Here is a 54,318-nt window from a genome sequence, read left to right as displayed (position 1 = left end):
GACGAGGCGACGTTCCCGGCCGTGGTGACCTCGGTGGCCTTGGCGTTCTGCGTCACCCGCTGGAGCCAGATGCTCGAATCCGGTACCCACGCCTGGAAGTCCGGGTGGCCCTTGCCCGCGCGCAAGGTGTCGGCGACCTTGTACGCGTCGCGCGCGACGACGTTCACGTCGAGGCAGCCGCCGTCCGAGGTGATCTGCTCGCGGCGGGCCTGGGTGGCGGCGTCGCGCAGGGCGGGTGCGATGTCGGGCGAGGCGACGAGATCGATCTCGACGTCGTCCTCGCAGGAGCTGCCGAGGTCGAGCAGATCGCTGCGCACCGCCAGGGCCGTGCCCGCCGCGATGACGAGGACGAGGGCCGTCGCGATGGCCACGGCGCGTCCCCGGGACCGGGGACGGGGGTCGGCCGCGGCCGCTCCGTACTCGTCGGGCATGCTGCTGTGACGTCCCATGGCGGTGGTGCCCTCCCTGAGCCATAAAGGCAGTTGCGATATAAGCGGTGAAGCATGGGAGGGAGTGCGGTGCGCCGGACTGCGGCGCGCCGTCCCCCTCGGCCTGTCGCGCGCGATCTTCGTACCTGCATTCGAGACCCTAGCGGGGCGGCGTGAGGGATGAGACGGGATTACTGAACTGGAGTCAGGTGTGCAGGTGGAGGCGGGGTCGGTGGCCGGTTCTTATCCCCATGAGCGGCTCTCACGACGATTTCTGCGGGACGAGACGCTGCTCGTACTGGGGCTGTCGCTCGGTGCGAGCGGAGTGTCCGCGCTGATCAGCTTTGTCGGATCGGTCACCAAACCGGGGGGTCTGAAGGACCAGGCCGCGACCCTCAACGCGTCGGCGGCGCCCGGGCGTCCCTGGCTGGATCTCGCATGGCAACTGTTCGGGATCGCGAGCGCGCTCGTGCCCGTCGCGCTCGTCGCGCACTTCCTGCTGCGGGAGGGCGAGAGCCTGCGCACGATCGGCTTCGACCGGACGCGGCCCTGGTTCGACGGGGCGCGCGGCGCCGCGGTCGCGGCCGTCATCGGCAGTACCGGGATCGCGTTCTACCTGGCGGCCCGGGGCCTGGGCTTCAATCTGACCGTGGTGCCGGAAGCGCTCCCCGACGTGTGGTGGAAGTACCCGGTGCTCATCCTCTCGGCGGTGCAGAACGCCGTACTGGAAGAGGTCATCGTCGTCGCGTATCTGCTGCGCCGGCTGGGGCAGTTGGGGTGGACGCCGGGCTCCGCGCTCGTCGCGTCGTCCGTGCTGCGCGGCTCGTACCACCTGTACCAGGGCATCGGCGGGTTCTTCGGGAACCTCGCGATGGGCGTCGTCTTCGCCTACCTGTACCGGCGGTGGGGGCGGGTCGGGCCACTGGTGGTGGCCCATTCTCTCTTGGACATCGGGGCGTTCGTCGGATACGCGCTGCTCGCCGGGAAGGTGGACTGGCTGCCCACCGCGTAGGGGGAGGCGCCCTGAGCGTGCTGCGCGTTCTGATCTGGCGGGGGTTAGGCGTTCAGCTCGCCCTCGATGACCGTGACGGCGCTGCCGGTGAGCTGGGTGCGGTCGCCGCGCAGCGCCACGCGGACCAGGCCGGTGCGGGCCGATGCCTGTAGGCCCGTGAGGTCGGTGCGGCCCAGGCGGCCGGCCCAGAAGGGGGCGAGGGCGGTGTGCGCGCTGCCGGTCACCGGGTCCTCGTCGATGCCGATGCGCGGGAAGAAGCAGCGGGAGACGAAGTCGTAGCCCCGGCCGGGGTCCTCGGCGGGGGCCGTGGCGATGATGCCGCGTTCGAAGCGCGCGGCCAGGGCCTTGAGGTCCGGGGCCAGCGCCCGCACCGTCCGCTCGTCGGGCAGCTCGACCAGCAGGTCACCGACCGAGCGGCCGGTGTCGTGGACGGAGAGCGGCCGCGCGCCGAGCACGTCCGCGAGGCCGTCCGGCACCGGCTCCTCGGTCAGCGGGGCCGTGGGGAAGTCGAGGGTGAGCGAACCGTCCTCGTTCGGGGTGGACACGAGGACGCCGCTGCGGGTGGCGAACCGGACGGGGCCCTTCGTCGTCCCCGTGGAGTGGAGCACGTGCGCGGCGGCGAGCGTGCCGTGGCCGCACATGTCGACCTCGGTGGCGGGCGTGAACCAGCGCAGCGCCCAGTCGGCGTCGCCGCCTTCGGGCAGCGGGTGGGCGAAGGCCGTCTCGGCGTGATGGACCTCCATGGCGACGTCGAGCAGCCAGGCGTCGTCGGGGAAAGCGGGCGGGGCGTCGAAGAGCAGGACGCCCGCGGGGTTGCCGGCGAAGGGACGGTCACTGAAGGCGTCGACGATACGAATGCGCATGTCGGAGACGGTAGTTGAGAGCGCCGAGCGCGCGCCAAGGCCAATTCGGTGTCGCCGGCCCCCTGCTCGCGTCACCGGTGCCGGGCCCGGTCGCGCCCCGTGGATAGGGTCCCTGGATGACCGTACATGTGGAGATCGTCAGGGAAGTCCACCAGGAACTCGTCGACGCCCTCGGCAGGTTGCTGCCGCAGTTGTCCTCGTCGGCGAAGCCGCTCGATCACGAGGCCGTCGCGCGCCTGGTGTCGTACGAGGCCCATACGCTGCTCGTCGCCCGGACGCCGGACGGCATCGTCGGGACGCTGACTCTGGTGCTGCTGCCGCTGGCGTCGGGGACGCGGGCGCGTGTCGAGGACGTGGTCGTCGACGGCGCGGCGCGCGGCCAGGGCGTCGCGGGACTGCTCACCCAGGAGGCGTTGCGGATCGCGCGGGAGGCGGGTGCCCGCACGGTCGATCTCACCTCACGGCCGGAACGGGCCGCGGCGAACCGACTGTACGAGCGTCTCGGGTTCCGGAGCCGGGATTCGAAGGTGTACCGCTTTTCGTTCGAGCGGTAGCCGCGGCCGTCAGGTCGCGGCGAACGTGGCCGCTGCCGTCGCCGTGGCGTCCGACGCTGCCGTCTCGCGGCGCCGACTGCCCCGCGGGTGCGGCTGCGGGACCGAGAACCGTGGCGCCGATCCCGGTTCGAGGGGCACCGGTCTCGGCCCGCTAACGCGGCTGCGCGTTCCGATGCTCGTCGCCCGTCTGCTCCAAGGCCGCCTCGTAGGCGTGCAGGGCGTTGACGACTGTGGCGCGTTGCGCGGGACCGAGGCCGCGCATGACGCGTTCCCAGGCAGAGGCGCTGCCGGAAAGCCATTCGGCGATCGGTGCGGCGTAGGCGGGGGCGATGGCGATGATGCGGCGGCGGCGGTCGTCGGGATCGGCGGTGCGGTGCAGCACGCCCGGCCGTGACAGATCGCTGACCATGAGACTGACGGTCGTGGGGGCCACCTCCAGCCGAGCGGCCAGTTCGTTGACGCTGGTGGGGCCGTCGTACTCCAGGTGGGCCAGGAGCGAGAGGTGCCGCGGTGCCAGGTCCAGGCCCTGGAGCGCGGGAGGTAGGGGCAGGCGCTTGGCGCGGCCCACGAGCCGTGGCATCAGCAACAGCAGGGTGCGGACGGCCTCATCGACGGCTGGGCCGTCCGATTCCGTGGACATGGGGACCTCTTCCGGATACCTTTAATAACAAAGGCTTTGCATTCAAAGGGAGCGAGGTCCACTATGCCGCATCTGACCGTTCACCTTCCAGAAGGCAGGCTGGCCGGGAACGAACCCGCGCTCGTCGCCGCACTGACCGACGCCGTGGTCGAGGTCTACGGCGCATGGGCCCGCGACCTCGTCAACGTCCGCCTGTCCGGAGTCCCCGCAGGCCGCTTCGCGCAGGGCGGCAAGGTCGTGGACACGACCGTCTCGGTGGTCCTGGGCCTCCGCGCCGGCGTCTTCGACCGCCCCGACGCCGCCCGGATCACCGCGCGTCTCGGTGCCGGGCTCACCGACGCGATCACGCGCGTCGTCGGCGACGACCTCCGTGCCGGGGTCACGGTCGAACTCGTGGCGTCGCCGCCGGAGCGCACCTTCGTCGGCGGTGTCCTCGCCGTGTGATCGCGCGTGTCGGCCGGGCGGGCTCGGGCGACTCGAGTCGTCGAGGAGCGACGCGATGGTGTGGGGCGGGGCATCAGGGCAGGTCGGAAGGGGGTTGTCAGGCGAGCTGTCCCGATATATCGTTGAGGCATCGCGATCGGTCAATGATCGCGGTCAACGATGTTGGCGATCCGTTGTGGATCGCCGCGGACAGTCATGAAAGGACTGATTCCTATGCGTACCCATGGATACGACCACGGACATGGACATGGACACCACGGACCTGGGCCGGAGGGACGGCGCGCCGCGTTCGGACCGTTCGGACCGGGCGGCTTCGGGCCCGGCGGTGGCCCCTGGGGCGGGCGCGGCCGCGGCGGCGGTGGGCCTCGCGGTCGGGCGCGGCGCGGTGACGTGCGTGCCTCGATCCTGGCCCTGCTGAAGGACCGCTCGATGCACGGCTACGAAATGATCCAGGAGATCGCCGAGCGCAGCAGCGGCGCGTGGAAGCCGAGCCCCGGCTCGGTCTACCCGACGCTCCAGCTGCTCGAGGACGAGGGCCTGATCGTCAGTGCCAGCGAGGGCGGCAAGAAGCTCTTCTCGCTCACCGACGCCGGGCGCACCGCCGCCGAAGAGGGGCCCGAGGCTCCTTGGGAGGAGGCCGGGCGCGGCGTCGACTGGGACGCCATGAACGAGATCCGGCAGGCCGGCTTCGGTCTGATGGAGGCGTTCGGGCAGGTCTGGAAGACCGGGAGCAAGGAGCAGCGCGAGAAGGCGCTCTCCGTCATCACCGACGCGCGCAAGAAGCTGTACCTGATCCTCGCCGACGAGGACTGAGCCCGTGGGGGCTCGACCAGGTCACAGAGCGCGGAAGAGGCGCCCCGCACGACAGGTGCGGGGCGCCTCTTCGTGTGCGTACGGCGGTGGGTCGCTCCGCGCGGTGGGTCAGGTGACCAGGCCGTTCAGTTTGCGCAGTGACTCGTTGAGCGCCGCTGTCGCCGAGTCCTTGAGCTTGCCCGCCATCAGGGAGACCGCCGCGCCGGTGAACTCGCCGTCGATGCGGACCGTCGTGGCCTCGCCGTCCGGTGTGAGTGTGTAGCGGGTGCCGACGTTCACACCCATCGGGCCCTTGCCCCTGATCGCGAGGGTGCGGGCGGCTTCCAGGTCCTCGACGGTCCAGGTGACCTCGGCCGGAAAGCCCATCAGCTTCATGTTCTCCTCGAACCGGCCGCCGGCTTCGAGCGAGGTCGGGGCGCCCTGGGGGAAGTTCGTGTGGGTGGCGTTCCACTCCCCGTACCGGGAGAAGTCGGTGAGCGTCGCCCAGACCTTCTCGGTGGGCGCGTCGATGCGTGCTTCCGCGCTGACTTCGGCCATGCGGCCACCCCTTTGTGTCGAGAGCCGTGTCGAGACCCGTATCGAGACCCGTGTCGGGACCTGTATCGAAAGCCCGGTGTCACTTCGTCGCGGAACGTAGCCGTAGAACCTCGAACATTCAATACTGATGAACCGTCAGGAATGGCGGGTGCCCGGCCTCAGCCCACGCGCTCGATCTCCGCGGCGTCGAAGAGGTCGTACGCGCGCGGGTACGGCCCCTCGTCGTGGCAGTGCCAGGCCTCCCAGAACAGGTCGGCGGGCAACGCGTCGTCCGGGGCGTACACGCGGTACACGTAACACCGGCCGTCGATCGCGGGCAGGGCCACGAGCCAGCACCTGCTCTCCATGTCTGTGACGGACGATCGGTGCGGGGGTCGCGGTTGCGTGCGGGGCGCAGGACAAGTCGGCGCGCGCCCACCGGGGAAGATCGGCGTGATCTCATCCGTAAGGAGGAGGAACCGTCCACCCGTGCCCACCCTGTGTCGGACGCGAAGATGCTTCCCCGCGGGGATGTTCGGGTGGATCCGACCTGATGAGGTGGGGTACGTGCAAAGCCCTACCCCGTCGGACGCGTCCGCGCACGGCCGTACCCGCGAAGAAGAGCCACTCGGCGTGCCGCTGACCGACGAGCTGGCGCTGGTGGTCGCGGGGGCCCGGCGCCGAGCGGTGCGCGACGGGGACCGGCAGATCGACACCGCCCACCTGCTGCACTCCCTCCTGGAGACCGATCCCGAGGTGCGCGACGCCTTCGCCGACGGCGGGCAGGTCGCCAAGCTGCTCGGCTATCTCGTGCAGCGCAGCATCGGCTACGGGTTGCAGTGGCAGGGCGCTGTCGAGGACTCCGGCGCCGTTCCCGTCGTGCGGGGCGCCCCGGGCTGGTCGCCCGTCGCCGCCGCGGCGATGGAGGCGGGCGCCGAGCGGGCCGTGCTCCGCGGCGACGGGCCTGCCCGCGGCGTGGACGTGCTGGCGGCGCTCGCGGACGACGTGGAGTGCCGGGCCGTCGAGGTGCTCGGCCGGGCCGGGGTCGATGTGGGGCAATTGCGGCAGCGGCTCGACCCGTCCCACGACGGATGCGGTTCCATCTGGTGAGACAGGGGTCATCGGGGGTGACGCTCCTGACTCGCCCTGTCATGATGTGCCGGTGCAGGGGTCAAAGGGGTCTCAGGAGAATCAGGAAACCGGCGGTCGCGGCTTCGGACTGGGGCTCGCCCTGGTCTCCGCCCTCGCCTTCGGCGGTTCGGGGGTGGCCGCGAAACCGCTGATCGAAGCGGGGCTCGACTCCCTCTACGTGGTGTGGCTGCGGGTCGCGGGCGCCGCGCTCGTCATGCTGCCCGTCGCCTGGCGGCACCGCGCCCTGGTGCGCCGCAGGCCGCTGCTGCTCGCCGGGTTCGGACTGCTCGCCGTCGCCGGTGTGCAGGCCTGCTACTTCGCGGCGATCTCCCGCATCCCCGTCGGCGTCGCCCTGCTCATCGAGTACCTGGCGCCCGCGCTCGTCCTCGGCTGGGTCCGGTTCGTGCAGCGCAAGCCGGTGACGCGGGCCGCCGCGCTCGGGGTCGTCCTCGCCGTCGGCGGTCTCGCCTGCGTGGTCGAGGTGTGGTCCGGGCTCAGCTTCGACGTGCTCGGACTGCTGCTCGCGCTCGGCGCCGCCTGCTGCCAGGTCGGCTACTTCGTCCTGTCCGACCAGGGCAGCGACGCCGGGTCCCGTGGGGGCGAGGTGCCGGACCCGCTCGGCGTCATCGCGTACGGGCTGCTGATCGGCGCCGTCGTGCTCACCGTCATCGCACGGCCCTGGGGCATGGAGTGGTCGGTGCTCGCGGGCAGCGCCTCGATGAACGGCACGTCGGTGCCGGCCTGGCTGCTGCTGTGCTGGATCGTCCTGCTCGCCACGGTCGTCGCGTACATCACCGGAGTGGTGTCGGTGCGGAAGCTGTCGCCGCAGGTGGCCGGGGTCGTGGCCTGTCTGGAGGCGGTCATCGCGACCGTGCTCGCCTGGGTCCTGCTGGGGGAGCACCTGTCGGCGCCGCAGTTGTTCGGCGGAGCGGTCGTGCTGGTCGGGGCGTTCATCGCGCAGTCGTCGAAGACGTCGAAGTCCGCGCAGCCGCCCGGCGGGCCGGTCGATGCCTCGCCCGAAACCGCGTTGTCGCGTTCCGGCGGCGCGGTCTAGGGTGCCGATCATGCATGCGTGTCGGCTGATCCTTTCCCCGCCGGTCCGCTGAGCGGACCCGGACGGGTGCCGGTCGTCCTCTGACGACCGGCCCGCCGGGGCCCGCCGCGGGCCGTCGGTGCCCCGGTGGAGTGAGTGCGATCTCCCCGGGTGGGACGCGGCTGTCCGCCGACGACCGTCCGTGTCCCCGGCCCCCGCCGTCCGCGCGGGGCCCACTCCGTGGAGAACCACGTGTCGAATGCTGTCTCGGCCGGCTCCGCCGTGCCCGCTGTCACTCTTCCCGCCGCGCCCGAACTGCCCGTCGCGCGCGGCCTGTCGTACCTGATCGTCGCCGGTCTCGCCTGGGGCACCGCGGGCGCCGCCGCCTCGCTGGTGTTCCGCGTGAGCGACCTCGGGCCCGCCGCCCTGTCGTTCTGGCGGTGCGCGGGCGGGCTCGTGCTCCTTCTCGTGGCGCGGCTTCTGCGGCGTCCGTTCACCGCGGCACCCCAGGTCACCCCGGACCGCGGGACGGGGAACCGGGGGCGCGCGGCCGTTCGGCTGAGCGTGCTCGGGCTCGCGCTCGCCGTGTTCCAGACCGCTTACTTCGCCGCGGTCGGCGCGACCGGGCTCGCTGTCGCCACCGTGGTCACGCTGGGCGCGGGACCGGTCCTCATCGCGGTCGGCGCCCGGTTCCTGATGGGGAGCGGCTCGGTGCCGGCGGCCTGGTCGCCGTCGGCGGCGCGCTCGCCGGGCTCGCCGTGCTCGTCCTCGGCGGCGGAGGCGCGACCGTCGAGCCGGTGGGGATCGCGTGGGCCGCCGTGTCCGCGGCCGGATACGCCGTGATGACCCTGCTCACCCGCTGGTTCGGGCGTCACGGGCGGTCCGGCGACCGACTCGGCACGACCGTGGGCACGTTCGCGGTCGCCTCCCTCGCGCTGTTGCCGTTCGGAGCGGCGGAGGGGCTGGTGGCCCACACGGACCAGGTCCTGGAGACGCTGACGCTGCTCGTGTACGTCACGTCCGTGCCGACCGCCCTCGCCTACGCCCTGTACTTCGCGGGCGCGGCTGTCGTGCGCTCCGCCACCGTGTCCGTGATCATGCTGCTCGAACCGGTCGGCGCGGCCGCCATCGCCGTCACGCTGCTGGGCGAGCGGCTCACGGTGGCGACCGTGGTGGGCACGCTCCTGATGCTGGCCGCGGTGGCGGGCCTCGCCGTGGCGGAGGCCCGGTCCACCGGCTGACCCGCCGGCCGTCGTCACCCGCCCCGCCGTCCTCCGAAGGACGGCAGGGCGTCGTGGGGCAGCCGGGAGGGTGACGGCCGGTGCTATGCGGTCCGGCGCCGCCGCTGCATCGCCAGGGCGCCGGCGTCGCGCGGGTCACCGCGCTCGGCGAGACCCTGCGCGATGCGGTCCTGGACCTCGTCCGGCTTGTGGCCCGCGTACTTGAACTTGGCCCGTACGTCGGTCACCTGGAGGCGCAGGACGCGGATGCCCGGGAGCAGGCGGCCGTACGGGGCTTCGCCGGGGGCGGCCTGGGCCGAGACGCCCGGCTCCTGGAAGTGGCGGACCTGGCGGTTCAGGAGCTCGGCCTTCAGCTCCGGGTCGTCCACCACCTGGGCGGTGCACCGGAGTTGGACCGCGGCGTAGACGCTGGTCGGCGTCCCGTGCTCGGCAGGGATGCCGGGCGGCGCCTGCCAGGGGCCCGGCACGAACGCGTAGTCGTCGACGACGCTGAGCAGGACCTCGGGGTTCGCGGCGAGCGCGGGCCACAGCGGGTTGGGGCGGGCCAGGTGCGCGACGACCTCGCCGAGACCGGAGCCGGAGCCGGGATCGGACCCCGACCTGGGAGCGGACCCGGCATCCGCCCCGGGGCCGCCGCCCGCCGACGGGTCGTACGCGAAGTGCAGGGGCTGGACGAAGGGCGGCTCGCCCGGCAGGCCGTTCACCGCGAGCTGCCCGAAGTCGTGCGCGGCGAGCCACTGTTGCCACTCGGCGGCGTCGCGCGCGGCGTCCCAGGGGTGGATCAGCATCACAGGTTCCGCAGGTAGGCGGGGACCTCGATGCCGTCGGCCAGGTCGGCGTCCGGGATCAGCGGGCCGTGGCCGCGCTGGAGCGGGACCACACCGGCCCAGTGCGGCAGGTCGAGGTCCTCGGGCTCGTCGTTCACGCCGCCGGTGCGCAGCTTCGCCGAGACCTCCGCGAGGTCGAGGCTGAGCACGGCCGTCGCCGCGAGCTCCTTCGCGTTGGCGGGCCGGGAGTCGGCGGACCGGCCCGGCACCACGTGGTCGACCAGCGCGTCCAGGGCGAGCCGCTTCTCCTGCGGGTCGGTGACCTGGTGCGCCGTCCCGTGGATCACGACGGAGCGGTAGTTGATGGAGTGGTGGAACGCCGACCGGGCGAGGACCAGGCCGTCCACGTGCGTCACCGTGAGGCAGACCGCGAGGCCCGGGTCCCGCTGCCCGGCCATCCGCAGCGGCCGCGAGCCCGTCGAGCCGTGCACGTAGAGCCGCTCGCCCACCCGCCCGTACAGCGTCGGCAGCACGACCGGGGCGCCGTCGCGCACGAACCCGAGATGGCAGACGTACGCCTCGTCGAGTATCGCGTGCACCAGGTCCTTGTCGTACGCGGCGCGTTCCTTGGAGCGGGTCGGCACCGTGCGCTCGGTGGGCGCGTACGAGGTGCTGCCGCTCGTCGGCGCGGCTTCGGCGGCGGTGGTCGTCGGCTCCGGGGCGACACTCATGTTGCGAACTCCATTGTATTAGTGCAAACTCTGCTTTGTGCTAGGAGAGTATCCGATCAATGGGCGTCGCGCAGCAGAGATTTCCGCGAGCGTCGAGCGTGCGGTGGCCGACGGTGGCCTGGAGCCGGGACAACTGCTGCCGCCGATGCGGGAGTTGGCCGAGCGCCTGGGGGTGAATCCCAACACTGTCGCGGCCGCGTACCGGACCCTGCGGGAGCGCGGGGTCATCGAGACGGCCGGGCGGCGCGGCAGTCGCGTCCGTCCGAAACCGGCGACGACGGCGCGCGAGCACATCCGGGTGGATGTCCCGCCGGGCGTACGGGACGTGTCCGACGGGAACCCCGACATCGCGCTGCTGCCCTCGCTCGTGGAGGCGTTCACGGCCGCCGCGACCGTCGCCGACCGGGAGCCGGTGCTGTACGGGCACGACTCCCTGGAGCCGGAGCTGGTGCGCCGCGCGCGGGCCGGGTTCGACGCCGACGGGGTGCCCGCGGGGCCGGTCGCCGTGGCGTCCGGATCGCTCGACGCGATCGAGCGGGTGCTCGCGGTGCATCTCAAGGCGGGCGACGCGGTCGCCGTCGAGGACCCGGGGTGGGGCAGCATGCTCGACCTCGTGCCCGCGCTCGGCCTGCGGCTCGTGCCGGTCGGCGTGGACGACGACGGGCCGCTGCCGGACGACGTGGAGCGGGCGCTGCGCGAGGGGCGCGGGCGCTGGTGGTGACCGACCGGGCGCAGAACCCGACCGGCGCCGCGGTGAGCGCGGCACGGGCGAAGGCCCTGCGCACGGTCCTCGCCGCGCACCCGGACGTCCTGCTCGTCGAGGACGACCACGGGCACGGCATCGTCGATCTGCCGCTGTGTCCGCTGGGCGGGGTCACGCGGCACTGGGCGTTCGTGCGCTCCGTGGCCAAGGCGTACGGGCCCGATCTGCGGCTCGCCGTGCTCACCGGCGACGCCGACACCGTCGACCGGGTGCGCGGCCGGCAGCGGCTCGGGCCCGGCTGGATCAGCCGCATCGTGCAGCGGGCGGTCGCCGGGCTGTGGGCGAGCGGCGCCGTGCACGCCCCGGCGGTCGCGGCCTCGTACGGGAAGCGGCGCGACGCCCTTGTCGCGGCGCTGGCCGAGCGGGGCGTCGAGGCGCACGGGCGCAGCGGTATGAACGTGTGGATCCCGGTGCCGGACGAGACCGGCGCGGTGGCGCGGCTGCTGCACGCGGGGTGGGCGGTCGCGCCGGGGGCCCGGTTCCGGATGAACGCGGGGCCCGGTGTGCGCGTCACCGTGTCACGTCTGGGGATGGACGACATCGGGCCGGTGGCCGACGCCGTCGCGTCCGCCACCGGCCCGGCGCCGGTGCGGCACTACGCCTGAGGTGCCGTTCCCGAGGTCCTGCGGGCGCGCGGCCGGGACTGGGTGAGCGCCGCGCCCGCCAGGATGATCACCGCGCCGATCGGTGTCGACCAGCTCAGCGACTCACCGAGCACGGCGACGCCCGCGCCGGTCGCGATGACCGGGACGAAGTACGTGACCATCTGCGCCGTCGTCGGACCGACCTCGGCCACCAGTCCGTACTGGATGAGGAACGCCAGGCCGGTGCCGAGCGTGCCCAGGGCGGCGATCGCCAGCAGCGGGACGGCGGCGAAGTGGTGCGGCCAGGGCGTGAACAGCGGTGTGACGAAGGCCAGTTGGGCCGTCGCGAGCAGGAGCTGGGCGCCGATCATCGACAGGTGCGCGTTGCCGGTGCCCGCCAGCGTGCGCCGGACGTAGATCCAGCCGACCGGGTAGCAGAACGAGGCGAGCAGAGCCAGCGCCGTGCCCGTCACGTCCAGTCCGTGGAAGCCCTGCCAGACGCCCAGGACCGTCAGGACACCCAGGAAGCCGAGGCCCAGACCCGCGACCCTGCGCCGGGTCGGCCGGTCCTCCGAGAGGGCGACCAGGGAGAGCGCCATGCCCCACAGCGGGGAGGTCGCGTTGCAGATGCCGGCCAGCGTCGAGGGGATCGACTCCTCGGCGAAGGCGAACAGCGAGAACGGGAGGGCGTTGAGCAGCAGTGCCGCGACCGTCAGGTGCCCCCAGGTGCGGGCTCCGCGCGGGAGGCGCTCGCGCTTCACGGCCATCGCCGCCGCGACCACCATCGTGCCGAACAGCAGCCGCCCGAACGTCACCTGGAGCGGCGCGTAGCCGTCCGTGCCCACCTTGATGAGCAGAAAGCTGAAGCCCCAGATGAGGGCGAGCACGCCGAAGCGCAGCCGCCAGTCGAGCGTGCGGCGGGGGAGTGTGCCGGTCGTGGTGTCGGTGGGGGTCGGTGTGCTGCCGCGGGGCGCGATGACGGTGCTCATGGGGTCAGCGTGCGGCCCGCCCTCCTCGTAGCACAAGCGAGATTTCTTGTGCGGTATCGCTTAGTATCGCTTACATGTTGAATCTGGAGCGGCTGCGCGTCCTCGACGCGCTCGCCCGGTACGGATCGGTCAGCGGCGCCGCCGAGGCGCTGCACGTCACGACGTCCGCCGTCTCGCAGCAGATGTCCAAGCTGGAGCGCGAGGCGGGCCAGCAGCTGCTCGCCAAACACGGGCGCGGCGTACGGCTCACCGACGCGGGACGGCTGCTCGCCGAGCACTCCGCGCGGATCCTGTCGCAGGTCGAGCTGGCCCAGGCCGACCTGGAGGCCCAGCGCGGGCAGGTCGTGGGGGAGCTGCGGCTCTCCGCGTTCCCGACGGCCGCGCGCGGACTGTTCCCCGAAGCGCTGGCCGCGCTGCGCCGCGCGCATCCCCAGCTGCGCGTGCGCTCGCAGGAGTTGGAGCCGGAGGCCGGCGTCGCCGGGGTGATGCGCGGCGACCTCGACCTGGCGGTGGTCCTGGACTGGTACAACAAGCCGATGCCGCTGCCCGACGGCCTGGCCAAGGCGAGCATCATGGACGACCCCGCCGACGTCGCCATGTCCGTCGGCCACCCGCTCGCGGGTCGCGCCGAGGTCGGCCTGGAGGACTTCGCGGACGACGAGTGGATCACCTGGGGCGAGGGCGAGTTCTGCCACGAGTGGCTGCTGTTCACCCTGCGTGCCAAGGGCGTCGAACCGCAGGTCGGCCACCGTGCCGCCGAGACCCACACCCAACTCGGCCTGGTGGCGGCCGGACTGGGCGTGTGCGTGGCGCCGCTGCTCGGCCGCGACCCGGTGCCGGAAGGTGTGGTGACCGTCCCCGTCCGGCAGCAGGTGCGGCGGCATGTGTACGTCGTCTGGCGCGCGGACGCCGACCGGCGGCCGTCGATCAGGGCCGCGGTCGAGGCGTTGCAGAAGGTGGGGGCGGACCTGGGGCGGGTGGCGGGGCCCGCCTGAGACCTTCCTCGGGTCCGCTTTCGGGGCTCGACGCCGACCTACAGCCCCGCGAGCTTCCTGAAGTCCCACGACGCGATCTTGTCCGGCGTCAGCCGCGCCCACGCGTGCCGGCCGTCGTACACCATCTCGGACATCCCGAAGTTCTTCCGCGCGAACTGCTTCTCGGGGCCGTCGAGTTCGGGGCACGGCGCGCCCGTGCGCGGGGACTCCCCGACGAACTCCACGCGCCCGGTCAGCTCGACACCGCGCAGCTCCCCGTACTCCTCGCCCGCGTCGACCACCACCGCCACCCGCCCGTCGGCCCGCAGGTCGGCCAGGCGGCGGCTGCGGGTGAGGGAGTAGAGCCACAGTGACTCCCCGTCCCACAGGAACCACAGCGGCGTGACGTGCGGCGTGCCGTCCGGTGACACCGTGGCGACGCGGCAGGTGCGTTGCTCGGCCAGGAACGCGTCCAGCTCCTGCGGCGACATCATGATCTTCCGGCCCCGGCGCTGGCTGTCGGCCATGTGCGCTCCCTCGTACGTGATGTGACGATGCGTCAGAAAGGCAGCATGCGGCCTCTTCCGTCCGCGCGCAATGGTGGCTAGTGTCCAGCACCCCGAAGTCGCGGACACCCAGGGGGAGTCATGCCGTCGCACGAGGAACTGGCCGAGCTGCTCGACCCGGCGCGCACGGTGCTGCTGACCGTCGAGTGCCAGCAGGGCGTCGTCGGCACCGACAGCGCGCTCCCCGAACTCGCCAAGGAGGCGCGGTCGTCGGGTGCCCTCGCCCAGGTGGCCCGGCTCGTCACCGCCGCCCACGAGAGCGGGGTGCAGGTGATGCACGCCGTCGCCGAACGCCGCCCCGACGGACGCGGTGCCAATCGCAACGGCCGCCTCTTCCGTGCCGCCGAGCGCCTCCCCGTACAGCAGTTGTCCGGATCGAAGGCGGTCCGGATCGCGCCGCCGATCGAGGTCGCGGACGAGGACCTCGTCGTGCGGCGGTTGCACGGACTGTCCCCGATCGCGGGCACCGACGTCGACCCGCTGCTGCGCAACCTCGGGTGCCGCACGCTGCTCGTCACCGGCGTCTCCGCCAACGTGGCCATCCCGAACGCGGTGTTCGACGCCGTGAACCTGGGGTACACCGTCGCCGTCCCGCGGGACGCGATCGCCGGGGTGCCCTCCGACTACACCCCGGCGATGATCCGCAACACGCTCGCCCTGGTCGCCACGATCACGACGACGCAGGACGTCCTGGCCGCGTGGAAGCGGCCGCGTCGGACGGCGGCTAGGCGAGGCTGATCGAGTCGCCGCTCGTCGTGATCTTCTTCTCGCCCAGTCCCTGGGTGGCCGGCCCGTGCTTCACGCTGCCGTCCTCGATCGAGAACTTGCTGCCGTGACAGGGGCAGTTGATGGTGCCGTCCTCGACCTTGGTCACCGGGCACTGCTTGTGCGTGCAGATGTTGGTGAAGCCCTTGAACTGCCCCTTCGTCGGCTGCGTGACCACGACCCCCGCGTCGGCGAAGATCTTTCCGCCGCCCTCCGGGATGTCCGCGGTCTTGGCGAGCTCCTGTCCCTTCTCGCCGCCGCCCGACGAAGCGTCGCCCGCGGGCGTCGACGTGTCGTCGTCCGATCCGCTGCCGCACGCGGTGAGCGCCGCGGCGATCCCGACGGCGCCGACCGCCGCGACGACGCTGCGCCGGGACGGCGTGGGGCCGAGCGGTGCGGTCTCCTGTGAAGCAGTCATGCTGTGCGTTCCCTTCGATGGGCCGTGCCTGGATCCGTGGGGGGCTTCTTCTACGTACGTGCCGTGATCCGGTGACGTTCAACAACTCTGCGATCTCATAACCTGGGCCCATGCTCACCGAAGTCACGGCGACCCGTTATGTCACCCCAATGAGGGAGGGCGGATCGCTGCCCGGCCTGGTCGAGGCCGACGATCTCACCTCGTACGTCATGAAGTTCACCGGCGCCGGACAGGGCCGCAAGACGCTCGTCGCCGAGGTGATCTGCGGGCGGCTCGCCCGGCGCCTCGGGTTGCGCGTGCCGGACCTCGTCGCCCTCGACCTCGACCCGGTCATCGGCCTCGGCGAACCCGACCCGGAGGTCCAGGAACTGCTCAAGGCGAGCGGCGGCACCAACCTCGGGACGCGGTTCCTGCCGCGCGCCCTCGGCTTCGACCCGCTCGCGTACACCGTCGATCCGCTGGAGGCGGGCCGGATCGTCTGGTTCGACGCGCTGATCAACAACGTCGACCGGTCCTGGCGCAACCCCAACATGCTGGTCTGGCACGGCGAGCTGTGGCTCATCGACCACGGTGCCTCCATGATCTGGCACCACAACTGGCGCGGTGCCCCTGCCTGGGCGGGCAAGGCGTACGACGCCACCGACCACGCCCTCGCCCCGTACGGGCCCGACATCGCCGCGGCTGCCGCCGAGCTCGCCCCGCGCGTGACCCCGGAGCTGCTCGCCGAGGCGGCCGCCGACGTGCCCGACGTGTGGCTCGTCGACGAGCCCGGGTTCGACGACCCGGACGCGGTGCGCCGCGCGTACGCCGACACGCTGCTCGAACGCGCCGCCACCATTCATGAGCGCGTCACGCTGCCGGAGCGCGACGCGACCCCGAACCGGCGCGCGCCGGGCTGGATCCAGGGAGCGGGCCGATGAGCGAGCGCGACGTCTTCGAGTACGCGCTGCTGCGCGTGGTGCCGCGCGTGGAGCGCGGCGAGCAGATGAATGCCGGCGTGGTCGTCTACTGCCGCGCCAGGTCCTACGTCGCCGCGCTCACCCACCTCGACGAGGCGCGGCTGCGCGCGCTCGACCCCGAGGCCGACGTGGCCGGGGTGCGCGCGCTGCTCGGCGCCGTCGAGCGGCACTGTGCCGGGGGAGAAGCCGCAGGTCAGGCCGGTGCGGATGATGCCGGGCGGCGTTACAGGTGGCTCGTCGCGCCGCGCTCGACCGTGGTGCAGCCGGGGCCCGTGCACACCGGTCTGACCGCCGATCCGGCCGCCGAGGCGGAGCGTCTGCTCGACCTGCTGGTGCGCTGACCCCGCGTCGAGTGATCGGCCGAGTGATCTGAGGCACCCGGTGGGTACGTTGACACCGGGTGCCAGGGCTTCTAGCGTCACCCGCACAGGGTACTAAGCGGTCGCTCACCTCATCCGGGGTGCGGCCGCACCTCTAGGGCGAGGAGACCGAAGAGCATGTCCACCACTGAGCAGCGCGTAGCGATCGTCACGGGAGCGGCGCGCGGCATCGGCGCCGCGACCGCGATCCGTCTGGCCGAAGAGGGCCGCGCCGTCGCCGTGATCGACCTCGACGAGGCCGCTTGCAAGGACACCGTCGAGAAGATCACCGCCGCCGGTGGCAAGGCCCTTGCCGTCGGCTGCGACGTATCCGACGAGGCGCAGGTCGAGGCCGCCGTCGCGCGCATCGCCGAGGAGCTCGGCGCGCCGACCATCCTGGTCAACAACGCCGGTGTGCTCCGCGACAACCTGCTGTTCAAGATGAGCGCCCTGGACTGGGACACCGTCATGAACGTGCACCTGCGCGGCGCGTTCCTGATGTCGAAGGCCGTCCAGAAGCACATGGTGGACGCCAAGTTCGGCCGTATCGTGAACCTCTCGTCGTCCTCGGCGCTCGGCAACCGCGGCCAGGTCAACTACTCCGCCGCCAAGGCCGGTCTCCAGGGCTTCACCAAGACCCTCGCCAAGGAGCTCGGCAAGTTCGGCGTCACCGCCAACTCCGTCGCCCCCGGCTTCATCGTCACCGACATGACGGCCGCCACGGCCGAGCGCGTCGGCATGGGCTTCGAGGAGTTCCAGGCCGCCGCCGCCACGCAGATCCCGGTGCAGCGCGTGGGCCGCCCCGAGGACATCGCCAACGCCATCGCCTTCTTCACGGGCGAAGCGGCCGGCTTCGTCTCCGGCCAGGTCATGTACGTGGCCGGCGGACCGCTCAACTAGGGCCGGGGGAGACCGACATGAGCACCACCGAACTTCCGCCCCTCTCCGGCGACGTCGCCCTCGTCACCGGCGCGAGCCGCGGCATCGGCTACGGCATCGCCGAGGCCCTCGTCGCGCGCGGTGACCGCGTCTGCATCACCGGGCGCGGCGAGGACGCGCTGAAGGAGGCCGTCGAGGCCCTCGGCTCCGAGCGCGTCATCTATGTGGCGGGCAAGGCGCACGACGAGGCGCACCAGGCCACCGCCGTCGAGCGCACCATGGAGGCGTTCGGCCGCGTCGACTTCCTCGTCAACAACGCCGGTACGAACCCCGTGTTCGGCCCCATCGCCGACCTCGACCTGAACGTGGCGCGCAAGGTCTTCGAGACCAACGTGATCTCCGCGCTCGGCTTCGCCCAGCAGACGTGGAAGGCGTGGCAGCGGGACAACGGCGGCGCGATCGTGAACATCGCGTCCGTGGCCGGTGTCTCCGCCTCGCCGTTCATCGGCGCGTACGGCATGAGCAAGGCCGCCATGGTCAACCTCACGCTCCAGCTGGCGCACGAGTTCGCGCCGAAGGTACGGGTCAACGCGATCGCCCCGGCCGTCGTGAAGACCAAGTTCGCCCAGGCCCTGTACGAGGGCCGCGAGGCCGAGGCCGCGGCCGCCTACCCGCTGGGCCGGCTCGGCGTGCCCGAGGACATCGGCGGCGCCGCCGCGTTCCTCACCTCGTCGCAGTCCGACTGGATCACCGGGCAGACGCTCGTCGTGGACGGCGGCATCTTCCTCAACGCGGGCGTCGCCTGACCGAGGGAAATTCGGGCGTCGAACGACAAACGCCGCGCACCTCAAATGCCCCGTCGGATCAGGGAGTTGATCCGGCGGGGCACTGCGATATGGTCTGCCGATCCATGGCAAGGCCGATCGAGGAGCGTGCGCGTGTTCAATCGGTTGCGAGCCGCCCGTACGCGGACCCGTACGGTGGCGACGACTGCGTCCATAGCCCTGCTCGCCGGGTGCGGCCTGGTGGACTCGGGAGGTGCCGAGGACGGGAACCCGATCGTCGTGGGCACCACCAGCGCGCCGAGCACGCTCGACCCGGCGGCGTCCTGGGACGGCTCGTGGGAGCTGTTCCGCAACGTGTACCAGACCCTGGTCTCCTTCCCCTCCGGCGCCGCCGAACCGGAGGCCGACGCCGCCAAGTGCTCCTTCCGGGACAGCGCCAACCGCGTCTACCACTGTGAGCTGCGCGAGGACATGAAGTTTTCGGACGGGGACACGCTCGACGCCGCCGCCGTGAAGTACTCCATCGACCGGATCCGCACCATCGGCGTCAAGGGCGGCCCCGAAGGGCTCCTCGGCAGTCTCGACCGGGTGGAGACCGACGGCGATCGAGACGTGACGTTTCACCTGAGGAAGCCGGACGCGACCTTCCCCTTCGTCCTCGCCACCCCGGCGATGTCGATCGTCGACCCCGACGACTACCCCGCGAAGTCGCTCCGCAAGGACAACGAGGTGACCGGCTCGGGTCCGTACGCGCTGCGCTCCTACAAGGACGGCGAGAAGGCCGAACTCGTCGGCAACAGCAACTACAAGGGCTTCGCCGACCGCAAGAACAGCGCCGTGACGATCCGCTACTACAAGGACTCCGCCGAGATGGTCGGCGCCCTGAAGGCGAAGAAGATCGACGCGACCTTCCGCGGTCTCGCCGCCTCGGACGTCGTCGACCTCCAGACCGGGGACGGCGCCGCGGGCGTACAGCTCGTCGAGGGCGCAGGCATGGAGATCAGCTACCTGGTCTTCAACCCGGACGACCCCTGGGCGGGCAAGCGTGCCGTGCGCCGGGCGGTCGCCCAGGTCGTCGACCGCGGCGCCATCGCGCACAAGGTCTACCAGGACACCGTCGAACCGCTGTACTCCATGGTCCCGAGGGGCCTGGCGGGCCACACCACCAACTTCTTCGACGACTTCGGGGACCCGAGCCCGGCCAAGGCGGCGGAGATCCTCTCCAAGGCCGGGATCACCGCCCCGGTCCCGCTCACCCTCTGGTACACCACCGACCGCTACGGCTCGGCGACCGCACCCGAGTTCGCGGAGCTCAAGCGGCAGTTGGAGGCCTCCAAGCTGTTCACGGTGATGCTCAAGAGCCGGCCGTGGAACACGTACGAGCAGGGGTACAAGGACGGTGAGTACCCGGTGTTCGGGCGCGGCTGGTTCCCGGACTTCCCGGACGCCGACAACTTCATCGCACCCTTCGTGGGAGAGAAGAACGCGCTGAACACCCCGTACGTCTCACCGGAGATCACCGACGAGCTGCTGCCGCAGTCGCGCCGGGAGCGCGACCGGGGCGCCGTGGTGCGGCAGTTCGTGCGGGCGCAGCAGATCATGGCGGACGACGCCCGGCTGCTGCCGCTGTGGCAGGGCAAGCAGTACATCGCGGCCAGCGAGGAGATAGCCGGCGGCGAGCGGGCCCTGGACCCGTCGACGATCATGATGATGTGGGAGCTGGACCGCAAGACGAGCTGGTGAGCCGGCCATGCCGGTCCCGGCCCCGTCCGCGGGGTCCGGGACCCGCGTTGTCAGTGGGCGCCGGTAGGTTCTCAGGTGTCGAAAGTGCCTGTACCCCGGAGGTTGTTGACGTGACCGACACCGCGATGCTGCCCGAGTCCTGGCGCGGCGTCCTCGGCGAGGAGCTGCAGAAGCCCTACTTCAAGGAGCTCACCGAGTTCGTCGAGGAGGAGCGGGCCAAGGGCCCCGTCTATCCGCCCCGTGACGAGGTCTTCGCCGCGCTGGACGCGACGCCGTACGACCAGGTCAAGGTCCTCGTCCTCGGCCAGGACCCGTACCACGGCGAGGGGCAGGGGCACGGTCTGTGCTTCTCGGTGCGGCCCGGGGTGAAGACGCCGCCCTCGCTGCGGAACATCTACAAGGAGATGCAGGCCGAGCTCGGCACCCCGATCCCGGACAACGGCTATCTGATGCCGTGGGCCGAGCAGGGGGTGCTGCTGCTCAACGCGGTGCTGACGGTCCGCGCCTCCGAGGCCAACTCCCACAAGGGCAAGGGCTGGGAGAAGTTCACCGACGCCGTGATCCGCGCGGTCGCGGACCGCCCCGACCCCGCCGTCTTCGTGCTGTGGGGCAACTACGCGCAGAAGAAGCTCCCGCTGATCGACACCGATCGGCACACCGTCGTCAAGGGCGCGCACCCCTCGCCGCTGTCCGCGAAGAAGTTCTTCGGCTCCCGACCCTTCACGCAGATCAACGAGGCGGTCGCGGCGCAGGGCCACACCCCGATCGACTGGACCATCCCGAACCTGGGCTGAGGTCCCGGTGTGCCGCGCCTGAGCGCGATTGTGGGTGCCTGCGGTTAGCGTCTGAGGCTGCGCTCGGCGCGTGAGCGGTGTCCGTGCATCGGCAGCAGTCCTTGGAGGAGCCAGTGGCAGAGCAGGGTGAGCAGGCGGCGGACGACGCCATGATGAGCCGCATCGGACAGGTGGTCATGCTGGCGCACGCCGGTGACCGCGAGGAGGCGCGCGACCGCTTCCTCGGCCTGTGGGCGGAGATCGGCGAGGACGGCGACCCGTTGCACCGCTGCACACTCGCGCACTACATGGCCGACACACAGGACGACCCGTCGGACGAGCTGGCCTGGGACCTGCGCGCCCTGTCCGCCGCCGACGGGCTCACGGAGGAGCGCCTCGCCGTCCATGAGCAGTCCCTGGCGCTGCGCGCCCTCTACCCGTCGCTGCACCTCAACCTGGCGGCGGACTATGTGAAGCTCGACCGGCCGGCCGCGGCCCGCACCCACTTGCAGCGGGCGTGGGCCGTGGTGGACGCGCTGGGGGACTCCGGGAGCAGTGACTACGCGGCCGGGGTGCGGGCCGCCCTCACCCGGCTGGAGAAGCGGGTGACCGGGCTGCCCGGCGACGCGGGCGAGGCCGTCGAGGAGAGCGACGGGGGCCGCCCCGGCGGAGAACCGCTGGGGCCGCCCCGCAGCAGCTCCTAACTCCCGTACGTCTCCTGGCAGATGACGGACTGGGGCTGTCCGGGTCCCAGCCGCCGTACTGCCGGCCGAGCGCGCAGACGTCGGTCTGCCCGGAGGTCGCGGGGGCCGCGGGCGCGGCGCTCCGCTCGGGTTTCCGCTCGGGCCGGGGCGCGGCCGGTCGCGGCGCGGTCCGCGGTGGCGTTCGGCGCGGCGGCGGGGCTGCTTCGTGATCCGCGGCGGGCGGTGTCGTGGCGCGCGGCGCGGACGGCCGGTGCGGCCGCGGGCCCTGCCGTTCCATCGCCTCACGGGCGGGTTCCTGTACGAGCGGACGGTCGGCGTGGCCGTCGGGGCGAGGCTGCGGCGCGCTCACGGAGGGCGTGGGCGGGCCCGGCGCGGTCGGCGTGCGGACGCTCACGCATCCGGAAGCGGTGGCGGCGGTGACGGCGGCGGCTGCCGCGGTCAGCAGGATCGTGGCCGAGCTGGACTTTCTGAGCACCGGGCAACTCTCCTGTACGCGGCCGGGGGCGCGGGACCGTTGCGTGCGAGGTTGCCCCGCACGGGTGACGCCGGGCTCCGGCGCCGTCCGGGGAGGAGAAGGCGCACGCCGCCGGACGTCCCCACGGCCCCGCCGTATGCTGCCCGGACGTAACAGGGGCACCACGACAGAGGAGTACACGAACGTGAAAGTCGGCTGCATCGGACTCGGGGACATCGCACAGAAGGCGTACCTGCCCGTGCTCGGCACGCAGGCGGACGTCGAGCTGCACGTACAGACGCGTACGCCCGCGACCCTGACCCGCGTCGCCGACCAGCTGCACCTGCCCGACGCGCAGCGCCACACCGACCTGGACGCGCTGCTCGGGCAGGGCCTGGACGCGGCCTTCGTGCACGCGCCGACCTCGGTGCACCCCGAGATCGTGACGCGGCTCCTCGAAGCCGGCGTGCCCACGTACGTCGACAAGCCGCTCGCCTACGAACTCGCCGACTCCGAGCGGCTCGTGCGGCTCGCCGAGGAGCGCGGGGTGAGCCTGGCCGTCGGCTTCAACCGGCGGTTCGCGCCCGGGTACGCGCAGTGCGTCGAGCACCCGCGCGAGCTGATCCTGATGCAGAAGAACCGGGTGGGACTCCCCGAGGAGCCGCGCTCGATGATCCTCGACGACTTCATCCACGTCGTCGACACCCTGCGCTTCCTGGTGCCCGGCACCGTCGACGACATCAGCGTGCGCGCCCGCGTCGAGGACGGCCTGCTGCACCACGTGGTGCTCCAGCTCGCCGGGGACGGGTTCACCGCGCTCGGCGTCATGAACCGGCTCAGCGGTTCGACCGAGGAGATCCTGGAGGTGTCGGGGCAGGACTCCAAGCGGCAGGTCGTGAACCTCGCCGACATCGTCGACCACAAGGGCCAGCCGACGATCCGCCGTCGCGGCGACTGGGTCCCGGTCGCCCGGCAGCGCGGCATCGAGCAGGTCGTGCTCGCGTTCCTCGACGCCGTACGGGCGGGCAAGGTGCTCGGCGCCCGCGACGCGCTCGCCACGCACGAGCTGTGCGAGCAGGTCGTACGGGAAGTCCAGCGCGTCGCAGCCCTGAGGTAGGGGCTCTCGGCGGGCGGACCAGGCGTCGGCTCTCCGGCGTCCCGCCCGCTCAGCGGCCGTGCCACACCTGGGCGGCAGGCAGCTCGGAGGCCGCCGCCCCGCGGCGCAAGCGGCGGGCCGCCCCCGCCGCCGCCAGGACCACGAGGACCGTCACCGCCGCGTGCACCGGCCAGTCCCCGAAGCGCACGTAAAGCGTGCTGCCGTGCGCCGTCGGCACCTCGTACACGCGGGCCGCGCTCGCCGACGTGCCCAGCCACGAACCGGCGCGCGCCCCGCTGGGGCCGTACACCGCGGACACCCCGGTCAGCGTCGCGTGCACCATGGGACGGCCGGTCTCCGCGGCCCGCACCGCCGCGAGCGACGCGTGCTGCTCCGGCGCCCAACTGTGCTGGAACGTCGACGTCGACGACTGGGCGAGCAGCACCCGCGCCCCGTCCTTCGTCAGCTTCCGCGTCATGTCGGGGAACGCCGACTCGAAGCACACCAGCGGACCGACCCGCAGGTCCCGGCCGTCGTGCCGGGCGTCCATGACGATCTGCCGGGTGCCGCGCATCCGGTCCTCGCCCGCCGCCTTGCCGACCGACGTGGCCCAGCCGAGCAGGGAGCGCGCCGGGACGTACTCGCCGAACGGCACGAGCCGCATCTTGTCGTAGTGCTCGCCGGTCGGGCCGTCCGGGCCGATCAGGACCGAGCTCTTGTAGATGCCCTGCGCGCCGCCGTCCGACGCGGGGCGCCGCGCGTCCACGTTGACCAGCACGTCCGCGTCGACCTCGCGGGAGAGCGCCGCGATCCGGCGGGCCAGGTCGGGTCGCTCGTCCAGGTCGCGGCCGACGCTGCTCTCGCCCCAGACGACCAGGTCGACATCGCGGCCGGCCAGCGTACGGGTCAGGGCCTCCTCGCGGGCGAAACGGCGGTCCGCGCTCCCGGTCCCGTCGAAGATCCCCGGCTGGACCACCGCGATGTCCACCCGGCCGTCGACCTGCGGCCGCGGCGCCCAGGCCCACGCGACGCCGGTGGCCGCGAGCGTCGCGACGAGTCCGGCCACGGCGGCCGTACGGGCGCCGCGCGCGACCACGAGCACCGTGATCCCGGTGTTCACGGCCACCACGAGCAGGCTCACCAGCCAGACGCCGCCCACCGAAGCGAGCCGCAGCGCGGGCGTCACCTGCCACTGGCTGGAACCGAGCAGCCCCCACGGACCGCCCAACCCCTGCCAGGACCGGACCAGTTCGACCATCAGCCAGCCGGACGGCACCGCGACGAGCGCGGTCGCCGCCTGTCCCGCCGACGGCACACCGTGCAGCAGGCGGCGCAGCAGCCACCCCCAGGGCGCCCACAGCGCGCCGAGCAGCGCCGCGATGACCACCGTGAAGACGTGCAGGCTCGGCAGCAGCCAGTGGTGCACCGCGAGCATGAACCCGAGACCGCCCAGCCAGCCGTCGAGCGCCGCGCGCCGGGCGTGGCCGCCGAGCGCGCGAGCAGCATCCACGGCACGAGGGCCACGTACGCGAACCACCACAGCGACGGCGCGGGGAACGCGAGCGCGGGCAGGGCGCCCGCGCCGACCGCCGCCGCACCGCGCCACCAGGGCGACGCGCCCAGCCGCTGCCGCCGTCGCTCCATGTGCCGCGCCTCCCGGGTCGTTCGTCTCTCGTCACGTGCCTTCAGTGTGCGCGCCGTGAGTGATCAACGACAGTGGGCACCACGCGAGGTGAGGGAGCGGTTCACGCGTCCGCGGCGGCCCGCTCCGGCATCCGGCGCCACTTCTCGCGCACGGTCACGCCGCGCAGCCGCCAGCCGCCCTGCGTCCGGACGAGGAGGAACGCGTACCGGCCGCCGCACACGAAGTCCGGGGCGTCCGACGAGCCGTCGCCCGCGAACCGCATCGGGTTGACGTAGTCGGCCCGGACGTGCGCCGTGTCGCCGACGTCCCGGTCCACGCTGTCGAAGCGCACCTGCCGGTTGACGATCAGATGCTGTCGCATCGGGAACAGCTCCATCGTCGACGACAGCCATCGGGCGACTTCCTCGGCGCTGCCCTCCACCCCGCCCGCCGAGCGGTAGTCGGCGCGGCCGTCCGGGGCGAACAGGGCGCGGTAGGCCGCCCAGTCGCCGTCGTCCACGGCCGCGGCGTAGTCGGTCACCAGATCATCGACGGCGAACCGGTCGAGGACGGTCGCGAGTTCCACACGCTGCGTCATCGGATCAGTGTCGGGGCCCGGCCGGTCGCAGCCAAGGGGCGTGCGCGACCCGGCTGCGCGCCGGTAGCATCCGGCTGTTCGAGAGCGGTCCCCGACCCGTCCGAGAACGGGTCGACCTGTCCTGATGGGGAGGCGGTCGATGAAGAACGAGGAACGTAGGGCGAAGTACCTGAAGCAGACCGGACGCAAGAAACTGACAGGGCGCCAGAAGCGCCGGATCGCCCGCAAGGCCCGCCAGGGCAAGGGCTGACCGGCGGGCCGGAAAACCCCGGGGCGGCCGTCAAGATCGCTGCTACGGTCGCCCCATGTCAGCAGAATCGAACACTCCCGCGGTCGCGGACCCGGGCCCCGTCACCGCCGAAGACGTCGCGCACGCCGTCGAACTCGCCGTGAGCGCCCTGCGCCCCGCGCTCGACGCCGACTGGGACGTCCCCGCCGGATCGCTGGAATGGACCTGCTGGGAGACCGGCGAGCACCTCGCCGACGACCTGTTCTCGTACGCGGGCCGGATCGGCTCGCTGCGCCCCTCGACGCAGGCCCAGGAGCCGTACGGCTGGGCGAAGCGCCGCCCCGAAGGGCCCGCGAACACCATCACCGCCGACCGGGAGTTCGGCCCCGCGGCCCTGCTCGACGTGCTCGAGGCGTGCGGCGGACTGCTCGTCGCCGTGGTCAGGGCGACCCCGTCGACGGCCCGCGGCTACCACGTCTTCGGCATCAGCGACCCCGAGGGGTTCGCCGCGATGGGCGTCGTCGAGACCCTCCTGCACGCCCACGATCTGGCGCGGGGACTCGGCGTGGACTTCGAGGCGCCTGCCGACCTGTGCGCCCGCGCGCTGCACCGCCTCTTCCCGGACGCCCCCGCCGGCTTCGCGCCGTGGCCGACCCTGCTGTGGCTGACCGGGCGGGGTGAACTGCCGGGTCACGAGCGGGTCGGCACGTGGCGCTGGTACGGTGCGCCCCGCGCAACATGATCTCCGTACGGGAGGACTCCTTGACCCGCCCCATCACCCTCGTCACCGGCGGCAGCCGGGGCATCGGCGCCGCGACCGCGCTGCGACTCGCACGCGACGGGCACGACATCGCCCTGTCCTACGTCCACGACCAGGACGCGGCCGCGCGGACGGCACGCGCCGTGTCCGCCGCGGGCGCGCGCTGCGCCGTCGTCCGGGCCGACACGTCCCAGGAGGCGGACGTGGAGCGGCTGTTCGACGAGGCGGCCGCCCGGCTCGGGCCGCTCACCGGCCTGGTGAACAACGCCGGGATCACCGCGCCGCTCGGCCCGCTCGCCGAGGCCCGCACCGAGGACCTGCGCCGCGTCGTCGACGTCAACGTCCTCGGCGTCCTGCTGTGTTGCCGTCGCGCCGCCCGTGACATGGGCGCCGCGGGCACCGGCGCCATCGTGAACGTCTCCTCCGCGGCGGCCACGCTCGGCAGCCCCGGCGACTACGTCCACTACGCCGCGTCCAAGGCCGCCGTCGACACGCTCACGCTCGGCCTCGCCAAGGAGCTCGGCCCGGTGGGCGTCCGGGTCAACGCCGTCGCGCCGGGCATCATCGACACCGAGATCCACGCCGCGAGCGGCGCCCGGACCGGGCCGCGCAGTCGGCCCCGGCATCCCGCTGCGCCGCCCCGGCACCGCGGACGAGGTCGCCGGCGCGATCGCCTGGCTGCTGTCGCAGGACGCGGCGTACACGACGGGGACGGTCCTGCGGGTGGCCGGGGGACGCTGAGCGGAGTCAGGCGGCCCTGACGATCTCGGCGCGCACGGCCGCCGCCCACTCCGTCACCAGCCGGTCGTACTCGGCGCGCTGCTCGGTCGTCAGGCGCCCGCCCGCGCGCAGCCAGAGGCCGCGGATCTGCTCGTTCACTTCCTCGGCAGAACGCACGGAACCAGACGGGACGGGCGGCATGCGGCAAGGCTACGGTCGCCGTCGCCGCTTGGGAACCCTGAGCGAGCGGGCGGCTGCGTCAAGTGATCGTCCGCGTAAGGGAGTTGAGGTTCACGGGGCGGATGTGAGGGCGGGGACCGCCGAGCGGGCCAGCTGGTCGAGGCGGTCCGCGTCGCGGGTGCCGGGCTCGGCCGTGTAGACCATGACCCGCAGATCGGCCCCGGCGACGGCGAGGATGTCGCAGTCGAGGGTGAGCGTCCCCGCGTCCGGGTGGTCGATCGTCTTGCGCGCCGCCTGATGGTGACCCACGGCCCCGGAGTCCCACAACTCGGCGAACCGGGCGCTCTTCGTGCGCAGTTCGGCGACGAGTGAGGGCAGCCGCGGGTCGGCCGGGTAGCGGCTCGCGGTCGTCCGCAGGTCGAAGACGAGGGCCGTCTCCATCGCCCGCCGCTCGCGCGGGCTCTGCCGCACCCGCCCCTCGGGGCCGAGGAACGTCCACCACACGCCGTTACGGCCGTGGCCGGGCCACTCCGGGCGCTCGCCCATCAGGGCCGTGTACAGCGGGTTCGCGAGGAGCAGCGTCCAGGCCGCGTCGAACACGGCGACGGGCGTGCCGGCCAGCCGGTCCAGGAGGCGGTGCACGCTCGGCGTGACCGCGGCGGGCACCGTGCCCCGGCCGGGCGGCACCAGACCCGCGAGCCGGAAGAGGTGCTCGCGCTCGGCGGCGGACAGGCGCAGGGCGCGGGCGAGCGCCTCCACGACCTGGTCCGAGGGTGCGCGGCCCGGCCCTGCTCCAGGCGGGTCACGTAGTCCGCCGAGATGCCCGCGAGCAGCGCCAGCTCCTCACGGCGCAGTCCGGCCGCGCGGCGCTGCCCGCTCGCGGTCAGCCCCGCCGACTCCGGTGACACCCGGTCCCGCCATCGCCGTACCGCCGCACCGAAGGAACCGGACTCCACGCTCGCCATGAGGTCCACTGTGCACCGCCCGCCGCGGATCTTCCTGGTACCGGGAGTCCCAGGAAGACGGGACGCCTGGCTGCGCCGGGGGGCGCGGCGGAACCTGGACGCATGACCACCACACTCATCACCGGGGCCAACAAGGGCCTCGGCCGCGAAACCGCCCGCCGGCTCGTCGAGGCCGGACACACCGTCTACGTCGGCGCCCGCGACCCCGAGCGCGGCCGCGTCGCCGCCGAGGAACTGGGCGCCCGGCACGTCGTCATCGACGTCACCGACGAGGCGTCGGTCGCCGCTGCGGCCCGCCGGATCGAGGCCGACGGCGGCCTCGACGTACTGATCAACAACGCCGGTGTGGAGGGCCGCACCGCCGACAACGGCATCGTCGCCCCCGCCGACGAGACGGTCGACACGCTGCGCCCGCTCTTCGAGACGAACGTCTTCGGCACGCTCCGCGTCACCCACGCGTTCCTGCCCCTGCTGCGCCGCTCCGCCGCCCCCGTCATCGTGAACGTCAGCAGCGGCCTCGCCTCCCTGGCCGGCATGTCCGACCCGGCGAGCCCCGGCGCCTTCTACCCCGGCATCGCGTACCCGGCCTCCAAGACGGCGGTCAACATGCTCACCGTCCAGTACGCGAAGGCGTTCCCGGAGATCCGCGTCAATTCCGTCGAGCCCGGCTTCACCAAGACCGATCTGAACGGCAATCAGGGCACCCAGACCGTGACGGAGGGCTCCGAGATCATCGTCCGCATGGCGCGGATCGGGCCGGACGGGCCGACGGGACGGTTCTTCGACGCGACCGGGGCCGTGGCCTGGTGACGGGGGCCGATCAGCCCGCCGACTCCGCCGCGTGCGGGCTCAGGACACCCATGCCGACCAGGATGAACAGGGCGATGCCGAGCGCGATGCGGTAGTAGACGAACGGCATGAAGCTGCGCGTCGAGATGAACTTCATCAGCCAGGCGATCACCGCGTAGCCCACACCGAACGCGATGATCGTCGCGAAGATCGTGGGCCCCCAGGAGACATGGCCGCTCTCGCTCGCGTCCTTCAGCTCGAAGACGCCGGAGGCGAGGACCGCCGGGATCGCCAGGAGGAACGAGTAGCGGGCCGCCGACTCGCGGGTGTAGCCGAGGAAGAGACCGCCGCTGATCGTCGCGCCCGACCGGGAGACGCCCGGGATCAGCGCCATCGCCTGGCAGACGCCGTAGATCAGGCCGTCCTTGACCGAGAGGTCCTTGAGTTCCTTGCGGGAGCGGACGGCACGGTGCTTGCCGCCCACCTCGTCGCGGGCCGCGAGGCGGTCCGCGACGCCGAGGACGACACCCATCACGATCAACGTGGTCGCCGTGAGACGCAGATCACGGAACGGTCCCTCGATCTGGTCCTTGAACGTGACGCCCAGCACGCCGATCGGGATCGAGCCGACGATCACCAGCCAGCCCATCTGCGCGTCGTGGTCGCCACGCAGCGTCTTGTCCGTGAGGGAGCGCGACCACGCCGAGATGATCCGCGCGATGTCCTTGCGGAAGTAGATCACCACGGCCGTCTCCGTGCCGAGCTGGGTGATCGCGGTGAACGCGGCCCCCGGGTCGTTCCACGAGGCGAACGCGGCGGTCAGCCGCAGATGGGCGCTCGACGAGATCGGCAGGAACTCCGTCAGCCCCTGGACGAGTCCGAGGATGAATGATTCGAACCAAGACATGGAGGAGTACGCGATCCAAGGTGCTGGGCGGGAACCGGCCGCGGACGCGGGCCAGACAGGGCTGTGCGCTCCGCCGTCCGAACGGGCCGCGGGCGCACGCGGGGCAGCGTAGCGCCCGAAAGTGACGGGCTCCCCACGGGGACCGGATCCGGCTCACGCGCGGGCGGCGTCGTCCTGCGCCGCCAGCAGGGTCTCGCCGGCCGGCGTGCGGTAGTAGAGCACCGAGCGGCCCGCCCGCCGCCGCCCGACCAGACGCGCGTCCAGCAGCACCTTGAGATGGCGGCCCACCGAACCGAGGCCCTGCCCGGTCAGCGCGACCAGCTGCGTCGTCGTGAGCGGATGGTCGAGGAGGGTGAGGACGTGCGCGCGGGCGGCGCCGATCAGCACGGCGAGCCCGGCCGGCGGCGTCGTGCCGCCGGCGTCGGCGAGGGCCCCGCGCACGGGTACACCACGGCGTACCGGTCCGTGCCCGGGGCGCGGTGCGGCGGGGCCGTCTCCCACGACACCCAGCCCTGCTGCGGGGTGACGGGGACGAACAGCAGCCGGGACCCCGAGATATCCCGCGGCGGATAGTCGTGGGCGTTGATCCGCAGGCGCCCGCCGCCCTCCCAGCCCATGGCCGGCCGCATCCCGCCGAACGCCGCCGCCCAGCCGCCCCGGGTCAGTTCCCGGGTCCGTGCCAGGACATCGGCCTCCATCACCCGGCGCCTGCGCGCCCACTCGGGCCGCACGGTCTCCCGCCACACCCAGTCCAGCAGCGACGCGGCGCGCTCCGCCAGGTCCTCCGCGCCGTCGAGCTCGGCGGGCAGCGATCCGGGCGACGAGAGCGCCAGGTGCGCGCGGACCGCGGCGGGCGGCGTCGCCCGGATCCACGCGAGTCCGTCCGCGAGGTCGTCCTGCCGCTCGCCGACCGGGGTGGGCGTGATGAAGTCCGCGTTCCACAGCGCGCCGAACATCGCGTCGACCAGCAGCGCGGTGACCCGGTCCGCGGCGAGCCGGGCGCGGTAGGCGGGCAGATACGTGTCCAGCCAACGCCGTTCGCCGGGATGCGCGGCGACGGGGGAGGCCAGCTTCTTCAGGCTCGCCGTGGTCTCGGCGAGCGACGAGACCACGAACCGGCTGTCGGCGAGCGTGTCCGCGTCGACCTGCCAGACCCCCACGACCCTGCCTTCCCCCGGACCCGGCCGATGGTTTCGCCGGTCCGCGAAACATTAACGCCCGACCCGTCCCGCCCCGCAGCCTCCCCGCATGTCACCGCTGCCGCGCACCTACCGCGATCTCTTCGCCACGCCCGGGTTCACGCCGTTCTTCGTCGCCGGCTCGTTCCAGGTCGCGGCCCAGACGGTCGCCGGACTCGCCCTCGGCTCGCTCGTCTACGCCTCCACCGGATCACCGCTGCTGTCCGCGCTCGCCATGTTCGGGCCGTCACTCGCCCAGGTGGTGGGCGCGCTCACGCTGCTGTCCGCGGCGGACCGGCTGCCGCCCCGCGCGGCCCTCGCCGGACTCTCCTCTTCCTCGCCGTCGCCACCGCGACCCAGGCCGCGCCCGGCCTGCCCACGGCGGCCGCGCTCGCCCTCGTCCTCGCGCAGGGCGTGCCCGCGGCGCTGGGCGGCGGCGTCCGCTACGGCCTGCTCACCGACATCCTGCCCAAGGACGGCTACCTCCTCGGCCGCTCCGTCCTCAACATGAGCGCAGGTGCCTGCCAGATCCTCGGCTACGCGGTCGGCGGGCTCCTGGTGGCGCTCACGTCGCCGCGCGGCACGCTGCTGATCGCCGCCGCGTCGTACGCCCTGTCGGCGACGGTGGCCCGCCTCGGCCTGACCCGGCGCCCGGCGCGGGCCGCGGGGCGCCCCTCCCTCGCCGCGACGATGCGTGGCAACGCCCGCTTGTGGTCCTCGCCCGCGCGCCGCTGCGTCTACCTCGCGCTCTGGGTCCCCAACGGCCTGATCGTCGGCTGTGAAGCCCTCTTCGTCCCGTACGACCCCGCGCACGCGGGCCTGCTCTTCGCATGCGCGGCGTTCGGCATGCTCGCCGGGGACACGGTCGTCGGACGGTTCGTGCCCACGCGGCTGCGCGGCCGCCTCGGCGCACCGCTGCGCCTGCTGCTCGCCGTCCCCTATCTGCTGTTCGCCGCGGGGCCCGCTCTTCCGGTGGCGCTGGTGGCGGTCGCGCTCGCCTCGGTCGGGTTCGCGGCGAGCCTGCTCCTCCAGGAACACCTCCTCGCCCTCACCCCGGACGAACTCAGCGGCCACGCCCTCGGGTTGCACACGGCGGGGATGCTCACGATGCAGGGGGTGGGCGCGGTCCTCGCGGGCGCCCTGGCCGAGGCGACCTCGCCCCGCACGGCCCTGCCGCTCCTCGCGGCCGCGTCCGCCGTGGTCACGCTGGCACTGGCCCGGGGCCTGCGCCGCGCGGAGACCGAGGCGTCGGACACCACCGCGCTGTCGGCGACCGAGGCGGGGCGCAGGCGCTCCGGGGCCACCGGATCCGCCCCGCCGCGAGGCTCCAGGGCCACCGCATCCGCCCCGCCGCGAGGCTCCGGGTCCGCCGGATCCGCCCCGCCGCCCTGTTGACCCCCCTCCGCCTCCCCGCATAGCGTCGACCCCGCGTGGAAAGCGCTTGCTACGGCGTGCCGTGGCGGCGTCACCGCGCACCAGGCCCCGTCACCGCACCCCGATGGAGTGTTGATCGCGCCCATGCGCAGCGCACCCGCACCAGACCGTTCCGGCCCCCGTGCCTCCCGCCTCAAGGTCGCCGTCGTCGGCGCCGGCGGCATCGCCCGCGGCAGTCACCTGCCGGCCCTCCAGGAACTCGCCGAGGAGGGTGAGGTCGAGGTCGTCGCGGCGGTCGACGTCGACGACGACGCCGTCCGGCGGTTCTGCGCGGACGGCGGGATACCGCACCCGTACACCGACCTCCAGCGGATGCTCGACGAGCAGCGGCCCGACCTCGTCACCGTGTGCACCCCGCCGACCCTGCACCGCGAGCAGACCGTCGCCGCCCTGCGGGCCGGGGCCTGGGTGTGGTGCGAGAAGCCGCCGACGCCGTCGCTGGAGGAGTTCGACGCCATCGAGGCCGCGGAGGGCGCGGAGGGCGGGCCGTACGCCGCCATCGTGTTCCAGCACCGGTTCGGCTCGGGCGCCCGGCACGTACGGGAACTGCTCGCCAAGGGGGACGTCGGACGGCCGCTCGTCGCCCACTGCCAGACCACCTGGTACCGGGACACCGCCTACTACTCCGTGCCGTGGCGCGGGCGTTGGGCCACCGAGGGCGGCGGCCCCGCCATGGGGCACGGGATCCACCAGATGGACCTGATGCTCGACATCCTCGGCCCGTGGTCCGAGGTGCGGGCCATGGCCGGGCGGCTCGTGCACGACGTCGAGACCGAGGACGTCTCCACCGCCCTGGTGCGGTTCGAGAGCGGGGCCATGGCCACGATCGTCAACAGCGTCCTCAGCCCCGACGAGGTCAGCCGCATCCGCATCGACTGCGAGCGCGCGACCATGGAGCTCACGCATCTGTACGGGTACGGGAACGCCGACTGGGTCGTCACCCCGGCTCGCGACGTCCCGGCCGAACTCGCCGCCTCCTGGCAGGACTTCGGCACCGACGTGCCCAGCTCGCACCTCGCCCAGCTGCGCGAGCTCGTCGCCTCGATGCGGGCCGGGGTGCGCCCGCGCAGCAGCGGGGCCGACGGCCGCACCAGCCTGGAGCTCGTCTCGGCCCTCTACAAGTCGGCGTTCACCGACGTCACCGTCCGCGCCGGGGAGATCGGTCCCGGAGACCCGTACTACACCGCCCTGCACGGCGGCGCCCCCGGCTGGGCGCCCGCCGAGGAGGCCTCCCATGGGTGAGGCCCTGCGCGTCGTCCACACCCACGGCGACCGGATCACCGTCACCGAACCCACCACCGGCGTCGAGCTGTTCGCCTACGTCTACCGCCCCGAGGCCGCGTGGGAGGCGCCCAAGCCCTACCTCCACCCGATCCGCACCCTGTCCGGCGCCCCCGTCACCGACTACCGGCCCAACGACCACCGCTGGCACAAGGGCCTTCAGATGACCGCCTCGCACCTGTCGGGGCAGAACCTGTGGGGCGGCAACTCCTATGTGCCCGGCGAGGGTTACCTGCCGCTGCCCGAACGCGTCGGCTCCATGGCGCACGTCGCCTTCGACGAGGTCACCGCCCGCGAGGACGGCACCGCCACCCTCGCCGAGCGCCTGACCTGGCACCCGTACGACGGTGAACTGTGGGCCGACGAGGAGCGCCGGATCGACGTGCGGGACGTGGACCCGGCCACCGGGTCCTGGGCGCTGACCTGGAGCAGCGCCGTCACCAACCGCCGCGCCGAACCCCTGCGCTTCGGCAGCCCCACCACCCATGGCCGTGAACTCGCGGGCTACACCGGGCTGTTCTGGCGCGGCCCGCGCGGCTTCCGTGACGGGCGCGTGCAGACCGCCGACGCCGAGGGCCCGCAGATCATGGGGACGCAGGCGCCCTGGCTCGCGTACAGCGCCGAGCTCGACGGCGTCGACGGGCACGCCACGCTCGTCTTCGAGCACGCACCGGAGAACGACCACGCGGGGGAGCGGGGCGGGCATCCCGCGCACTGGTTCGTGCGCGACGAACCGTTCGCGGCCGTGGCGCCGTCCTTCGCGTACTTCGACGAACTCGTCCTGGCGCCCGGCGAGACCCTCACCCGCCGCTACCGCGTCGTCGTCGCGGACGGGCAGTGGGAGCGGGAGGAGATCGTCACGTACCTCGCGGAGCACGCGTGGTGAGCCCGCCCTCCTTCACCGGCCTGCCCGGCGGCGTCGCCGTCTCGCACCTGTCCGTGTACGACTGGCCGGCCGCCGACGGGCTGTGCGGCGGCACCCCGCATCTGCATCTGACGTGCAGCGAGGGGTACGTCGTCACGGGCGGGCGCGGCGCCGTCCAGACGCTCACCGCGTCGGGGTACGCGCAGACGCCGCTCGTCGCGGGGACGGTCGCCTGGTTCACGCCGGGCACCGTCCACCGCCTCGTCAACGAGGACGGTGCGCTGCGCATCGTCGTCCTCATGCAGAACAGCGGACTCCCGGAGGCCGGCGACGCCGTGCTCACGCTGCCGCCGCGCTATCTGACCGACCCCGAGACGTACGCCGCCGCCACCGCCCTGCCCGTCGACGCCCCCGAGGCGGAGCGGGAGCGGGCGGCGCGGGCCCGGCGTGATCTCGCGATCGAGGGATACCTGCGGCTGCGCGAGGAGCCGAAGGAACTGGCCGCCTTCCACGAGGCGGCGGCCGCCCTCGTACGGCGGCGGACCGAGGAGTGGCGTACCCGGTGGCAGCGGGGGCCGCCGCCGCGTCCGCCGCGACGGGCCACCAGCTCGACCGGCTCGCGGCGGGCGACGCCGGACATCTCGCCGACGCGGCCGTACGGTCCGCCGTACCCTCCGCACGCGGGACGTTCGGGATGTGCGGGCGCCTCGACGTGTACCGGGCCGACTGAGCTACGCGGAGTCCGCCGAGCCCTTCAGCTGGTGGCGCTTGAACCATGCCACGACGGCGCCCGCGAGACCCGTGACCGCGATGAAGCCCATCGCGATGAGGAACACCGGGGACGTGGGCGTCGAGGCGCGGGCGCCCGCGACCACGTACGCCGCCGTGTTCGGGATCGAGCCGAGCGCCGTGGCCAGGAGGAACGGCAGCCAGCCCATCCGGGAGATCGAGGCGCAGTAGTTGGCCGCCCAGAACGGGACGCCCGGGAAGAGGCGGGCCGCCAGCATCGAGCGGAAGCCGTGCCGGCTCAACTGGCCGTCCGCCGCCTTCAGCCAGCGGCCGCGCACGAGCGGGCGCAGCGCCTCCTGGCCGAGGAGACGGCCGAGGCCGAACGACACACCGGCCCCGAACACCGTCCCGCCGATCGCCCCGACGAGCCCCAGCTGCGAGCCGAAGAGGGCCCCCGCCGCGAGATTGAGCAGCGGCCGCGGCACGAACGCCACCGTGCACAGTCCGTACGCCACGGCGAAGAGGACCAGCGCCGCCGCCCCGTTCACCTGCGGCGGCCAGCCGTCGGCGAGGATCCGCTGCGGCTCGAAGACCAGCACGCTCGTCGCGCCCGCGGCCAGCAGCATCACCAGGAGCGACAGCCGTGACCAGGGAGACAGCAGAGCCCTCGTACAGCGCGCGGCGAGCCCGGCGGGGCGGGCGGGGACGGTCTCGAACATCCGGGGAGACTAACCGACGGATACATAAGATCGCCGTAGGTTGTGTCTCACTTTCCCGGCTGATGCCCCGCTTGCGAGGAGAGTCACATGTCCGTCATCGCGGCGCCGCCCAGCGTGCTCGCCGACACCGTGCTGCCCCGGCTCACGGAGGTGTACGGCGCCGCGGCCGACCCGGAGCGGGCCGCGCACATGCGCGCCTACATGAAGGACGTCGCCCCGTTCCTCGGGCTCCCCTCGCCCGAGCGCAGACAGCTGTCGCGCACCGTCCTGGAAGGACTGCCCCGGCCCGACGAGCGTGATCTGACCGCCGTCGCGCTGCGCTGCTGGGCGCTGCCCGAGCGCGAATACGCCTATTTCGCGATCGACTACCTGAGGCGCCACGTACGCCTCCTGACCTCGCCCTTCCTGCCCGTGGCGCGGCAGCTGATCACGACCGTCCCCTGGTGGGACACCGTCGACCTGCTCGCCGCCCATGTGGTGGGCGCTCTCGTCGCGGCCGATCCCGAGCTGGCCGCCACCATGGACGCCTGGATCGAGGACCCGGACCTCTGGCTCGCCAGAACGGCGCTGCTGCACCAGCTCCGCTACAAGGACGCGACCGACACCGAGCGCCTCTTCGCGTACTGCCTGCGCCAGGCCGGGCACCCCGACTTCTTCCTCCGCAAGGCCGTCGGCTGGGCGCTGCGCGAGTACGCCAAGACCGACGCCGACGCCGTCCGCGGCTTCGTCGCCGCCCACCGCGACGTGCTCGCGCCGCTGTCCGTGCGGGAAGCGCTGAAGAACGTAGGCGGGTGACCGCACCGCGAGGCCGGGCCGCCGGGCGCGGAAAACCATTCGACGCGCGACGTCGCGTGGGCGAGGATCTGCCTCATGTTCCGGCACGCCTTCCTCGCAGCTCCGCCCGCAGTCGCGGGCGCTGCTCAGGCTGCCGTCCTCCTCGACGCCCACGGCGCGGCAGCCGTCGACGGCGCGCGACGCTGACCCTCTCCGGACATTCCGGCGGACCCCGCAGGGGGAGGGTCGGTTCCGCTCAGGGGTCCCCGCCTCGGTCAGTTGGAGGCTTCACGCATTTCTGTTCCGGAAAGGAACACCCTCAGCCATGCCCAAGACGGCATACGTGCGCACCAAGCCGCACCTGAACATCGGCACCATGGGCCATGTCGACCACGGCAAGACCACCCTGACCGCCGCCATCACCAAGGTCCTCGCCGCGCGGGGCGCCGGCACGTTCGTCCCCTTCGACCGGATCGACAAGGCGCCCGAGGAGGCGCAGCGCGGTATCACCATCAACATCGCGCACGTCGAGTACGAGACCGACACGCGCCACTACGCGCACGTGGACATGCCGGGTCACGCCGACTACGTCAAGAACATGGTGACCGGCGCGGCCCAGCTCGACGGAGCGATCCTCGTCGTCTCCGCGCTCGACGGGATCATGCCGCAGACCGCCGAGCACGTGCTCCTCGCGCGGCAGGTCGGCGTCGACCACATCGTCGTCGCCCTCAACAAGGCGGACGCGGGCGACGAGGAGCTCTCCGACCTCGTCGAGCTCGAAGTGCGCGACCTGCTGTCCGCGCACGGCTACGGCGGCGACTCCGTGCCCGTGGTGCGGGTCTCCGGGCTCAAGGCCCTGGAGGGCGACGCGCGCTGGACGGCGTCCATCGAGGCGCTGCTCGACGCCGTGGACACGTACGTCCCGATGCCGGAGCGGTACGTGGACGCGCCGTTCCTGCTGTCGGTCGAGAACGTCATGACCATCAGCGGGCGCGGCACCGTCGTCACCGGGGCGGTCGAGCGCGGCCGGGTCAAGGTCGGCGACCGCGTGCGCGTCCACGGGGCCGACGCCCTCAAGGAGGGCGAGACCGTCGTCACCGGCGTCGAGACCTTCGGCAAGCCGATGGACGAGGCGCAGGCCGGGGACAACGTGGCGCTGCTGCTGCGCGGTGTCGCCCGCGACGCGGTGCGGCGCGGGCACGTCGTCGCCGCGCCGGACAGCGTGCGGCCCGCGCGCCGCTTCACCGCGCAGGTGTACGTCCTGTCGGCGGCGGAAGGGGGCAGGAGCACCCCGGTCGCCACCGGCTACCGGCCGCAGTTCTATCTGCGCACCGCGGACGTCGTCGGGGACATCGACCTCGGCGAGGCCGCCGTCGCGCGGCCCGGCGAGACCGTCACCATGACGGTCGAGCTCGGCCGCGACGTCCCGCTCGAGCCGGGGCTCGGCTTCGCGATCCGCGAGGGCGGGCGGACCGTCGGCGCGGGGACGGTGACGTCCGTGGAGTGAGCCGGGTGTCCGGACGGTGAGCGCGCGGTGTGCGGTCGGGACCCCGGGGTCCCGACCGCACACCAGTACGTCACACTGTCCGCTGACACGACGGTTCTCGGCGGCGGAGGTCGCGGTGGCGGGCAGAGCACTCGTCCTCGGGGGCGGCGGGCTCGCCGGCATCGGCTGGATGTCCGGGCTGCTGCACGGGCTCGCCGAGGCCGGCACCGGTCTGTGGGACGCGGACACCGTCATCGGCACCTCCGCGGGCGCCGTCGTGGGCGCCCAGCTCACCTCGGGCCTGCTCACACCCGAGCGGCTCTACGAGCGTCAACTCGCCGTCCCGAAAGGCGAGTTGACCGGGCATCTCGGCTCGACCGCGACCTTCCGCTACGCGCGCGCCGCGCTCTCCTCACGCTCGATCGAGTCCTACGGGCGCAAGCTCGGGCGCCTCGCCCTCGACGCCCGCACGCCCGCCGAGGCGGAGCGGCGCGCGGTCATCGCCGGGCGGCTCGTCTCGCACGACTGGCCGGACCGGCGGCTCCTCGTGACGGCGGTCCAGGCGCGCACCGGCGCGTTCCGGGTATTCGACGGGAGCTGCGGGGTCGGCCTGGTCGACGCCGTCGCGGCGAGCTGCGCGGTGCCCGGGGTCTGGCCGCCGGTCACCCTCGACGGTGACCGCTGGATCGACGGCGGCACCCGCTCCCCGGCCAACGCCCACCTCGCCGAGGGCCACGACCGGGTCGTCGTCGTGGCGCCGATCGCGGCCGGCGGGGTGTCCTGCACGCGGCCCGCACCCAGGCCGCCCGGCTGGCCGACGCCGGCGCCCGCGTCACCCTGATCACCCCCGACCGCGCGGCCCGCCGCGCCTTCGGCAGCAACACCCTCGACCCGACGCGGCGCGCGCCCGCGGCACGGGCGGGCCGGGAGCAGGCGGCCGGGCACGTGGCGCAGGTCCTGCGGGTGTGGGGCGGCTGAGATCCGGAGCGGCACACCCCGCCCCGTGCTCCCGGCACAATGAACCCGTGAACGCACCCGACCCCGAGCCGATACCCGTCACCCGCGCCGTCGACCACGGCGTCGCCAAGCTGATGCCCGACGTGGACCGGCGGCGGGCCTGGCTGCTCACGGTCGACGGGGCGCCGCAGTCCTACGTCGACCTCGACGAGCCGACGCACCTGGAGTTCGAGTACGCGCGGCGCCTCGGGCACGTCCTGGACTGCGCGGCCGAGGACGGGCGGCCGCTCGACGTGCTGCACCTCGGCGGGGGCGCGCTGACCCTGCCCCGCTATGTCGCCGCGACCCGGCCCGGGTCGCGCCAGCACGTCGTCGACGCCGACCGCGGGCTGCTCGCGCTCGTCGGCGAACACCTGCCGCTGCCGGACGGCGCGGGCGTCGACGTGCACGGCGCCGATGCGCGGACCTGGCTGGAGGCCGCGCCGTCGGACTCCGTGGACGTGCTGGTGGCCGACGTGTTCGGCGGGTCCCGGGTCCCCGCGCACCTGACCACCAAGGCGTACGCGCGTGAGGCGGACCGGGTGCTGCGGCCGGGCGGCAGCTACGCCGCGAACCTCGCGGACGGTGCGCCCTTCGCGTTCCTGCGCTCCCAACTGGCCACGTTCCGGGCGGTCTTCGCGCACCTGGCCCTCGTCGCCGAGCCCGCGGTGCTGCGCGGCCGGCGGTTCGGCAACGCCGTCCTCGTCGCCTCGCAGACCGCGTTCGACGTGCCGGAGCTGGCCCGGCGCACCGCACGCGACGCGTTCCCCGCCCGGGTCGAGCACGGCGCGGGCCTGCACCGCTTCGTCGGCGACGCGCGGCCGGTGACCGAGGGGGACGCGGTGCCGTCGCCGGAGCCGCCGGGCGGTTCGTTCAGCGTGGGGTGAGGTCCTGCGGGGCGGTCATGGCCGTGGGCTCCTGCGCCGTGGACACGGCGACCTCCGTGGTGGTCCCCCGGCGGCGCAGGTTGCGTACGTCGGGCACGAACAGGACCGCCGTCGTCGCGAGGACGACGAGCGCCGCGCACCCCCACAGCGACGGGGTGCGGCCGAAGGCCGACTCGGCGGGACCGGCCAGCGCCGTCGCGAGCGGCACCATCGCCACCGAGCCGAACCAGTCGTAGGCCGAGACGCGGGAGAGCTTCTCCTCCGGGATCTCCTGGTGCAGGGCGGTGATCCAGGAGACGCCGAAGATCTCGATGGTGACGCCGCTGACGAACATCACGGCGACCAGGGCCGGCAGCGGTACGGGGATCGCGAGCGCCGCCGACGGCAGGGCGAGGGAGAAGACGGAGAGGGTCGCCGCGAACAGCAGGCGCTGCGGTCTCCAGCGCATCATCAGCATGCCGCCGAGGATCGTGCCGACGCCGAACGCGCCGAGCGCGAGGCCCCACGGTCCGGCCCCGCCCAGTTCGTCGCGGGCCACCAGCGGCCCGAACACCGACTCGGCGGCGCCCACCACCGCGACCACCACGGAGAACTGGGCCACGATGGTCCACAGCCAGGGGCGTCCGATGAACTCCCGCCAGCCGTCGCGCATGTCGGAGAGCAGGCCGCCGCCCGGCTCGCGCGGCGCGATGTGGCTCACGTCGAGGAACATCCGCAGCGCGCCTGCGACCGCGAACGCCGCCGCGTCCACCGCGAGCACCCAGCCGGGGCCGATCGCGGCGACCATCGCGCCGCCGAGCGCGGCGCCGCCCACCGCGGCGCCGGACATCCCCATCCGGAACATCGCGAACGCGCGGCTCGCCTGTTCCCCGGAGACCGACGCCATGAGCATGCCCTCGGCCGCCGGGTTGAAGAACGCCTGCCCCGTGCCGCCGAGCGCGCTGAGCGCCATCATCTGCCACAGCCGTGGCTCGCCCTGGAGGACGAGAAGCGCGAAGGCGCCCTGCGAGAGGAAGTTGAGCGCGTTGGCCGCGACCATCACGTGGTGGCGCGGCAGCCGGTCGGCGACGGCGCCGCCCACCAGCAGGAAGATCACGAGGAACAGGGTGCGCGCCGCGGCCACCAGGCCCACGTCGCCGCCGTCGCCGCCCGCGTCGAGCACGGCGAACGCGGACGCGATCAGCGCGCCGTGCGCGCCGAGGGTCGTGATGAACGCCGAGACGGCGAGCAGGGTGTAGTTGCGCCCGGCCCAGGCGGGACGGCGCGGCCCCTTCGACGGCGAAGACTCCGACGGCTCGGAAGGCGTCGAGGGCGGCGGGGGCGGGGAGGCGGCGGCTGAGGTCACTGAGGGACTATCGCCGCCGCGCGCCCGGGTGACAAATCGTTTAACCGCACCGTCCAGCCGGGGCCGGACGGTGCCGGATCAGGACGCGGTCGGATCCTTGTAGTAGCGAACCGAGTTGAGGATCTTGTCGATCGTCGCGTCGGGCAGCTCGCCCTTGACGCCCTTGGCGGCCCACAGGTCCCAGGACACGAAGTCGCCCTCCTCGTTCTGGAAGGCGAACACCACGGCCTTGCCCTCGCTGTCGCACTTGCCCTTGTTCGGGGTGCCTTCGGAGTGCGCCTTGATCAGGCTGCCGCTGATGCCCTGGCCGTTGGTGAACTTCTCGGCCTTGCCCAACTTGACGGCCTTGATGGACGGCTCGGTGTACCCGCCGTAGATCCACCACGCCACCCGGTTCTCGGCGGCCTGGTCGGTGCTCGTGGCGCCGTCCTCGCCGCGGGTGCCGACGCCGGACAGCGAGGTGTCCTCGGTCTGCCCGTCCTTGTCGGAGTCCTCCGTGCACCACTTGGACTGGTACTCGGCCGGGGCGGAGACGGTGGTCGTGCCGTGTTGCTTCTTGCCCTTCTTGTCCTTGTAGTCGTACTCGAAGCCGATGATCTGGTCCGCGCCGCTGGCGCTGACCTCCCAGCCCGGCGGAACGTCGAAGGCCGTCTTGTGCTTGGTGTTCACCACCGGCTGCCAGCCGTCGACCACCGGCTTGACGCTGTTGCCCTCACCGCGCGGGTTGTCGCCCTCGGTCGCGGTCGGGCTCGGGTCCTTGGACGCGGACTGCTTGGCGGCCGGCGACTTCTTGTCGCCGCCCTTGGCGTCGTCGTCCTTGTCCCCGCCGAGCACCAGGAGTCCGGTCACCCCGGCCGCGATCACGACAGCCGCCGCAGCGACGATCGCGACGATCTTCGTGGTGTTGCGACCGCCGCCACCGCCACCGCCCTGCGGCACCTGCGGCGGGCCGAGCGGAGTCGTCGGCGCGTTCCACCCCGGCTGCTGCTGGTAGGGGTTGGGCTGCTGCTGGAACCCCGGCTGCTGGTAGGGGTTCGGCTGCTGGAACCCCGGCTGCTGGTACGGGTTCGGCGTCGGCGGAGTGCTCGGACTGTTCGGGTAGGTGGGGTTGTTCGGGTCCTGCGGGTTCTGCTCGCCCCCGGGCGGCTGCTGTCCTGGCCACATGGCCGTAAACGATAGAGGGTCCCGGGGCCGGTGGTGTCCCTGCCCTGTACCGGACGTGCAACGGTTGCCGCGTTCCGTGACCTCTGGAGCGGGGATGGCCAAGGTTGCTACTCGTGGGTAACATGCCCGCCATGAGCGCAGATCAGATGTCCATCGGCGAGATGCTCGCCGCCACGGTGCCGATGGCGCGCACCCTGAACCTCGAATTCGTCGAGACCACTGCGGAGCGGGCGGTCGTCGCGCTGCCGGACCAGGCCGACTTCCACAACCACGTGGGCGGGCCGCACGCCGGCGCGATGTTCACCCTCGGAGAGTCCGCGAGCGGCGCCATCGTGCTCGCCGCCTTCGGGGAGCAGCTCTCGCGGGCCGTGCCGCTGGCCGTCAGCGCGGAGATCGCCTACAAGAAGCTCGCGATGGGTCCCGTCACCGCGACGGCGACGCTCGGACGGCCCGTCGCCGACGTCGTCGCGGAGCTGGACGCGGGGGAGCGGCCGGAGTTCCCCGTGAGCATCGCGATCCGCCGGGGCGACGGCGCCGTGACCGGAGAGATGACCGTCGTGTGGACACTCCGTCCCAACAGCTGACCTGTCCCCGTGACCGACCTGTCCCCGACGGCCTCCCGGATGACCTCCCCGGCGATTCACCGCGAGCACCACTGCACCTTCTGGCACTCGGCGGCGTCATAGGGAGCAGGTAGGCTGCCCGGCGTGCGCGAGCAGCGGGGGAGCGCACGTCGGGCACACGGAATTTTGGGTACGGGAGGCGACCGCGTTGCACGTCCAGGAGTGGCTCGACACGATTCCGGCCGTCGCCATCTACGCGTTGGTGGCGGGTGTCATCGGCCTGGAGAGCCTCGGCATCCCGCTGCCCGGAGAGATCGTCCTCGTCTCGGCGGCGCTGCTGTCGTCGCAGCACGGTGACGTGAACCCGGTGGTGCTCGGCGTCTGCGCGACCGCGGGCGCCGTCATCGGGGACTCCATCGGGTACGCGATCGGACGCAAGGGCGGTCGGCCGCTCCTCGCCAAACTCGGCCGCAAGTTCCCCAAGCACTTCGGGCCCGCGCACATCGCCACGGCCGAGCGGTCCTTCGAGAAGTGGGGCATGTGGGCGGTCTTCTTCGGGCGCTTCATCGCGCTGCTGAGGATCTTCGCCGGGCCGCTCGCGGGCGTGCTGCACATGCCGTACTGGAAGTTCTTCATCGCCAACTTCCTGGGCGGCGTGGTGTGGGCCGGCGGCACGACCGCCGTCATCTACTACGTCGGCGTCGTCGCGGAGGACTGGCTGAAGCGGTTCTCGTACGTGGGTCTCGCGCTGGCCGCGCTGATCGGCATCGGGTCGATGCTGCTGGTGAAGCGGCGGGCGGCGAAGGTCGCGGCCGAGCACGACGCCGAGTCCGAGACCGATGCGGAGACCGAGCCCGAGTCGGAGTCGACGTCGGTCGTCGTCGCCGACTGACGTCGCCGCCCCGCCCGCCTACGCGTACTCGGCCTTGTGGGCCCTCGCCAGGTCGACGTACACCGCGCCGTTGAGGGTGAGGCCCTCGCGCTCCTCCTCGGTCAGCTCCCGCTTGACCTTGGCGGGGACGCCGGCGACGAGCGATCCCGGGGGGACCACCATGCCCTGGGGGACCAGCGCCTGGGCCGCGACCAGGGAACCGGCGCCGATGACCGCGCCGTTGAGCACCGTCGCGCCCATGCCGATCAGGCAGTCGTCCTCCACCGTGCAGCCGTGCAGCACCGCGTTGTGACCGACCGAGACGCGCTCGCCGATCGTCACCGGGAAACCGGCGTCGACGTGCACCGTGCAGTTGTCCTGGATGTTGCTGTCGGGGCCGATCACGATCGGCTCGAACTCCGAACGCAGCACCGCCCCGTACCAGACACTCGCGCCCGCGTGCAGCGTGACGTCGCCGATCAGCGCGGACGTCGGCGCCGCGAACGCCGTCTCGTCCAGCTTCGGTTCCTTGCCGCCGAAACCGGCGACGAGTGCCTCGTGGGCCGTGTTTCCCATGGAGAGTCGCTCCCTTGTGATCGAACGTGCGTCGCGCCTGAGCGAACCGTACCTGTGGGGTGAAGATCACAGGCCGTCGAGGTGGGGGCGGACGGTACGGATGAGTAACGTGGCGCCGTGCCGATGAACTGGAACGCGTTCTCGTCCCGCGGGCGGTCCGCGCGGGGCCCGCTCGCCCATCGTGTCGTGCAGGCCGGCTGGCGGTGGATCCAGCGCAGGGGAGCGGTGACGGCCGAGCAGCCGGGCGGGCACCGGTTCGGCGCCATCGGGCACGGCACGAAGCTGACCTTCCCCCAGGGCACCGTGTTCGGTGAGCCGTGGATCCGGCTCGGCGCGCACTGCATCATCGGTGAACAGGTCACGCTGACGGCCGGGTTGATGCCCGACCTGGACCTCGGCCCCGAGCCGATCCTGACGATCGGCGACGGTGTCGTCATCGGCCGCGGCAGCCATGTCATCGCCGACACGACCGTGCGCGTCGGCAGCGACGTGTACATGGGGCCGTACGTCTACATCACCTCCACCAACCACTCGTACGACGATCCGCACGAGCCCATCGGCAAGCAGTGGCCGCGGATGGAGCCGGTGGAGATCGGGGCGGGGTGCTGGATCGGCACCGGCGCCGTGATCCTGCCGGGCGCGCGGATCGGACGGAACGTCGTGGTCGCGGCCGGTGCCGTGGTGCGCGGGGACGTCCCGGACCACGCCGTGGTCGCGGGGGCGCCCGCCCGGGTCGTCCGCACCTGGGACGCGGCGGCGGGATGGCAGCCGCCGCTGCGCACGCCTGCGCCGCGGCCGATCCCGTCCGACATCACCCCGGAACAGCTGCTCGCTCTCGCCGAGTGGGAGGAAGAGGGCGCCTGAGCGCCTACGGCCTGTCTGAGACAGGCCCTAGGGGCGCAGCGCTTCGGCCGCCGCCGACAGGATCGCGTCGGAGACGGCGGCCAGGGCCGGGGAGTCGAGCTTCCACCGCTGCCAGTACAGGGGGACGTCGACCGGGCGGCCGGGGGCCAGCTCGACGAGGCGGCCCGCGCGCAGCAGCGGCTCCGCCTGCACCTCGGGCACCATGCCCCAGCCCAGGCCCAGGGCGACGGACTCCACGAACCCCTCGGACGTGGGGACGGCGTGCCGCACCGCGCTCGCCCCGCTCCGGCCGCCCGACAACGCCCTTACGAACGCGTCCCGGTGGTCGTCGCTGCGGTCGAACGTGACGACCGGCGCGGTCGCGAGCGCGCGCGACAGCGGGCCGTCGAGGTATCGCTCCACGAACGCGGGGGTCGCCGCGGCGAGGTAGCGCAGCTTGCCGAGCGCGCGCACCGAGCAGCCCGCCACCGGGTCGGGCGACGAGGTCACCGCGGCCATCACCCGGCCGTCCCGCAGCAGCGTCGCCGTGCGGGTCTCGTCCTCGCGGCGCAGTTCGAAGCAGACGCGAGGCTGCTCCGGTACGCGGGTCAGCGCGGCCAGGAACCAGGTCGCCAGGGAGTCCGCGTTGACCGCGACCGACACCCGCGTCGGCCCGTCGTCGGTGCTCAGGCCCAGTTCGGCGTACGCGTCCTGTTCGAGGCGGGTCAGCTGCCGGGCGAACCGCACGACGACCTCGCCCGACTCGGTGGGGCGCACCGGTTTCGTACGGACGAGCAGCACCCGTCCCGTGCGCTGCTCCAGGGCCTTGACCCGCTGGCTGACGGCGGACGGCGTCAGGTGCAGCGCGGCGGCCGCCGCGTCGAACGTGCCCTCGTCCACGACCGTCAGAAGCGTGCGGACCTGGTCGAGGGGGAGCTCCGGAATCATCACGAGTGCTGATGGTACGTAAAAATCTTTAGCTGTACGCGCGGTGATCGTCTCCGTAGCGTCGAGGTCATGACCGCTCCACTCGCCGCCGCTGCCGCCGGATTCGGCACCGGCCTCTCGCTCATCGTCGCCATCGGCGCCCAGAACGCCTTCGTCCTGCGGCAGGGCGTGCGCCGCCAGTCCGTCCTCGCCGTCGTCGGGATCTGCGCCCTGTCCGACGCGCTGCTCATCGCGCTGGGCGTGGGCGGCGTCGGGGCCGTGGTCGTCGCGTGGCCGGGGGCGATCACCGCGGTCGGCTGGATCGGCGGCGCGTTCCTGATCGGCTACGGGATCCTCGCCGCCCGGCGGGTGCTCAGGCCGGGCGGCTCGCTGCGGGCCGAGGGGGAGGCGTCGGTGTCCCGGCGGCGGGCGATCCTCACCTGCCTCGCGATGACCTGGCTCAACCCGCACGTCTACCTCGACACCGTGTTCCTGCTCGGGTCCATCGCCGCCCACCAGGGGGCGCTGCGCTGGACGTTCGGGCTGGGTGCCGCGCTCGCCAGCCTGTGCTGGTTCGCCGCGCTCGGCTTCGGCGCGCGACTGCTCGGCCGGTTCCTGGCCCGGCCCGGCGCCTGGCGGGTGCTCGACGCACTGGTCGCCGCCACGATGCTCGTGATGGGCGCGATGCTGGTGGCCGGGGCCTGAGACGGGCGGCTGCCCGGGGCGCCGTCGGTGCTGCGATAGTGAACCCCGGATTCGAAAGATGTAGCAGCCACTGAGAACAGCCGACCACCGTCGACGAGAACAGCCAGGAAGTCCGTGGACAGCAGCGACAACACCACAGGGACCGACCCGCGGACGGGCGCGGCGGCCGAACCCGAGCCCGAGGCCGAGCCGGACCCGGGTGGTCCGCCGCCCCGGGGCGGCTGGCGCCGGTTCGCCATGGACACCCGGCCGCTGCGCATCCCCGCGTACCGCCGCCTGTGGTCGTCGACGATCGTCACGGCCGTCGGCAGCCAGCTCACGGCCGTCGCCGTGCCGAAGCAGATCTTCGACATCACGGGGTCGTCGGCGTGGGTCGGCGCGGCCGGCATGGCCGGGCTGCTCCCGCTGATCGTCTTCGCGCTGTGGGGCGGCGCCGTCGCCGACACGATGGACCGGCGCACACTGCTCCTCATCACCAACTGCGGGATCGCGGTGACCTCGGTCCTGTTCTGGATCCAGGCCGCCGCGGGATTCGACTCGGTGGCCGTCCTGATGGTGCTGCTCGCCGTGCAGCAGGCCTTCTGGGGTCTCAACGCCCCGGCGCGCAACGCCTCCATCGCCCGGCTCGTGCCCGCCGGGGAACTGGCCGCTGCCAACGCGCTCGGCTCGACCGTGATGCAGACCGGCCAGGTCGTCGGCCCGCTGCTCGCCGGTGTCCTCATCCCCGTCATCGGGCTGCCCGAGCTGTATCTGATCGACGCCCTCGCGCTGTGCGTGACGGTGTGGGCCGTGTACCGGCTGCCCGCGCTGCCGCCGCTGGACCTCGCGGTGAAGCGGCGGGCGGGCGTGCGCGAGATCGCGGCCGGATTCCGCTACATCTCCCTGCACAAGGTGCTGCTCCTGTCCTTCCTCGCCGACATCATCGCGATGGTGTTCGGGATGCCCCGGGCCCTGTTCCCGCAGCTCGCCGCCGAGACCTACGCCCCGTACGGGGAAGGGCTCGCGCTCGGTCTGCTCTTCGCGGCGATCCCGATCGGGGCGGTGGTCGGCGGACTGTTCTCCGGCACGTTCTCGCGGGCGCGGCGGCACGGGTGGATGGTGATCGGCGCGGTCGTCGCGTGGGGTGCGGCCATCGCCGGGTTCGGGCTGAGCGGCAGCCTGTGGCTCGCGGTGGTGTTCCTGGCGGTCGCCGGGATCGCGGACATGGTCTCGATGGTGTTCCGCGGGGCGATCCTGCTGTCGGCGGCGACCGACGAGATGCGCGGCCGGATGCAGGGCGTCTTCACGGTCGTCGTCGCGGGCGGCCCCCGTCTCGCCGACGTGCTGCACGGCGCGGCCGGCTCGGCGTTCGGACCCCGCGCCGCGGTGGTCGGGGGCGGGCTCCTCGTCGTGGTGACGATGCTGGGCCTGGCCTGCGCGGTGCCGGCGCTGCGGCGCTACCGGGTCTGAGCCGGGTCACCCGGTGGCCAGCAGCACCGTACCGACCAGCGCGAGTCCCGCCCCGCGGCCTGCACCGCGCGCAGCCGTTCGTGCAGCACGCCACGGGCCGCCAGTGCCGTGATCACCGGGTACAGGGACGCGAGGACGGCGGCCACCGTCACCGGGCCGTGCTGCGCGGCCAGCGAGTACGTGCCGTTGGCCGCCACGTCCGCCAGGCCCACGAAGGCCAGCGCCGGGAGCGACGAGCGGATCAGGCGGAGGCCGCCCTCCGCCGGCAGGACCGGGCCGCCGCGCTTCGCGGAGACGTACAGCGCGGCGCCGCCCGCCGCCACGTTCGTCACGCGCTGCACGAACAGGGCGAGGAAGAGGCCGGTCAGCGTCGTCGACGCCTCCGCGATCAGCGACATCACCGCGCCGAAGCCGAACGCCGCGACCAGCGTGAGCAGCACCGCCTGACGCTGCACCGGCGCGCCCCGCAACTGCGGACCGCCCGCGAGCACGACCCCCGCCACGGCGACCAGGATGCCCGCGAACTGGAGCAGCCCGGGGCGCTCCCCGAGGACCAGGCCGACGCCGACCGGCACGGCGACGCCGAGCGAGCCGAGCGGGGAGACGACGCCCATCGGGCCGAGCGCCAGCGCCTTGTAGAACGCGAGCATGGCGACGGGGCCGACCAGGCCCGCGGCGACCGCGAACCAGAGCTGCGGCCCCGCCTCGCTCCAGGCACCCGTCGTGACGACGATCGTGCCGAGGACGACCGTGGCCACGGACTGCGAGACGACCACGACCGTGAGCGCCGGGATCCGTCGCGTCAGCAGCCCGCCGCCGAAGTCGGCCAGGCCCCACAGGAGGCTGGTGGCCAGGGCGAAGAGTGCTGTCATGACGGACCTCGCAGTACAGTTTGCTGAACATCAGGGTGCAGCACACCGTAGTTCACTGTAGTGACCGCTGTCATCCAAAATATTGGACTCCTCGGCCCGGTCGCGGGCCCGCGCAGACTCCCTGGACGGAACGTGCCGGAACTCGATCTCCTGACCCAGTCCCTCGCCCGGAACGTCAAGCACTGGCGCTCCGAGCGCGGCTTCACCCTCGACGCCCTCGCGGCCCGGGCCGGCGTCAGCCGCGGCATGCTCATCCAGATCGAGCAGGCCCGCACCAACCCGAGCATCGGCACGGTCGTCAAGATCGGCGACGCGCTCGGCGTCAGCATCACCACCCTGCTCGACTACGAACAGGGCCCCAAGGTGCGGATCGTGCCCGCCGAGCAGGCGGTCCGCCTGTGGTCCACGGAGGCCGGCAGCTACCACCGCCTCCTCGCCGGGACCGAGGCGCCCGGCCCCCTGGAGATGTGGGACTGGTTCCTCCAGCCCGGCGACGGCAGCCCCTCCGACCCGCACCCGCAGGGCACCGTCGAACTGCTCCACGTCACCGCGGGGGAGCTGACCCTCGTCGTGGACGGCGTCGCCCACCAGGTGCCCGAGGGCGCGAGCGTCACGTTCGAGGCGGACGTGCCGCACGAGTACCGCAACGACGGCGCCGCGCCCTGCTCCCTGGTGATGGCCGTCTCGGTGCCGTTCGAACGCTGAGACACCCGGAAGGCGGACGCGCGAGGGCTGTTAGCGTGCCGCCATGCGCGCACCTCTCGGCTCCTTCGAACACGTCCTCCCGGCCCCCGAAGCCCTCGACCTGCTCACCCGCCCGGTGGCCGACGCCGTACGGCAGTGGCGCGGCTCGGTGCCCGCGCAGGACCTGTTCCACGTCGACACCGACCCGCAGTGGGCCGACACCGCGACGTTCGTCGAGCACTACGGGCCCGAGCTCCTCGCCCGGTCCGCGAACTGCGTGGTCGTCGCGGGCAAGCGGGGCGGCGAGTCGACCCTCGCCGCGTGTGTCGTGCTGTCCACGACGAAGGTCGACGTGAACGGCGCGGTGCGCCGTCAGCTGGGCGCCCGCAAGGCCTCGTTCGCCTCGATGGACACCGCCATCGGCGAGACCGGCATGGAGTACGGCGGCGTCACGCCGATCGGCCTGCCCGCCGACTGGCCGGTCCTCGTCGACGCGGCCGTCGCCGACCTCCCGTACGTCCTGATCGGCAGCGGCACCCGTCGCGGCAAGCTGATCGTCCCCGGCAAGGCGCTCGCAGAGCTGCCCGGCGCCGTGGTCCTCGAAGGGCTCGGCGTCAGCGTCTGAAGCCTGTCGTCAGCCTCGCGGCGCGGGACCCGTGCTCGCGCGCAGGATGAGTCGCGTCGGCACCAGCGTCGTCCCCCGCTCCTCCTCGCTCTCCCGCACCTGCCGCAGCGCGCTCTGTACGCAGCGGCGGCCGACTTCCGCGAAGTCCTGGTGGACCGTGGTGAGCGGGGGGAGGAACGAGCCCGACTCCGGGATGTCGTCGAAGCCGATGACCGAGACGTCGTCGGGGACCCGGCGGCCGCGCTCGTTCAGGGCGCGCAGCAGACCCAGCGCCATCTGGTCGTTGGCCGCGAACACCGCGCTGCACTCCGCCTGTTCGGCGAGCTCCAGGCCCGCCCGGTAGCCCGACTCCGCCGACCAGTCGCCCCGTACGAGCGGCGGCGCGGTGCGGCCCGCCTCCTCAAGTGCCGTACGCCAGGCGTCCGTTCGGCGCTGTGCCGCGAAGGACTCGGACGGGCCCGCGAGGTGCCAGACCGTGTCGTGGCCGAGGTCCAGCAGGTGCCGCACCGCGTCCCGCGTGCCGCCCGCCTGGTCCGTGTCCACCACCGCGTAGCGGTCCCCGGCGTCCGAGTCCGCGACCACGACCTTGACGTGCGGCGGCAGTGACAGGCGCGCCGAGTCGAGGAGATGGACCTCCATGATGACGATGACCGCGTCCACCGCGAGTTCGCCGAGGCGGGAGAACGCGCCGCGCACCTCGTCCTGCGTCGGGACCGCGACCGGCAGCAGCGTCACGGCGTACCCCTCCTGCGCGGCGGACGTCGCGATGGCTTCCAGGGTGCGGACGTTGCCGGTCGTGGCGAGCGTGAAGGTGATGACGCCGATGGTGCGGAAGTCGCCCCGCTTGAGCGCCCGCGCCGCGCTGTTGGGGCGGTAGCCGAGCTCCTTCATCGCGGCGAGGACGCGCTCGCGGGTCTCCTCGTTGACGCCCGGGAAACCGTTCGCGACGCGGGAGACCGTCTGCGAGGAGACGCCCGCGACCCGCGCGACGTCCGCCATCGACGCGTTCTGTGTACGGCGCCGGCCGCCGGCCGTTCCCCGCGTCGGGCCGCTGTCGGTTGCTGCCACGTCTCCCTCACCTGTCGTTCCGGTCTCGGTCCGGTCTCGTGCCGAGCGACTCTTGACCGTCGTCATCGGGGCAGTGTAGACATGCCGCCACCGAATGTTTACGTAAACATAACAGCCGTCGGTCGTCCGCACGCCGCGATGTTCACGCAAACATCAGGGGCACCATCCGCGAGAGTGCACAAGCGAGGGACGCGAGATGACGACGCTTCAACCGACGGCGGCCGCAGGGCCCCGTCCGGCCGGGCCGCCGACGCGCAGGGCGCGCCGTTCGTGGACGGGATGGGGGTTCATCGGCCCCTTCGTTTTGGTCTTCGCGCTCGTCTTCCTGGCGCCGCTCGCGTACTCCGTGTACCTGAGCCTGTTCCGCACCCAACTCATCGGCGGCACCCGGTTCGTGGGCCTGGAGAACTACCAACAGGCGCTCCAGGACGGCCAGTTCTGGGACGGCGTCCTGCGCGTCGGACTCTTCCTGCTCGTCCAGGTGCCGATCATGCTCGGCATCGCGCTGCTCGTCGCGCTCGCCATCGACAGCGGCCGCCTCTACGGCAAGGACTTCTTCCGGATATCCGTCTTCCTGCCGTACGCCGTGCCCGCCGTCGTCGCCACGCTGATGTGGGGCTTCATGTACGGGCCGCGCTTCGGGCTCGTCGGCGACATCAACGACGCCTTCGGCGTCACCCTGCCCGACCCGCTCTCCTCCGGCCTGATCCTGGCGTCCATCGGCAACATCGTGACCTGGGAGTTCGTCGGCTACAACATGCTGATCTTCTACGCCGCGCTGCGCGTCATCCCGCAGTCCCTGTACGAGGCCGCGGAGATCGACGGCGCCGGGCAGTGGCGCGTCATCGCGTCGATCAAGCTCCCCGCCATCCGCGGCGCCCTCGTGATCGCCACGATCTTCTCGGTCATCGGCAGCTTCCAGCTCTTCAACGAGCCCGCGATCCTCCAGAAGCTCGCGCCGAACGCCATCACCACGGACTACACCCCGAACTACTACACGTACTCGCTGTCCTTCTCCGGCCAGCAGCACAACTACTCCGCGACGGTCGCCATCGTCATGGGCGTCATCACCATGGTCGTCGCCTACGTCGTCCAGCTGCGCGGCATGCGCAAGGGAGCGTGACCCCTCATGTCCGGCATGACTGGATCGACCGGCACCACCGCCACCCGCCCCGCCGCGCCCCCGAAGCAGGCGGCCCCGCGGCTGCGCACCCCGCGCCGCCCGTACTCCCCGAGCCGGCCCCGGCGCAGCGTCCTGCTGACCGTGCTCACCGCCGTCGTACTCGTCTACAGCCTGCTGCCGCTGCTGTGGCTGGTGCTCAGCGCCACCAAGTCCCAGGAAGGGCTGTCCCGTTCGTTCGGCCTCTGGTTCGACCGTGACATCGACCTGTGGCACAACATCACCGAGACCTTCACCTACCAGGACGGCGTCTTCCTGCGCTGGCTCCTCAACACCCTGATGTACGTGGTGGTCGGCGCGGGCGGCGCGACCCTGCTCGCCGTGCTCGGCGGCTACGCCCTCGCCAAGTTCGACTTCCCCGGCAAGCGCGCCGTGTTCGCGGTCGTCATCGGAGCGGTCGCGGTGCCCACCACGGCGCTCGCCGTGCCGACCTTCCTGATGTTCAGCAAGATCGGCCTGACCGACACCCCCTGGGCCGTCATCATCCCGTCGCTGATCTCGCCGTTCGGCCTCTACCTGATGTGGGTGTTCGCCACCGAGGCCATCCCCACCGAGCTGATGGAGGCCGCCCGTATCGACGGCGCCAGTGAGCTGCGCACCTTCTTCCAGGTCGCCCTGCCGCTGCTCGCGCCCGGCACGGTCACCGTCCTGCTCTTCACCACGGTCGCGACATGGAACAACTACTTCCTGCCGCTGATCATGCTCAAGGACCCCGACTGGTACCCGCTGACGCTGGGCCTCGACGCCTGGAACAAGCAGGCCCAGACCGCCGGCGGCGAGGCCGTGTTCAACCTCGTCGTCACCGGTTCGCTGCTCACCATCGTGCCGCTGGTCGCCGCCTTCCTGTCACTCCAGAAGTACTGGCAGTCGGGCCTGTCCGCCGGAAGCGTCAAGGAGTAGACGCCCCGCCGCCCGCCGCTCATCTCTGCTGTTCGTAACCACCCTCTGTAGGACCACGACGAAGTGGAAGCAACGCCATGCCCAAGCACTCCCGCCGCCTGCTGCGCGGCATAGGTCTCGTCGCCGCGCTCGCCCTCGGTGCCACCGCCTGCGGCGGCTCCGACGACGACGGCTCCAGTGACAAGAAGGTCGGCTCGGCCGACATCTCGGCCGCGCTGAAGAAGGGCGGCACGGTCACCGTGTGGGCGTGGGACCCCACCGTGAAGACGGTCGCCGCCCAGTTCGAGAAGAAGTACCCGAACGTCACCGTGAAGGTGGTCAACGCGGGCACCGGCAACGATCAGTACAAGGCCCTGACGAACGCCATCTCGGCGAAGAAGGGCGTCCCGGACGTCGCGCAGATCGAGTACTACGCCATCGGCCAGTACGCGCTGACCAAGG

General features: G+C 72.7%; 53 protein-coding genes and 9 pseudogenes (2 of these 62 cut by a window edge). 39 read left to right on the top strand and 23 right to left on the bottom strand.

Annotated features, from left to right (window positions below):
- Positions 1-449: the start of a substrate-binding and VWA domain-containing protein gene (locus V2W30_RS05930; RefSeq protein WP_338694215.1), read on the bottom strand. Its footprint begins 1,324 nt before the window's first position; the window shows 449 of its 1,773 coding nt (coding positions 1-449); its start codon is at positions 447-449; its stop codon lies beyond the left edge, outside the window.
- A 190-nt stretch (positions 450-639) separates the two neighbouring features.
- Between V2W30_RS05930 and V2W30_RS05925 the strand changes: the two genes are divergently transcribed.
- A complete protein-coding gene (locus tag V2W30_RS05925; RefSeq protein ID WP_338694214.1) occupies positions 640-1,440 on the top strand; it encodes a type II CAAX endopeptidase family protein in 801 nt (266 codons plus the stop codon).
- A 44-nt stretch (positions 1,441-1,484) separates the two neighbouring features.
- On the opposite strand, the gene V2W30_RS05920 is transcribed toward V2W30_RS05925, so the two are convergent.
- The gene (locus V2W30_RS05920) at positions 1,485-2,303 is read right to left on the bottom strand and encodes a PhzF family phenazine biosynthesis protein (protein ID WP_338694212.1); all 819 of its coding nucleotides are present in this window, start codon (positions 2,301-2,303) and stop codon (positions 1,485-1,487) included.
- 116 nt (positions 2,304-2,419) lie between these two features.
- On the opposite strand from V2W30_RS05920, the gene V2W30_RS05915 reads away from it, so the two are divergent.
- On the top strand, positions 2,420-2,857 hold the full coding sequence (locus V2W30_RS05915) for a GNAT family N-acetyltransferase (protein ID WP_338694210.1): 438 nt from the start codon (positions 2,420-2,422) through the stop codon (positions 2,855-2,857).
- Positions 2,858-3,008: 151 nt separating this feature from the next.
- On the opposite strand, the gene V2W30_RS05910 is transcribed toward V2W30_RS05915, so the two are convergent.
- Positions 3,009-3,497: a helix-turn-helix domain-containing protein gene (locus V2W30_RS05910; RefSeq protein ID WP_338694208.1), complete on the bottom strand. Its 489-nt coding sequence runs from the start codon at positions 3,495-3,497 to the stop codon at positions 3,009-3,011.
- A gap of 63 nt (positions 3,498-3,560) precedes the next feature.
- On the opposite strand from V2W30_RS05910, the gene V2W30_RS05905 reads away from it, so the two are divergent.
- Positions 3,561-3,941, top strand: coding sequence for a tautomerase family protein (locus tag V2W30_RS05905; protein ID WP_338694206.1), 381 nt, complete (start codon positions 3,561-3,563; stop codon positions 3,939-3,941).
- Positions 3,942-4,154: 213 nt separating this feature from the next.
- Positions 4,155-4,754: a PadR family transcriptional regulator gene (locus tag V2W30_RS05900; protein ID WP_338694205.1), complete on the top strand. Its 600-nt coding sequence runs from the start codon at positions 4,155-4,157 to the stop codon at positions 4,752-4,754.
- A gap of 108 nt (positions 4,755-4,862) precedes the next feature.
- Here the strand turns inward: V2W30_RS05900 and V2W30_RS05895 are convergent, their stop codons facing one another.
- On the bottom strand, positions 4,863-5,291 hold the full coding sequence (locus V2W30_RS05895; RefSeq protein ID WP_338694204.1) for a type II toxin-antitoxin system Rv0910 family toxin: 429 nt from the start codon (positions 5,289-5,291) through the stop codon (positions 4,863-4,865).
- Between the two features lie 158 nt (positions 5,292-5,449).
- Positions 5,450-5,638: a hypothetical protein gene (locus V2W30_RS05890; RefSeq protein WP_338694203.1), complete on the bottom strand. Its 189-nt coding sequence runs from the start codon at positions 5,636-5,638 to the stop codon at positions 5,450-5,452.
- 199 nt (positions 5,639-5,837) lie between these two features.
- On the opposite strand from V2W30_RS05890, the gene V2W30_RS05885 reads away from it, so the two are divergent.
- The 3 genes and pseudogenes from V2W30_RS05885 (at position 5,838) to V2W30_RS05875 (ending at position 8,675) form a co-directional block, all read left to right on the top strand.
- Entirely contained in the window at positions 5,838-6,380 is a 543-nt protein-coding gene (locus tag V2W30_RS05885) for a Clp protease N-terminal domain-containing protein (RefSeq protein WP_425244491.1), read from the top strand.
- A 52-nt stretch (positions 6,381-6,432) separates the two neighbouring features.
- Positions 6,433-7,455, top strand: a complete 1,023-nt coding sequence (locus tag V2W30_RS05880; protein WP_338694201.1) for an EamA family transporter — start codon at positions 6,433-6,435, stop codon at positions 7,453-7,455.
- A 261-nt stretch (positions 7,456-7,716) separates the two neighbouring features.
- Positions 7,717-8,675 (top strand): annotated as a pseudogene (locus tag V2W30_RS05875) (DMT family transporter).
- An 83-nt stretch (positions 8,676-8,758) separates the two neighbouring features.
- On the opposite strand, the gene V2W30_RS05870 reads toward V2W30_RS05875, so the two are convergent.
- Together V2W30_RS05870 and V2W30_RS05865 are read right to left on the bottom strand one after the other, a co-directional pair.
- Complete coding sequence (locus V2W30_RS05870) at positions 8,759-9,463, bottom strand: FMN-binding negative transcriptional regulator (protein ID WP_338694199.1); 705 nt, start codon at positions 9,461-9,463, stop codon at positions 8,759-8,761.
- The gene (locus V2W30_RS05865; RefSeq protein ID WP_338694197.1) at positions 9,463-10,173 is read right to left on the bottom strand and encodes a pyridoxamine 5'-phosphate oxidase family protein; all 711 of its coding nucleotides are present in this window, start codon (positions 10,171-10,173) and stop codon (positions 9,463-9,465) included. Before V2W30_RS05865 ends, V2W30_RS05870 begins: the two co-directional genes overlap by 1 nt.
- A gap of 37 nt (positions 10,174-10,210) precedes the next feature.
- Here V2W30_RS05865 and V2W30_RS05860 point away from each other — a divergent pair.
- Positions 10,211-11,541, top strand: a pseudogene (locus tag V2W30_RS05860) (aminotransferase class I/II-fold pyridoxal phosphate-dependent enzyme).
- Here V2W30_RS05860 and V2W30_RS05855 read toward each other — a convergent pair.
- Positions 11,532-12,509, bottom strand: coding sequence for a DMT family transporter (locus V2W30_RS05855; RefSeq protein WP_338694195.1), 978 nt, complete (start codon positions 12,507-12,509; stop codon positions 11,532-11,534). The pseudogene V2W30_RS05860 and the gene V2W30_RS05855 sit on opposite strands and share 10 nt — an antisense overlap.
- Positions 12,510-12,583: 74 nt before the next feature.
- Here V2W30_RS05855 and V2W30_RS05850 point away from each other — a divergent pair, with 74 nt between their 5' ends.
- Positions 12,584-13,504, top strand: a complete 921-nt coding sequence (locus tag V2W30_RS05850; protein WP_338694193.1) for a LysR family transcriptional regulator — start codon at positions 12,584-12,586, stop codon at positions 13,502-13,504.
- 38 nt (positions 13,505-13,542) lie between these two features.
- Here the strand turns inward: V2W30_RS05850 and V2W30_RS05845 are convergent, their stop codons facing one another.
- Positions 13,543-14,010, bottom strand: coding sequence for a pyridoxamine 5'-phosphate oxidase family protein (locus V2W30_RS05845; protein ID WP_338694192.1), 468 nt, complete (start codon positions 14,008-14,010; stop codon positions 13,543-13,545).
- Positions 14,011-14,130: 120 nt separating this feature from the next.
- Here V2W30_RS05845 and V2W30_RS05840 point away from each other — a divergent pair, with 120 nt between their 5' ends.
- Entirely contained in the window at positions 14,131-14,787 is a 657-nt protein-coding gene (locus V2W30_RS05840; RefSeq protein WP_338694191.1) for a cysteine hydrolase, read from the top strand.
- Here the strand turns inward: V2W30_RS05840 and V2W30_RS05835 are convergent.
- Positions 14,774-15,232: a Rieske (2Fe-2S) protein gene (locus tag V2W30_RS05835; RefSeq protein ID WP_338694189.1), complete on the bottom strand. Its 459-nt coding sequence runs from the start codon at positions 15,230-15,232 to the stop codon at positions 14,774-14,776. The genes V2W30_RS05840 and V2W30_RS05835 overlap by 14 nt on opposite strands.
- Before the next feature lie 110 nt (positions 15,233-15,342).
- Between V2W30_RS05835 and V2W30_RS05830 the strand changes: the two genes are divergently transcribed.
- The 8 genes from V2W30_RS05830 to V2W30_RS05795 all read left to right on the top strand — a co-directional run bounded on the left by V2W30_RS05830 (position 15,343) and on the right by V2W30_RS05795 (position 23,005).
- Positions 15,343-16,152, top strand: coding sequence for a HipA family kinase (locus V2W30_RS05830; protein ID WP_338694188.1), 810 nt, complete (start codon positions 15,343-15,345; stop codon positions 16,150-16,152).
- Complete coding sequence (locus V2W30_RS05825; protein ID WP_338694187.1) at positions 16,149-16,532, top strand: DUF3037 domain-containing protein; 384 nt, start codon at positions 16,149-16,151, stop codon at positions 16,530-16,532. Before V2W30_RS05830 ends, V2W30_RS05825 begins: the two co-directional genes overlap by 4 nt.
- Positions 16,533-16,688: 156 nt before the next feature.
- Positions 16,689-17,450 (top strand): 3-oxoacyl-ACP reductase FabG, encoded by a 762-nt coding sequence (gene fabG, locus V2W30_RS05820; RefSeq protein ID WP_111663656.1) that lies wholly within the window; start codon positions 16,689-16,691, stop codon positions 17,448-17,450.
- 17 nt (positions 17,451-17,467) lie between these two features.
- Positions 17,468-18,235: an SDR family oxidoreductase gene (locus tag V2W30_RS05815; RefSeq protein WP_338694185.1), complete on the top strand. Its 768-nt coding sequence runs from the start codon at positions 17,468-17,470 to the stop codon at positions 18,233-18,235.
- 132 nt (positions 18,236-18,367) lie between these two features.
- Positions 18,368-19,957 carry an ABC transporter substrate-binding protein gene (locus tag V2W30_RS05810; protein WP_425244490.1) on the top strand — a complete coding sequence of 530 codons (1,590 nt, stop codon included), beginning with the start codon at positions 18,368-18,370 and terminating at the stop codon, positions 19,955-19,957.
- Positions 19,958-20,067: 110 nt separating this feature from the next.
- On the top strand, positions 20,068-20,751 hold the full coding sequence (locus tag V2W30_RS05805; RefSeq protein ID WP_338694182.1) for a uracil-DNA glycosylase: 684 nt from the start codon (positions 20,068-20,070) through the stop codon (positions 20,749-20,751).
- Between the two features lie 113 nt (positions 20,752-20,864).
- A complete protein-coding gene (locus V2W30_RS05800; protein ID WP_338694180.1) occupies positions 20,865-21,434 on the top strand; it encodes a hypothetical protein in 570 nt (189 codons plus the stop codon).
- Between the two features lie 659 nt (positions 21,435-22,093).
- Positions 22,094-23,005 carry a Gfo/Idh/MocA family oxidoreductase gene (locus V2W30_RS05795; RefSeq protein ID WP_338694178.1) on the top strand — a complete coding sequence of 304 codons (912 nt, stop codon included), beginning with the start codon at positions 22,094-22,096 and terminating at the stop codon, positions 23,003-23,005.
- Positions 23,006-23,054: 49 nt separating this feature from the next.
- Here V2W30_RS05795 and lnt read toward each other — a convergent pair.
- Positions 23,055-24,628: pseudogene (lnt, locus tag V2W30_RS05790) on the bottom strand (apolipoprotein N-acyltransferase).
- A gap of 101 nt (positions 24,629-24,729) precedes the next feature.
- Positions 24,730-25,206, bottom strand: coding sequence for a nuclear transport factor 2 family protein (locus V2W30_RS05785; protein ID WP_338694177.1), 477 nt, complete (start codon positions 25,204-25,206; stop codon positions 24,730-24,732).
- 305 nt (positions 25,207-25,511) lie between these two features.
- Here V2W30_RS05785 and V2W30_RS05780 point away from each other — a divergent pair, with 305 nt between their 5' ends.
- Positions 25,512-26,177, top strand: coding sequence for a hypothetical protein (locus V2W30_RS05780; protein ID WP_338694176.1), 666 nt, complete (start codon positions 25,512-25,514; stop codon positions 26,175-26,177).
- A 20-nt stretch (positions 26,178-26,197) separates the two neighbouring features.
- A pseudogene (locus tag V2W30_RS05775) lies at positions 26,198-26,936 on the top strand (SDR family oxidoreductase).
- Between the two features lie 6 nt (positions 26,937-26,942).
- Here the strand turns inward: V2W30_RS05775 and V2W30_RS05770 are convergent.
- Both V2W30_RS05770 and V2W30_RS05765 read right to left on the bottom strand, forming a co-directional pair.
- Positions 26,943-27,116, bottom strand: a complete 174-nt coding sequence (locus tag V2W30_RS05770; protein ID WP_338694172.1) for a hypothetical protein — start codon at positions 27,114-27,116, stop codon at positions 26,943-26,945.
- 90 nt (positions 27,117-27,206) lie between these two features.
- Positions 27,207-28,060 (bottom strand): annotated as a pseudogene (locus V2W30_RS05765) (helix-turn-helix transcriptional regulator).
- Positions 28,061-28,162: 102 nt separating this feature from the next.
- Here V2W30_RS05765 and V2W30_RS05760 point away from each other — a divergent pair.
- Positions 28,163-28,870, top strand: a complete 708-nt coding sequence (locus V2W30_RS05760) for an SDR family NAD(P)-dependent oxidoreductase (RefSeq protein ID WP_338694169.1) — start codon at positions 28,163-28,165, stop codon at positions 28,868-28,870.
- Positions 28,871-28,880: 10 nt separating this feature from the next.
- On the opposite strand, the gene V2W30_RS05755 is transcribed toward V2W30_RS05760, so the two are convergent.
- Positions 28,881-29,756, bottom strand: a complete 876-nt coding sequence (locus tag V2W30_RS05755) for an undecaprenyl-diphosphate phosphatase (protein ID WP_338694167.1) — start codon at positions 29,754-29,756, stop codon at positions 28,881-28,883.
- 153 nt (positions 29,757-29,909) lie between these two features.
- Positions 29,910-30,916: pseudogene (locus V2W30_RS05750) on the bottom strand (ArsR/SmtB family transcription factor).
- Positions 30,917-31,004: 88 nt separating this feature from the next.
- Here V2W30_RS05750 and V2W30_RS05745 point away from each other — a divergent pair.
- The 4 genes and pseudogenes from V2W30_RS05745 (at position 31,005) to V2W30_RS05725 (ending at position 35,244) form a co-directional block, all read left to right on the top strand.
- A pseudogene (locus V2W30_RS05745) lies at positions 31,005-32,329 on the top strand (MFS transporter).
- A 123-nt stretch (positions 32,330-32,452) separates the two neighbouring features.
- Positions 32,453-33,610: a Gfo/Idh/MocA family oxidoreductase gene (locus tag V2W30_RS05740; protein ID WP_338694166.1), complete on the top strand. Its 1,158-nt coding sequence runs from the start codon at positions 32,453-32,455 to the stop codon at positions 33,608-33,610.
- Complete coding sequence (locus V2W30_RS05735) at positions 33,603-34,535, top strand: PmoA family protein (RefSeq protein WP_338694165.1); 933 nt, start codon at positions 33,603-33,605, stop codon at positions 34,533-34,535. Before V2W30_RS05740 ends, V2W30_RS05735 begins: the two co-directional genes overlap by 8 nt.
- Positions 34,529-35,244 (top strand): annotated as a pseudogene (locus V2W30_RS05725) (cupin domain-containing protein). Before V2W30_RS05735 ends, V2W30_RS05725 begins: the two are co-directional and overlap by 7 nt.
- Before the next feature lies 1 nt (position 35,245).
- On the opposite strand, the gene V2W30_RS05720 reads toward V2W30_RS05725, so the two are convergent.
- Entirely contained in the window at positions 35,246-35,962 is a 717-nt protein-coding gene (locus V2W30_RS05720) for a TVP38/TMEM64 family protein (protein ID WP_338694163.1), read from the bottom strand.
- Between the two features lie 87 nt (positions 35,963-36,049).
- On the opposite strand from V2W30_RS05720, the gene V2W30_RS05715 reads away from it, so the two are divergent.
- From V2W30_RS05715 to V2W30_RS05700, 4 genes are all read left to right on the top strand, one after another.
- Entirely contained in the window at positions 36,050-36,757 is a 708-nt protein-coding gene (locus tag V2W30_RS05715) for a DNA alkylation repair protein (protein WP_338694161.1), read from the top strand.
- 304 nt (positions 36,758-37,061) lie between these two features.
- Positions 37,062-38,243, top strand: coding sequence for an elongation factor Tu (gene tuf, locus V2W30_RS05710; RefSeq protein WP_338694159.1), 1,182 nt, complete (start codon positions 37,062-37,064; stop codon positions 38,241-38,243).
- Between the two features lie 115 nt (positions 38,244-38,358).
- Positions 38,359-39,063, top strand: coding sequence for a patatin-like phospholipase family protein (locus V2W30_RS05705; RefSeq protein ID WP_425244489.1), 705 nt, complete (start codon positions 38,359-38,361; stop codon positions 39,061-39,063).
- 250 nt (positions 39,064-39,313) lie between these two features.
- Positions 39,314-40,105, top strand: a complete 792-nt coding sequence (locus V2W30_RS05700) for a fused MFS/spermidine synthase (protein ID WP_338703499.1) — start codon at positions 39,314-39,316, stop codon at positions 40,103-40,105.
- On the opposite strand, the gene V2W30_RS05695 is transcribed toward V2W30_RS05700, so the two are convergent.
- Both V2W30_RS05695 and V2W30_RS05690 read right to left on the bottom strand, forming a co-directional pair.
- Positions 40,092-41,450: an MFS transporter gene (locus V2W30_RS05695; RefSeq protein WP_425244488.1), complete on the bottom strand. Its 1,359-nt coding sequence runs from the start codon at positions 41,448-41,450 to the stop codon at positions 40,092-40,094. The two genes, V2W30_RS05700 and V2W30_RS05695, sit on opposite strands and share 14 nt — an antisense overlap.
- Before the next feature lie 78 nt (positions 41,451-41,528).
- Positions 41,529-42,614: a hypothetical protein gene (locus V2W30_RS05690; protein ID WP_338694158.1), complete on the bottom strand. Its 1,086-nt coding sequence runs from the start codon at positions 42,612-42,614 to the stop codon at positions 41,529-41,531.
- A gap of 131 nt (positions 42,615-42,745) precedes the next feature.
- Here V2W30_RS05690 and V2W30_RS05685 point away from each other — a divergent pair, with 131 nt between their 5' ends.
- Both V2W30_RS05685 and V2W30_RS05680 read left to right on the top strand, forming a co-directional pair.
- Positions 42,746-43,198 carry a DUF4442 domain-containing protein gene (locus tag V2W30_RS05685; RefSeq protein ID WP_338694157.1) on the top strand — a complete coding sequence of 151 codons (453 nt, stop codon included), beginning with the start codon at positions 42,746-42,748 and terminating at the stop codon, positions 43,196-43,198.
- Positions 43,199-43,385: 187 nt separating this feature from the next.
- Complete coding sequence (locus tag V2W30_RS05680; RefSeq protein ID WP_338694156.1) at positions 43,386-44,069, top strand: DedA family protein; 684 nt, start codon at positions 43,386-43,388, stop codon at positions 44,067-44,069.
- Between the two features lie 18 nt (positions 44,070-44,087).
- Here V2W30_RS05680 and V2W30_RS05675 read toward each other — a convergent pair whose 3' ends face one another.
- On the bottom strand, positions 44,088-44,624 hold the full coding sequence (locus V2W30_RS05675) for a gamma carbonic anhydrase family protein (RefSeq protein WP_338694155.1): 537 nt from the start codon (positions 44,622-44,624) through the stop codon (positions 44,088-44,090).
- Between the two features lie 117 nt (positions 44,625-44,741).
- Between V2W30_RS05675 and V2W30_RS05670 the strand changes: the two genes are divergently transcribed.
- Positions 44,742-45,488 carry an acyltransferase gene (locus V2W30_RS05670; protein ID WP_425244487.1) on the top strand — a complete coding sequence of 249 codons (747 nt, stop codon included), beginning with the start codon at positions 44,742-44,744 and terminating at the stop codon, positions 45,486-45,488.
- A 27-nt stretch (positions 45,489-45,515) separates the two neighbouring features.
- Here V2W30_RS05670 and V2W30_RS05665 read toward each other — a convergent pair whose 3' ends face one another.
- Positions 45,516-46,415: a LysR family transcriptional regulator ArgP gene (locus tag V2W30_RS05665; RefSeq protein ID WP_338703496.1), complete on the bottom strand. Its 900-nt coding sequence runs from the start codon at positions 46,413-46,415 to the stop codon at positions 45,516-45,518.
- Positions 46,416-46,484: 69 nt separating this feature from the next.
- Between V2W30_RS05665 and V2W30_RS05660 the strand changes: the two genes are divergently transcribed.
- Complete coding sequence (locus tag V2W30_RS05660; RefSeq protein ID WP_338694154.1) at positions 46,485-47,099, top strand: LysE/ArgO family amino acid transporter; 615 nt, start codon at positions 46,485-46,487, stop codon at positions 47,097-47,099.
- Between the two features lie 114 nt (positions 47,100-47,213).
- Positions 47,214-48,548, top strand: coding sequence for an MFS transporter (locus tag V2W30_RS05655; RefSeq protein ID WP_338694153.1), 1,335 nt, complete (start codon positions 47,214-47,216; stop codon positions 48,546-48,548).
- 6 nt (positions 48,549-48,554) lie between these two features.
- On the opposite strand, the pseudogene V2W30_RS05650 reads toward V2W30_RS05655, so the two are convergent.
- Positions 48,555-49,420, bottom strand: a pseudogene (locus V2W30_RS05650) (EamA family transporter).
- 132 nt (positions 49,421-49,552) lie between these two features.
- Between V2W30_RS05650 and V2W30_RS05645 the strand changes: the two are divergent.
- On the top strand, positions 49,553-50,125 hold the full coding sequence (locus V2W30_RS05645; protein ID WP_338694152.1) for an XRE family transcriptional regulator: 573 nt from the start codon (positions 49,553-49,555) through the stop codon (positions 50,123-50,125).
- Positions 50,126-50,168: 43 nt separating this feature from the next.
- On the top strand, positions 50,169-50,729 hold the full coding sequence (locus V2W30_RS05640; RefSeq protein WP_338694151.1) for a YbaK/EbsC family protein: 561 nt from the start codon (positions 50,169-50,171) through the stop codon (positions 50,727-50,729).
- A 9-nt stretch (positions 50,730-50,738) separates the two neighbouring features.
- Here the strand turns inward: V2W30_RS05640 and V2W30_RS05635 are convergent, their stop codons facing one another.
- Positions 50,739-51,728, bottom strand: a complete 990-nt coding sequence (locus V2W30_RS05635) for a LacI family DNA-binding transcriptional regulator (RefSeq protein WP_338703495.1) — start codon at positions 51,726-51,728, stop codon at positions 50,739-50,741.
- 265 nt (positions 51,729-51,993) lie between these two features.
- On the opposite strand from V2W30_RS05635, the gene V2W30_RS05630 reads away from it, so the two are divergent.
- The 3 genes from V2W30_RS05630 to V2W30_RS05620 all read left to right on the top strand — a co-directional run.
- Positions 51,994-52,920, top strand: a complete 927-nt coding sequence (locus V2W30_RS05630) for a sugar ABC transporter permease (RefSeq protein ID WP_338694150.1) — start codon at positions 51,994-51,996, stop codon at positions 52,918-52,920.
- A gap of 15 nt (positions 52,921-52,935) precedes the next feature.
- Entirely contained in the window at positions 52,936-53,877 is a 942-nt protein-coding gene (locus V2W30_RS05625; RefSeq protein WP_338703494.1) for a carbohydrate ABC transporter permease, read from the top strand.
- 77 nt (positions 53,878-53,954) lie between these two features.
- A protein-coding gene (locus V2W30_RS05620; RefSeq protein WP_338694149.1) for a sugar ABC transporter substrate-binding protein crosses the window boundary here: on the top strand, positions 53,955-54,318 show its 5' end (the start). The gene runs 977 nt beyond the window's last position; 364 of the gene's 1,341 nt are visible here — the first part of the coding sequence; it begins with the start codon at positions 53,955-53,957; the stop codon falls past the right edge of the window.

Source organism: Streptomyces sp. Q6 (assembly GCF_036967205.1).
Lineage (GTDB): Bacteria > Actinomycetota > Actinomycetes > Streptomycetales > Streptomycetaceae > Streptomyces > Streptomyces citrinus.
The sequence above is the reverse complement of the archived record's forward strand: the minus strand, read 5'-3'. Positions and strand labels throughout refer to the sequence as shown.

What these genes read in the sequence shown, in the direction of transcription:
- V2W30_RS05920 (WP_338694212.1), bottom strand. Translation starts at nt 2,303, where the DNA reads ATGCGCATTCGTATCGTCGACGCCTTCAGTGACCGTCCCTTCGCCGGC.
- V2W30_RS05915 (WP_338694210.1), top strand. Translation starts at nt 2,420, where the DNA reads ATGACCGTACATGTGGAGATCGTCAGGGAAGTCCACCAGGAACTCGTC.
- V2W30_RS05910 (WP_338694208.1), bottom strand. Translation starts at nt 3,497, where the DNA reads ATGTCCACGGAATCGGACGGCCCAGCCGTCGATGAGGCCGTCCGCACC.
- V2W30_RS05905 (WP_338694206.1), top strand. Translation starts at nt 3,561, where the DNA reads ATGCCGCATCTGACCGTTCACCTTCCAGAAGGCAGGCTGGCCGGGAAC.
- V2W30_RS05900 (WP_338694205.1), top strand. Translation starts at nt 4,155, where the DNA reads ATGCGTACCCATGGATACGACCACGGACATGGACATGGACACCACGGA.
- V2W30_RS05895 (WP_338694204.1), bottom strand. Translation starts at nt 5,291, where the DNA reads ATGGCCGAAGTCAGCGCGGAAGCACGCATCGACGCGCCCACCGAGAAG.
- V2W30_RS05890 (WP_338694203.1), bottom strand. Translation starts at nt 5,638, where the DNA reads ATGGAGAGCAGGTGCTGGCTCGTGGCCCTGCCCGCGATCGACGGCCGG.
- V2W30_RS05870 (WP_338694199.1), bottom strand. Translation starts at nt 9,463, where the DNA reads ATGCTGATCCACCCCTGGGACGCCGCGCGCGACGCCGCCGAGTGGCAA.
- V2W30_RS05865 (WP_338694197.1), bottom strand. Translation starts at nt 10,173, where the DNA reads ATGAGTGTCGCCCCGGAGCCGACGACCACCGCCGCCGAAGCCGCGCCG.
- V2W30_RS05855 (WP_338694195.1), bottom strand. Translation starts at nt 12,509, where the DNA reads ATGAGCACCGTCATCGCGCCCCGCGGCAGCACACCGACCCCCACCGAC.
- V2W30_RS05850 (WP_338694193.1), top strand. Translation starts at nt 12,584, where the DNA reads ATGTTGAATCTGGAGCGGCTGCGCGTCCTCGACGCGCTCGCCCGGTAC.
- V2W30_RS05845 (WP_338694192.1), bottom strand. Translation starts at nt 14,010, where the DNA reads ATGGCCGACAGCCAGCGCCGGGGCCGGAAGATCATGATGTCGCCGCAG.
- V2W30_RS05840 (WP_338694191.1), top strand. Translation starts at nt 14,131, where the DNA reads ATGCCGTCGCACGAGGAACTGGCCGAGCTGCTCGACCCGGCGCGCACG.
- V2W30_RS05835 (WP_338694189.1), bottom strand. Translation starts at nt 15,232, where the DNA reads ATGACTGCTTCACAGGAGACCGCACCGCTCGGCCCCACGCCGTCCCGG.
- V2W30_RS05830 (WP_338694188.1), top strand. Translation starts at nt 15,343, where the DNA reads ATGCTCACCGAAGTCACGGCGACCCGTTATGTCACCCCAATGAGGGAG.
- V2W30_RS05825 (WP_338694187.1), top strand. Translation starts at nt 16,149, where the DNA reads ATGAGCGAGCGCGACGTCTTCGAGTACGCGCTGCTGCGCGTGGTGCCG.
- fabG (WP_111663656.1), top strand. Translation starts at nt 16,689, where the DNA reads ATGTCCACCACTGAGCAGCGCGTAGCGATCGTCACGGGAGCGGCGCGC.
- V2W30_RS05815 (WP_338694185.1), top strand. Translation starts at nt 17,468, where the DNA reads ATGAGCACCACCGAACTTCCGCCCCTCTCCGGCGACGTCGCCCTCGTC.
- V2W30_RS05785 (WP_338694177.1), bottom strand. Translation starts at nt 25,206, where the DNA reads ATGACGCAGCGTGTGGAACTCGCGACCGTCCTCGACCGGTTCGCCGTC.
- V2W30_RS05780 (WP_338694176.1), top strand. Translation starts at nt 25,512, where the DNA reads ATGTCAGCAGAATCGAACACTCCCGCGGTCGCGGACCCGGGCCCCGTC.
- V2W30_RS05770 (WP_338694172.1), bottom strand. Translation starts at nt 27,116, where the DNA reads ATGCCGCCCGTCCCGTCTGGTTCCGTGCGTTCTGCCGAGGAAGTGAAC.
- V2W30_RS05760 (WP_338694169.1), top strand. Translation starts at nt 28,163, where the DNA reads ATGACCACCACACTCATCACCGGGGCCAACAAGGGCCTCGGCCGCGAA.
- V2W30_RS05755 (WP_338694167.1), bottom strand. Translation starts at nt 29,756, where the DNA reads ATGTCTTGGTTCGAATCATTCATCCTCGGACTCGTCCAGGGGCTGACG.
- V2W30_RS05740 (WP_338694166.1), top strand. Translation starts at nt 32,453, where the DNA reads ATGCGCAGCGCACCCGCACCAGACCGTTCCGGCCCCCGTGCCTCCCGC.
- V2W30_RS05735 (WP_338694165.1), top strand. Translation starts at nt 33,603, where the DNA reads ATGGGTGAGGCCCTGCGCGTCGTCCACACCCACGGCGACCGGATCACC.
- V2W30_RS05720 (WP_338694163.1), bottom strand. Translation starts at nt 35,962, where the DNA reads ATGTTCGAGACCGTCCCCGCCCGCCCCGCCGGGCTCGCCGCGCGCTGT.
- V2W30_RS05715 (WP_338694161.1), top strand. Translation starts at nt 36,050, where the DNA reads ATGTCCGTCATCGCGGCGCCGCCCAGCGTGCTCGCCGACACCGTGCTG.
- tuf (WP_338694159.1), top strand. Translation starts at nt 37,062, where the DNA reads ATGCCCAAGACGGCATACGTGCGCACCAAGCCGCACCTGAACATCGGC.
- V2W30_RS05700 (WP_338703499.1), top strand. Translation starts at nt 39,314, where the DNA reads ATGCCCGACGTGGACCGGCGGCGGGCCTGGCTGCTCACGGTCGACGGG.
- V2W30_RS05690 (WP_338694158.1), bottom strand. Translation starts at nt 42,614, where the DNA reads ATGTGGCCAGGACAGCAGCCGCCCGGGGGCGAGCAGAACCCGCAGGAC.
- V2W30_RS05685 (WP_338694157.1), top strand. Translation starts at nt 42,746, where the DNA reads ATGAGCGCAGATCAGATGTCCATCGGCGAGATGCTCGCCGCCACGGTG.
- V2W30_RS05675 (WP_338694155.1), bottom strand. Translation starts at nt 44,624, where the DNA reads ATGGGAAACACGGCCCACGAGGCACTCGTCGCCGGTTTCGGCGGCAAG.
- V2W30_RS05665 (WP_338703496.1), bottom strand. Translation starts at nt 46,415, where the DNA reads ATGATTCCGGAGCTCCCCCTCGACCAGGTCCGCACGCTTCTGACGGTC.
- V2W30_RS05660 (WP_338694154.1), top strand. Translation starts at nt 46,485, where the DNA reads ATGACCGCTCCACTCGCCGCCGCTGCCGCCGGATTCGGCACCGGCCTC.
- V2W30_RS05640 (WP_338694151.1), top strand. Translation starts at nt 50,169, where the DNA reads ATGCGCGCACCTCTCGGCTCCTTCGAACACGTCCTCCCGGCCCCCGAA.
- V2W30_RS05635 (WP_338703495.1), bottom strand. Translation starts at nt 51,728, where the DNA reads ATGGCGGACGTCGCGCGGGTCGCGGGCGTCTCCTCGCAGACGGTCTCC.
- V2W30_RS05630 (WP_338694150.1), top strand. Translation starts at nt 51,994, where the DNA reads ATGACGACGCTTCAACCGACGGCGGCCGCAGGGCCCCGTCCGGCCGGG.
- V2W30_RS05625 (WP_338703494.1), top strand. Translation starts at nt 52,936, where the DNA reads ATGACTGGATCGACCGGCACCACCGCCACCCGCCCCGCCGCGCCCCCG.